At 59.9% G+C, this 47,663-nt stretch carries 39 protein-coding genes, 1 tRNA gene and 1 pseudogene; 11 read left to right on the forward strand and 30 right to left on the reverse strand.

Going from position 1 to position 47,663, the window contains the following annotated elements; translation table 11 throughout:
• Positions 1 to 281: 281 nt before the first annotated feature.
• The 20 genes from tyrS to uvrA form a co-directional block, all read right to left on the reverse strand.
• The gene (gene tyrS, locus HMPREF2785_RS02865) at positions 282 to 1,547 is read right to left on the reverse strand and encodes a tyrosine--tRNA ligase (protein WP_070422900.1); all 1,266 of its coding nucleotides are present in this window, start codon (positions 1,545 to 1,547) and stop codon (positions 282 to 284) included.
• A gap of 18 nt (positions 1,548 to 1,565) precedes the next feature.
• Positions 1,566 to 1,745, reverse strand: a complete 180-nt coding sequence (locus HMPREF2785_RS02870) for a Trm112 family protein (protein WP_070422901.1) — start codon at positions 1,743 to 1,745, stop codon at positions 1,566 to 1,568.
• Positions 1,742 to 2,392: a hypothetical protein gene (locus HMPREF2785_RS02875; RefSeq protein ID WP_070614212.1), complete on the reverse strand. Its 651-nt coding sequence runs from the start codon at positions 2,390 to 2,392 to the stop codon at positions 1,742 to 1,744. Before HMPREF2785_RS02875 ends, HMPREF2785_RS02870 begins: the two co-directional genes overlap by 4 nt.
• A complete protein-coding gene (locus HMPREF2785_RS02880) occupies positions 2,379 to 3,968 on the reverse strand; it encodes a VWA domain-containing protein (RefSeq protein WP_070449945.1) in 1,590 nt (529 codons plus the stop codon). The genes HMPREF2785_RS02875 and HMPREF2785_RS02880 overlap by 14 nt, the downstream gene beginning before the upstream one ends.
• Positions 3,968 to 5,155: a hypothetical protein gene (locus tag HMPREF2785_RS02885; protein ID WP_070614213.1), complete on the reverse strand. Its 1,188-nt coding sequence runs from the start codon at positions 5,153 to 5,155 to the stop codon at positions 3,968 to 3,970. Before HMPREF2785_RS02885 ends, HMPREF2785_RS02880 begins: the two co-directional genes overlap by 1 nt.
• A gap of 48 nt (positions 5,156 to 5,203) precedes the next feature.
• On the reverse strand, positions 5,204 to 6,640 hold the full coding sequence (gene argH, locus HMPREF2785_RS02890; protein ID WP_070422905.1) for an argininosuccinate lyase: 1,437 nt from the start codon (positions 6,638 to 6,640) through the stop codon (positions 5,204 to 5,206).
• A complete protein-coding gene (locus tag HMPREF2785_RS02895) occupies positions 6,641 to 7,843 on the reverse strand; it encodes an argininosuccinate synthase (RefSeq protein ID WP_070422906.1) in 1,203 nt (400 codons plus the stop codon). It lies immediately after the preceding gene.
• Between the two features lie 65 nt (positions 7,844 to 7,908).
• Positions 7,909 to 8,406, reverse strand: a complete 498-nt coding sequence (locus HMPREF2785_RS02900) for an arginine repressor (protein WP_070449951.1) — start codon at positions 8,404 to 8,406, stop codon at positions 7,909 to 7,911.
• On the reverse strand, positions 8,406 to 9,344 hold the full coding sequence (gene argF / locus HMPREF2785_RS02905; RefSeq protein ID WP_070614214.1) for an ornithine carbamoyltransferase: 939 nt from the start codon (positions 9,342 to 9,344) through the stop codon (positions 8,406 to 8,408). The genes HMPREF2785_RS02900 and argF overlap by 1 nt, the downstream gene beginning before the upstream one ends.
• 4 nt (positions 9,345 to 9,348) lie before the next feature.
• Positions 9,349 to 10,527: an acetylornithine transaminase gene (locus HMPREF2785_RS02910; protein ID WP_070614215.1), complete on the reverse strand. Its 1,179-nt coding sequence runs from the start codon at positions 10,525 to 10,527 to the stop codon at positions 9,349 to 9,351.
• The gene (gene argB / locus HMPREF2785_RS02915) at positions 10,524 to 11,456 is read right to left on the reverse strand and encodes an acetylglutamate kinase (RefSeq protein WP_210386082.1); all 933 of its coding nucleotides are present in this window, start codon (positions 11,454 to 11,456) and stop codon (positions 10,524 to 10,526) included. Before argB ends, HMPREF2785_RS02910 begins: the two co-directional genes overlap by 4 nt.
• A gap of 15 nt (positions 11,457 to 11,471) precedes the next feature.
• A complete protein-coding gene (argJ, locus tag HMPREF2785_RS02920) occupies positions 11,472 to 12,632 on the reverse strand; it encodes a bifunctional glutamate N-acetyltransferase/amino-acid acetyltransferase ArgJ (protein WP_070614216.1) in 1,161 nt (386 codons plus the stop codon).
• Positions 12,633 to 12,684: 52 nt separating this feature from the next.
• Positions 12,685 to 13,737, reverse strand: coding sequence for an N-acetyl-gamma-glutamyl-phosphate reductase (argC, locus tag HMPREF2785_RS02925; protein WP_070614217.1), 1,053 nt, complete (start codon positions 13,735 to 13,737; stop codon positions 12,685 to 12,687).
• A gap of 54 nt (positions 13,738 to 13,791) precedes the next feature.
• Positions 13,792 to 16,314 (reverse strand): phenylalanine--tRNA ligase subunit beta, encoded by a 2,523-nt coding sequence (pheT, locus tag HMPREF2785_RS02930; protein ID WP_070614218.1) that lies wholly within the window; start codon positions 16,312 to 16,314, stop codon positions 13,792 to 13,794.
• Positions 16,315 to 16,328: 14 nt separating this feature from the next.
• Positions 16,329 to 17,399 carry a phenylalanine--tRNA ligase subunit alpha gene (pheS, locus tag HMPREF2785_RS02935; RefSeq protein ID WP_246821136.1) on the reverse strand — a complete coding sequence of 357 codons (1,071 nt, stop codon included), beginning with the start codon at positions 17,397 to 17,399 and terminating at the stop codon, positions 16,329 to 16,331.
• Between the two features lie 133 nt (positions 17,400 to 17,532).
• On the reverse strand, positions 17,533 to 18,351 hold the full coding sequence (locus tag HMPREF2785_RS02940; RefSeq protein WP_070422915.1) for a TrmH family RNA methyltransferase: 819 nt from the start codon (positions 18,349 to 18,351) through the stop codon (positions 17,533 to 17,535).
• A gap of 86 nt (positions 18,352 to 18,437) precedes the next feature.
• Positions 18,438 to 18,824: a 50S ribosomal protein L20 gene (gene rplT / locus HMPREF2785_RS02945; RefSeq protein WP_070422916.1), complete on the reverse strand. Its 387-nt coding sequence runs from the start codon at positions 18,822 to 18,824 to the stop codon at positions 18,438 to 18,440.
• 52 nt (positions 18,825 to 18,876) lie between these two features.
• Positions 18,877 to 19,071: a 50S ribosomal protein L35 gene (gene rpmI, locus HMPREF2785_RS02950; protein ID WP_070422917.1), complete on the reverse strand. Its 195-nt coding sequence runs from the start codon at positions 19,069 to 19,071 to the stop codon at positions 18,877 to 18,879.
• A gap of 36 nt (positions 19,072 to 19,107) precedes the next feature.
• Entirely contained in the window at positions 19,108 to 19,629 is a 522-nt protein-coding gene (gene infC / locus HMPREF2785_RS02955) for a translation initiation factor IF-3 (RefSeq protein ID WP_083279489.1), read from the reverse strand.
• A gap of 282 nt (positions 19,630 to 19,911) precedes the next feature.
• A complete protein-coding gene (gene uvrA, locus HMPREF2785_RS02960) occupies positions 19,912 to 22,770 on the reverse strand; it encodes an excinuclease ABC subunit UvrA (protein ID WP_070614220.1) in 2,859 nt (952 codons plus the stop codon).
• 83 nt (positions 22,771 to 22,853) lie between these two features.
• Between uvrA and HMPREF2785_RS02965 the strand changes: the two genes are divergently transcribed.
• The 3 genes from HMPREF2785_RS02965 to HMPREF2785_RS02975 all read left to right on the forward strand — a co-directional run bounded on the left by HMPREF2785_RS02965 (position 22,854) and on the right by HMPREF2785_RS02975 (position 26,847).
• The gene (locus tag HMPREF2785_RS02965; RefSeq protein WP_070614221.1) at positions 22,854 to 23,456 is read left to right on the forward strand and encodes an MBL fold metallo-hydrolase; all 603 of its coding nucleotides are present in this window, start codon (positions 22,854 to 22,856) and stop codon (positions 23,454 to 23,456) included.
• Between the two features lie 97 nt (positions 23,457 to 23,553).
• Positions 23,554 to 24,582 (forward strand): DoxX family protein, encoded by a 1,029-nt coding sequence (locus tag HMPREF2785_RS02970; protein ID WP_070614222.1) that lies wholly within the window; start codon positions 23,554 to 23,556, stop codon positions 24,580 to 24,582.
• A 75-nt stretch (positions 24,583 to 24,657) separates the two neighbouring features.
• Entirely contained in the window at positions 24,658 to 26,847 is a 2,190-nt protein-coding gene (locus HMPREF2785_RS02975) for a HelD family protein (protein WP_070614223.1), read from the forward strand.
• A 12-nt stretch (positions 26,848 to 26,859) separates the two neighbouring features.
• Here HMPREF2785_RS02975 and HMPREF2785_RS02980 read toward each other — a convergent pair whose 3' ends face one another.
• The 3 genes from HMPREF2785_RS02980 to uvrB are packed head-to-tail and all read right to left on the reverse strand — an operon-like array spanning position 26,860 to position 29,943.
• A complete protein-coding gene (locus HMPREF2785_RS02980; RefSeq protein ID WP_070422922.1) occupies positions 26,860 to 27,306 on the reverse strand; it encodes a universal stress protein in 447 nt (148 codons plus the stop codon).
• Positions 27,307 to 27,366: 60 nt separating this feature from the next.
• Complete coding sequence (locus tag HMPREF2785_RS02985; protein WP_070422923.1) at positions 27,367 to 27,825, reverse strand: universal stress protein; 459 nt, start codon at positions 27,823 to 27,825, stop codon at positions 27,367 to 27,369.
• Positions 27,826 to 27,843: 18 nt separating this feature from the next.
• Positions 27,844 to 29,943, reverse strand: coding sequence for an excinuclease ABC subunit UvrB (gene uvrB / locus HMPREF2785_RS02990; protein ID WP_070422924.1), 2,100 nt, complete (start codon positions 29,941 to 29,943; stop codon positions 27,844 to 27,846).
• 148 nt (positions 29,944 to 30,091) lie between these two features.
• Between uvrB and HMPREF2785_RS02995 the strand changes: the two genes are divergently transcribed.
• The 5 genes from HMPREF2785_RS02995 to HMPREF2785_RS03015 are packed head-to-tail and all read left to right on the forward strand — an operon-like array spanning position 30,092 to position 37,009.
• Positions 30,092 to 31,636 carry an ABC transporter substrate-binding protein gene (locus HMPREF2785_RS02995; protein ID WP_244268720.1) on the forward strand — a complete coding sequence of 515 codons (1,545 nt, stop codon included), beginning with the start codon at positions 30,092 to 30,094 and terminating at the stop codon, positions 31,634 to 31,636.
• A 6-nt stretch (positions 31,637 to 31,642) separates the two neighbouring features.
• Complete coding sequence (locus tag HMPREF2785_RS03000) at positions 31,643 to 32,590, forward strand: ABC transporter permease (RefSeq protein WP_070422926.1); 948 nt, start codon at positions 31,643 to 31,645, stop codon at positions 32,588 to 32,590.
• Positions 32,590 to 33,579: an ABC transporter permease gene (locus HMPREF2785_RS03005; RefSeq protein WP_070422927.1), complete on the forward strand. Its 990-nt coding sequence runs from the start codon at positions 32,590 to 32,592 to the stop codon at positions 33,577 to 33,579. Before HMPREF2785_RS03000 ends, HMPREF2785_RS03005 begins: the two co-directional genes overlap by 1 nt.
• Positions 33,580 to 33,598: 19 nt before the next feature.
• Positions 33,599 to 35,248, forward strand: a complete 1,650-nt coding sequence (locus tag HMPREF2785_RS03010) for an ABC transporter ATP-binding protein (RefSeq protein WP_070614225.1) — start codon at positions 33,599 to 33,601, stop codon at positions 35,246 to 35,248.
• Between the two features lie 24 nt (positions 35,249 to 35,272).
• Positions 35,273 to 37,009 carry a choline/carnitine O-acyltransferase gene (locus HMPREF2785_RS03015; protein WP_083308835.1) on the forward strand — a complete coding sequence of 579 codons (1,737 nt, stop codon included), beginning with the start codon at positions 35,273 to 35,275 and terminating at the stop codon, positions 37,007 to 37,009.
• A gap of 20 nt (positions 37,010 to 37,029) precedes the next feature.
• On the opposite strand, the gene HMPREF2785_RS03020 is transcribed toward HMPREF2785_RS03015, so the two are convergent.
• The 3 genes from HMPREF2785_RS03020 to rpsA all read right to left on the reverse strand — a co-directional run bounded on the left by HMPREF2785_RS03020 (position 37,030) and on the right by rpsA (position 39,618).
• Positions 37,030 to 37,383 carry a DUF4259 domain-containing protein gene (locus tag HMPREF2785_RS03020; protein ID WP_070483611.1) on the reverse strand — a complete coding sequence of 118 codons (354 nt, stop codon included), beginning with the start codon at positions 37,381 to 37,383 and terminating at the stop codon, positions 37,030 to 37,032.
• 77 nt (positions 37,384 to 37,460) lie between these two features.
• Positions 37,461 to 38,054 (reverse strand): dephospho-CoA kinase, encoded by a 594-nt coding sequence (coaE, locus tag HMPREF2785_RS03025; RefSeq protein ID WP_070614226.1) that lies wholly within the window; start codon positions 38,052 to 38,054, stop codon positions 37,461 to 37,463.
• Between the two features lie 100 nt (positions 38,055 to 38,154).
• Positions 38,155 to 39,618 (reverse strand): 30S ribosomal protein S1, encoded by a 1,464-nt coding sequence (rpsA, locus tag HMPREF2785_RS03030; RefSeq protein ID WP_070422931.1) that lies wholly within the window; start codon positions 39,616 to 39,618, stop codon positions 38,155 to 38,157.
• 290 nt (positions 39,619 to 39,908) lie between these two features.
• Here rpsA and HMPREF2785_RS03035 point away from each other — a divergent pair, with 290 nt between their 5' ends.
• Positions 39,909 to 41,141: a YkvI family membrane protein gene (locus HMPREF2785_RS03035; protein WP_070449996.1), complete on the forward strand. Its 1,233-nt coding sequence runs from the start codon at positions 39,909 to 39,911 to the stop codon at positions 41,139 to 41,141.
• 435 nt (positions 41,142 to 41,576) lie between these two features.
• Here the strand turns inward: HMPREF2785_RS03035 and polA are convergent, their stop codons facing one another.
• Positions 41,577 to 44,240, reverse strand: coding sequence for a DNA polymerase I (polA, locus tag HMPREF2785_RS03040; protein ID WP_371440477.1), 2,664 nt, complete (start codon positions 44,238 to 44,240; stop codon positions 41,577 to 41,579).
• Positions 44,241 to 44,332: 92 nt separating this feature from the next.
• Between polA and HMPREF2785_RS03045 the strand changes: the two genes are divergently transcribed.
• Positions 44,333 to 44,409 (forward strand) — tRNA-Leu (locus HMPREF2785_RS03045).
• A gap of 96 nt (positions 44,410 to 44,505) precedes the next feature.
• On the opposite strand, the gene HMPREF2785_RS11775 is transcribed toward HMPREF2785_RS03045, so the two are convergent.
• Positions 44,506 to 44,745, reverse strand: coding sequence for a hypothetical protein (locus tag HMPREF2785_RS11775; protein ID WP_070449999.1), 240 nt, complete (start codon positions 44,743 to 44,745; stop codon positions 44,506 to 44,508).
• 415 nt (positions 44,746 to 45,160) lie between these two features.
• Here HMPREF2785_RS11775 and HMPREF2785_RS03050 point away from each other — a divergent pair, with 415 nt between their 5' ends.
• Positions 45,161 to 45,583 carry a hypothetical protein gene (locus HMPREF2785_RS03050; RefSeq protein ID WP_141739325.1) on the forward strand — a complete coding sequence of 141 codons (423 nt, stop codon included), beginning with the start codon at positions 45,161 to 45,163 and terminating at the stop codon, positions 45,581 to 45,583.
• 517 nt (positions 45,584 to 46,100) lie between these two features.
• Here the strand turns inward: HMPREF2785_RS03050 and HMPREF2785_RS11500 are convergent.
• A complete protein-coding gene (locus HMPREF2785_RS11500; protein WP_371440476.1) occupies positions 46,101 to 46,220 on the reverse strand; it encodes an IS3 family transposase in 120 nt (39 codons plus the stop codon).
• Positions 46,204 to 46,908: pseudogene (locus tag HMPREF2785_RS03055) on the reverse strand (DDE-type integrase/transposase/recombinase); the annotation flags it as partial. The pseudogene HMPREF2785_RS03055 and the gene HMPREF2785_RS11500, both read right to left, overlap by 17 nt.
• Between the last annotated feature and the right edge of the window lie 755 nt (positions 46,909 to 47,663).

Raw genomic sequence — 47,663 nt, forward strand, 5'->3', positions numbered from 1 at the left:
CAAACAACACCAGCACACCCAACAACCACAACCATTCAAGGTCACGGCTATCAAAGCGGCGGAACCAGAGACTACAACACAACGTAAACCAAAGTCAAACCCAAGTTCAACCAGCGTTTACCTTGAACACGTAACCTCATGAAATTAACTTGTTCCCTCTCGCCAGCCCCTCAAGGCCGCTCGAAGCAACGGATGAAGATATAACCACGAACTCACAAACAACACAAACACCCAGGCAGATGGTGGTTTCTGCCTGGGTGGTGTCGTCGATAAGCAGTTGCTTATGCGCGCTTAGCGCCTGCGAAGTTCTTCTTGCCTCGGCGCAGGACCAGCCATGTGCCGTGGAGGAAATCCTGGTCAGACGGCGCCCACGCCTCGTCTTCGACGCGCTCGTTGTTCACGTACACGCCACCTTCCTTGATGGAGCGGCGCGCTGCACCCTTCGACTCTGCAAGACCAGCACCGACGAGAAGCTCCACGATATCCGTGGTTTCGCCGGCTGGGATCTCAAAGACAGAGGTTTCAGAGACTGCCGATGCGAGGGTCTTCTCGTCGAGGTCAGTAAGTTCTGCGCGACCGAACAGAGCTTGCGATGCGAGTTCGACAGCCTCACGGGCTTCCTTGCCGTGGACCAGATCGGTCATCTCCTGCGCCAAGCGACGCTGGGCTTCACGCTTGAATGGGCGCTCCGCCACTTCGGTCTCCAGGCGGTTGAGCTCTTCCTGGTCAAGGAAGGTGAACCAACGCAGGTAACGGATGACATCGGCGTCCGCAGTGTTTACGAAGTACTGGTACCAGGTGTACGGACTGGTCATCTCGGGATCCAGCCACAGCGAGCCGCCACCAGTGGACTTGCCGAACTTCTTACCTTCGGAATCCGTCACCAGCGGAACAGTCAACGCGTGAACCTGCTCGCCGTCCATACGACGATTCAGGTCAACGCCCGCAACGAGGTTGCCCCACTGATCGCCGCCGCCAACCTGCAGCACGCAATTGTGGTTGCGGCGCAGCTGCACGTAGTCATTCGCCTGCAGCAGCATGTAGGAAAACTCGGTGTAAGAAATGCCGTCGTTCTCCAGACGACGCTTCACCGTGTCGCGGCCGAGCATCGTGGACAGCGAGAAGTGCTTGCCCACATCACGCAGGAACTCGATAACGCCAAGGTCTTTAATCCAGTCGTTGTTGTTGACCAGGCGTGCTGCATTGTCGCCATCAAAGTGCACGAAGCGCTTGAGCTGGCCGCTGATCCGGTCCGCCCAATCACGGACGGTGTCCGCGGAGTTCATAGAACGCTCCCCCACATCGCGGGGGTCACCGATCATGCCGGTAGCGCCACCAGCAAGCACGATCGGTGTGTGGCCTGCTTCTTGGAAGCGGCGCAGCATGAGCAGCGGAACGAGGTGGCCGGCGTGCAGCGAGGGACCAGTCGGGTCGAAGCCGCAGTACAGCACGATCGGCTGCTCGGTTTCCTTCCGCAGTGCGTCGAGGTCCGTGGACTGGTTGATCAGCCCGCGCCACTCAAGCTCATCAATGATGTTTTTGCTCATTGGGTTTTTCTCCGTCTTCTACTTTGCCGAGATGTATGGCTCTGCTTCGTCGATGAGCAGAACTGGGATGCCGTCGTCAATGCGATAGGCAATGCCGAGGCGTTCGTTGACCAGCAGCTCCCGCTCTTGGTCATACTCCAGCGTTCCCTTGTCTTTGGGACACGCGAGGACGTTAAGAAGCTTCGGATCCAGACTCATGCTTTCGGATCGTACCCGCTGCCTCCGTGGTAGCTGTCGTCGAGTCCGGGCAACTCACCGAGCTTTTGACGCAGGAACTGCGCTTGTGAATCCATGGCGCGCAGATTGTCGTCCAAAATCCCCTGCTGCACCCGCTCAGCAGCGCGAGTGAGCGTGGTTAAAGAGTCCACAACCACGCTCACCGCAGACTTGTCTCGGTACTGAGGGGCATCAAGGTACGTATCGACGACCTCCGGGTAGTACACATTGACTACATTCCACATCGTCTGCCGGTGCTTAGGCGTCGGCTCGAGGTGTTCCCACTCGGACAATACGAACTTGGAGGCTTTTTCAAACGCTCGCGCCTGCATCATCACCTGACGTGGTGGCTTCGCCGATTCCAACCGATCAGTCGTTTGCCGCAGCGCATTCTCGAGAACTTGCGACGTGGGCAGGGTTGGTGCTGCTGGAAGGTCCTTGGTTTTCCGGGACGGCGCAAGAGCCGCGCCGGCGCCATACGCGGCCGCCGCGGCGACCGGCCAGAACAGTCCGATACCTACCGCAATATGAACCACAACCACGAGGGTAGCCAGCACCAACCCAAGCTGGTTCTTGGGTGAGGCGAAATACCGGGCTGCTTTTCCCGCAGACGAATTATTGGAATCCACGAATCTCCTTAAAGGCAGCAGCCAGGTCGCCACCAAGCGCGTCAAACACCTCACCACCGGTGAGATCTGCAAGTGCTTGCATCTCTATCGCATTAGCATCGCCGTACAAGATAACGAACACAGGCACGTTACGCAGCTGTTCTGGCAATGCTTCATACTGCCTCTTGAATTCGACATAGTCTGGGGCAACGGTGCTTTCACCATCACTCAGCAAAACTATCGACGGAATACCTCCGTTCGGGTCCGTATTCCTCAATGCCTTCAGCAAGGTTTCATACACCGCGGTTCCGCCCTCAGCCTGGAGACCATCGACGAAGTCAGATAGTTTTTCAGCAGACTTCGGATCTTCCCGGGAGAAGCGAACTGTCAACGGTTCGTGTGGTGCGAAATCAAAGGCTTGCAACGTGACGGTTTCCCGGTCGCGTAGGGAGACGTCACCGGTGAGTGTTGAAGCGGAGCCGTCGATAAGCGAGTGCATGATGCTTTTCAGCGACGCCAACCGCTGCCCTTCCATCGACCCGGAAGTATCTAGCACAAACGTTGTTCGGCCTGGTTTGCGGTAGGAGTTGTCGTACGCATAAAGCAGCTCATCGACGACTCCCTCGTTGGCTGGGAACGGCAGCTCGATGACGTGTTGGTTGGCTATCTCCACCGGCACGTTATCCACGCCGGTCACAGGCCTGCGATAGGTCTGAGCGATGTCCTCTTGGTGTTCCAGGAGCCAGCGCGACAGCTCTTCTACCCGACCCCGCGCGTCTGCATGCGCAGGGTTAGCCAGTGCCGATAACGGGTAATCTGCGGAAATCACGCCATCGGCGGGGACAACAACCTCAATAGGCACACCTTGGGCCTTTAGCTGGTGAAGTGTTGCTTCGTAGTTGATGATGCCATCGCCTCGGGACGAATCATTGACAAACGTCTCAGCCAGCCACCCGGAAGAACCGGAAACCATAGATTGCGCTTCGAACATTTCCTTGAGCTGTGGCCCAACGCGCTCCAAGTCAGTAGGGGAAATCGCATCGCCGGTGTCTGCGAGCGCAGTCGCCACCGAGACGAGTGCGGAGAATCCCGAGTTCGAGGCTTGCGGGTTGGTCATCCCGAACGTGAACTTGCCGCTTGCGGCAGCGTCGGCAAACTCGGCCCAGGTGGGCTGCTTGGTGTCCCAGCCGAGACGCTTTGCGCTGTCCTCCCATACACCGAACGCGACGGGGCTTGTGGCAATCTTTGTCTCACCGTCCAACTTGTCGGAGGCGCCGATCAGGTTGACGTAGCGGTTCGTAGCAAACCATGTGGCATCCACTTCCCCATCGAAACCTCCCTGTTTGAGCGTTTGGGAGTTTTCTAAAGTTCCGCCGGGGAACTGCATGTCGATAGTGAAGCCGAGCTCCTCTGCTGCACGATCAACCAATTCTTCGAGGTCTTTGAGCTCGGTTGCAGCGACAATGGTCAGATCGGCATTACCGCTGGGCCCTGCGCCGGATGTATCAGGAGTATTGGAAGTGCCTTCTTCGAAAGTGCTACACGCGACGAGCACCAGAGACATGAACGCAGCAAGCGCCGCGACGAGGCGATTCATTATTCCTCCTCCTTCACCGGTGCGGGTGCTCCGCCATAGCGTTGACCGACACCGTCGATGAGTTGTTCAAGCCTGTCGTAGGAGGGTGGGTCGATGGAATTGACGTAATCCGCAGGCGCATCGAGCCCTCGATCCTCCATCTCTTGGGCCAGGTTGCCTGAGGTCGCGGGCCGGAATCCGTGGTACGCGGCCAGCCTTTGTAGCTCGGGGTCGTTGGTGAGCAGACGACCGAGTTCTCTACCGCCCTCGCTCACCCCGACGATGCCGTGGTTAGCCAGCACTGTCGGACTGAGTTGCAGCAGCACCATATCGTCGCGGATTCGGGAATTATCTCGCATTTGCTCGCCAATGAACTGTGCTTCGTACACCATCACCATCGGTGCCGCTCCCATGCCTTGGCTGAGGTAGTCCGCAAAAGGGCCAGAGGATGAGGCTTCGCTGTATCCCTGCGCGGTGAAGAAGGGCGCGATCTCGTCGACAAGAAAACCAACGTCATTGGCGCGATCGGGTTCTCGCTGTGCTACCTCCCACGCCAACAGCGACAGATACATCGCGGCGGAGTTTGAGGTGCGGATATCTGTCGAGCGGACCTGTACATTGCGTGGCGACGGAAACGCGTCCCCCAAGTCGCGCCATCGTTTACCGGAGCGGGCCAAGTCCATGTACTTGTTCACGTCCAGTGTGTAAGCGCCGTTCTGCTCAGCCACGACTCCCTCAGCTACCAGTAGATCCGCAATCGGCTTCCAGCTCGCTACCGCCATCGGGGAGAAGAACGGGAAATCCACCGAGTAGCCACTGCCCTGCTCGCGCACCTTTTGCGTGGCAGGCCCGGAAGACGGGAAAACGAAATCTTGTGCGGCAATATCCGTGGTGGTAGCTATCTGGCGGGACCCCGCTGTTGTCACGCTGACGCTGTAGCCCAACGCTGCAAGTCTGTCCTTGACCTTGGGGTCTTCAAAAAAAGCCCGCTTTTCAGAGCCGATCACTCCGTGGAGTTGCTGCACGTCTCCATGCGACTGGCGATTTGATTCATCGCCGCTGCCTTTTTCGTCGCTGTCACTGCCAAAGGGAAGAAGCCCCCGGCCTAGCGCGACTGCGGCGATGACCACTGCAATAAAAATGAGGCCAAGCACCACGGAGACTGACCGTCCCCGGGGCTTGGCTTCATAGGTATTTGGCGCATCCATATCCCAATGCTAAAGGGAAACTCTGAACTGCGCTCTGCGAACGTGTATTTACTTCTTCCGTACTGGTTGCTCTGCCCACTGGCGCGCAGCCTTGTTCGCTTCGCGCACACGCTCCCGCTGCTCCACCACACGCGGTTTCGCAGTACCGCCGCGGGTATCGCGGGATGCGACCGCCCCATCGACAGTAAGTACCTCGCGCACTTCGGGGAGCAGACGCTTATCGACGCCCGCTAGCTCCTCATCCGTCAGATCCACGAGATCGACACCACGGGATTCTGCAATGCGAACGCAGGCGCCCGAAGCCTCGTGTGCTTCACGGAATGGAACGCCCTGGCGCACCATCCATTCGGCCAGGTCGGTGGCCAATGTGAACCCTGCAGGAGCCAGTTCGCGCATGCGGTCTTCATGGAACGTCAACGTGGAAACCAGTCCAGTGAACGCCGGCAGGAGGATGGAGAGCTGCGTGACCGAGTCGACCAACGGCTCCTTGTCTTCCTGAAGGTCACGGTTGTACGCCAGCGGCATAGCCTTCAGCGTGGCGAGCAAACCGGAAAGGTTACCGATCAAGCGACCAGCCTTGCCGCGGGCAAGTTCCGGAACGTCCGGGTTCTTCTTCTGCGGCATGATCGACGAGCCGGTCGACCACGCGTCATGCAGCGTGACGTAGCCGAACTCTGGCGTGGACCACGCGATGATCTCCTCGGCGAAACGAGAGATATCAATCGCAATCTGTGCCAGGACGTACGCGGATTCTGCAGCAAAGTCGCGCGAGGAGGTGCCGTCGAGCGAGTTGTCGGTTGCAGAATCGAAACCAAGCTCCTCTGCGATCGCCTCTGGGTCGAGGTGCAGCGACGAACCAGCCAGCGCTCCGGAACCGTACGGCGAGACTGCCAGTCGCTTGTCGGCATCCTTGATCCGGTCCAGGTCACGCAGCAGCGGCTGGGCATGCGCCAACAGCGAGTGCGCAAGCAGAATCGGCTGTGCAGCCTGGAAGTGGGTCTTGCCAGGCATGATCGCGTCTGGGTGGGCCTCCGCCTGTGCGACGATCGCGTCGATCAGATCGCTGACATCGAGTGCGACACCTCGCAGGGCATCGCGCAGCCACATCCGGAACATGGCCGCAACCTGGTCGTTGCGGGAGCGGCCCGCACGCAGGCGACCACCGATCTCGGGCCCGACACGGTCGATGAGTCCACGCTCCATCGCACCATGGACATCCTCATCGGTCGGCAGCGGACCGAACGAGCCGTCGGCAACGTCGCGGCCGAGTTGGTCCAGGCCGTCGAGCATGACGGCAAGGTCGTCGTCGCTAAGCAAACCTGCCTTGTTCAGCACCTTCGCGTGTGCCTTGGATGCGAGCACATCGTATGGCGCAAGCACCCAGTCAAAATGGGTAGACACGGACAGGGCGAACATGGCTTCCGACGGGCCGCCGGAAAAACGACCGCCCCAGAGCGCACCTTCGTTTGTCTTGTGCTGCTCCATTTACTTGCCGGCCTCGCGGTCGCGCTTGTTCGCGATCTGGGAGGACAGACCGTGCAAACGCACGAAGCCCTTGGCCAGGGTCTGGTCGAAGGTATCGCCGGTGTCGTAGGTAGCCAGGTTGAAGTCGTACAGCGAGTGGTTGGAACGACGGCCGTTGACCGTGATCTGGCCAGCGTGCAGGACCATGCGGATATCGCCGGTGACGTGCTCCTGGGTGGACTCGATGAACGCATCCAGGGAGCGCTTCAGCGGGCCGAACCAGAGGCCGTCGTACACCTCCTCGGACCAGCGTGCATCGATAAGACGCTTGTAGCGAGCCAACTCGCGCTCAACGGTGACGTCCTCAAGAGCCTTGTGAGCGGTGATCAGCGCGACGGCGCCCGGCGCTTCGTAGACCTCGCGGGACTTGATGCCAACCAGACGGTCCTCAACCATGTCGAGACGGCCAACACCCTGGGCACCTGCGCGACGGTTCATCTCTTCGATTGCTTCGAGGACCGTGACCTTACGGCCGTCGATGGCCACCGGCTTGCCGGACTCGAAGGAGATGATGACCTCGTCCGGAGCGTTGCCGAGCGCCGGGTCCTCGGTGTAGGCGTAGAGGTCCTTTGTCGGCGGGTTCCACAGATCCTCAAGGAAGCCGGTCTCAACTGCGCGGCCCCACACGTTCTGGTCGATGGAGAACGGCGACGCGGCAGACTGCTCAATCGGCAAGTTCTTGCCCTCTGCGTACTCGATGGCCTTATCGCGGGTCCAGGCATAGTCACGAGCCGGAGCGATGATCTCCAGGTCCGGATCCTGGTTCAGGAATCCGACCTCGAAACGAACCTGGTCGTTGCCCTTGCCGGTGCAGCCGTGGGCGACGTGGGTGCCGCCGTACTTGTGACCAGCCTCAACGAGATGCTTGACAATCAGCGGGCGCGAAATCGCGGAAACCAGCGGGTACTCGCCCTGGTACATACCGTTTGCCTTGATGGTGGGCAGGCAATACTCCTCGGCGAACTCATCCTTGGCGTCCACAACAATGGACTCCACTGCACCGCAGTCCAATGCGCGCTGGCGCACTGATTCCATGTCCTCGCCGCCCTGTCCAAGGTCGAGGGAGACCGCGATCACTTCACCGCCGGTCATTTCAGCCAGGTACGGGATAGCAACGGACGTGTCCAAACCGCCTGAATATGCAAGAACAACGCGATTAGTCATGGTAGAACGATTCTCCTTCAAAAGATTTCATGAATAGTATGAGGTTACCTGCAGGGTAAAACTTTTTAGTCGCTGCCCCGGGCGTGTCCGCCGAAGAGTTCCACGGCAAGTTCTACGCCGGTGAGCGGTTCGCGTGCAAGAACAAAAATTGTGTCGTCGCCAGCAATGCAGCCGACAACCTGGTCGAGGCCTACGCGGTCAATGTAGCTGGCCAGGTACTGCGCCGCACCTGGGGGCGTGCGCAGCAGTGCAAGTTGACCCGAGCCATCCGCGGATACGACCAACTCGTCGATCATGCGGCGGAGCTTCTCACGGGGGCCAGTCTGCGCGTTTTCAAAACCATCGGCATCGCCGTTGATCGTGTAGTAGGCACGGCCGCCGCCAGATGGGCGGATCTTCTTCGCACCAAGTTCATCCAAGTCCCTCGACAGGGTCGCCTGCGTAATGTCGATGCCTTCTGCGAGCAGCAGCTCTGACAGCTGAATCTGCGAGGAAACACGAGTCTGCTCAAGCAACTCGAGGATTCGTGCTTGGCGTGCGGTACGGGATACAGGTTGGGACATTATTGGTGCTCCAGAAGCCAGGTCAGCAACGCTTTCTGCGCATGTAAACGGTTTTCAGCCTCGTCGAAGACGCGCGACTGCGGGCCATCAATGACCTCCGCGGCGACCTCGTTCCCGCGGTACGCGGGAAGGCAATGCAAGAATATTGCATCGTTTGCCGCGCGCGCCATCAGGTCCGAATCAACCTGGTAGGGCAAGAACGGTGTGCGACGATCCTTGCCGTCTTCTTCCATGCCCATCGAGATCCAGGTGTCGGTGATCACGACGTTCGCGTCTTCAGCAGCTGCAACATCATCAGTCACGGTGACTCGGGCGCCGGTTTCTGCGGCGCGTTTCTCGGCGCGCTCGACAAACTCGGCACGCGGCTGGAATTCCTTGGGCGCGATAACAGTGATGTCCATCCCCGCTGTAGCGAAACCGATCAGGTACGAGTTAGCCATGTTGTTGTCACCGTCGCCGAGGTACACCGCTTTCAACCCCTTCAAACCAGCGGCACCTTCCTCGGGGCAGAACTCCTCGATGATGGTTTGCAGGTCCGCCAGGATCTGGCATGGGTGCAGGTCATCGGTAAGTGCATTGACCACAGGAACGGTGGCTGCCTCAGCCATGTCCACGAGGTTCTGGTGATCGTAGGTGCGCCACACAATTGCCTGTACGTAGCGGGACAGTACGGCACCGGTGTCCTGGAAAGATTCGCCCTTACCCATCTGCGCGTGCCCAGTCTCAGTCACAATCGCCTGACCGCCAAGTTGCGCAATACCAGCGTCGAATGAGAACCGCGTACGTGTCGAGGTCTTGTCAAACAGGACTGCCACTGAAAGCGGCCCTTCCAACGGCCGGTGCGACAACGGTGCCTTTTTCAGCTCCGCTGCGAGTGCAAGGACTTCAGCCTGTTCTGCTGGGGTGAGATCGTCGTCTGCGAGAAAATGACGAGCCATTGGTCTAGTTCCTTTCTGCGGCTTGTGCGATTGCGGCTGCGAGACGCTCAACCGCCTGCTGGATCTCGTTGTCGCTAATTACCAGGGGTGGGGTGAGTCGGATGACGGTGTCGGACGGCGCGTTCAGAATGACGCCGTGTTTGAGCCCATGCTTGACGACGAGCTTCGCAACCGGTTGCTCCAGCACAACGCCCAGCATGAGTCCCCGGCCGCGCACTTCCGCGACGCCGGGAACGTCCGTGGTTTCGTCGATAAGCACTGCTGCTTTGCGACGAACATTGGCCAGGAACCCATCGTCAATAGTGTCCAGCACCGCGTTGGCCGCAGCGCAGGCGACAGGGTTGCCACCGAAGGTTGTGCCGTGGCTGCCCGGAGTGAACAGTGTCGCGGCTTTACCGCGGGCTATCGTCGCGCCGATGGGCAGTCCCCCGCCGAGACCTTTGGCCATGGTGATGACATCCGGCACGACCTCTGCGTCTTCGAAGGCGAAGAAGGTGCCGGTGCGGCCGACTCCGGTTTGGACCTCGTCGGTGATGAAGAGAATGCCGTGCTCGTCGCAAAGCGAGCGCACCGCCTGCAAGAAGCCTTCGGGCGCCGGGATGACGCCGGTTTCGCCCTGAATCGGCTCCAAGATGATGGCGGCAGTATCGGTAGGGTTCTGCTCAACCAGAGCCGTCAGCGCATCAATGTCGCCATACGGGTAGAACTCCACGCCGGCGGGCAATGGCGCGAACGGGGCCTGCTTCTCTGGCTGTCCGGTCAGCGCGAGCGAGCCCATGGTGCGGCCGTGGAAACCATGCTCGGCTGCGAGGATGCGCCCCCGACCAGTGAGACGGGCAAGCTTAAACGCGGCCTCGTTGGCCTCTGCGCCGGAGTTGCTGAAAAACACACGGGCGGTCTCGTCGCCGACGCGTGCGCGCAGCTTCTCCGCTACTTCAACCACCGGATGGGAACCAAACAGGTTAGATACGTGGCCGAGAGTGGCCACCTGCTGCGACACCGCCTGCACGATGGCTGGGTTGGCATGTCCCAACGCGTTCACGGCGATGCCTGCGAGCATGTCGATGTACGTTTTCCCGTCGGCATCGGTGACGGTAGCGCCATCGCCAGAGACGAGTTCAACCGGCGGGGCTGGGTACGTGTCTAGCAGTGACTCCGACCAGCGTGTAGCGAAGTTGCTCATGCCTCATCCTTCCTAAAGATTGTGCCGTCTGGGTAGTGGGTGCGGTCGTAATCGTCTGGAAGCACCATCGTGCCCACACCACCCATGGTCAGTAGTTCGAGAAGCACTGAGTGGGCCACACGACCATCAATAACGTGTGCCGCTTTCACCCCGCCCTGGACCGCGGTCAGGCAAGCTTCCATCTTCGGGATCATCCCGGTGTCTAGGCCCGGCAGCATCTTCTCAAGCTCGGCCGCCTCGATCTTGGACAAAAGCGAATCGCGGTTGGGCCAATCGGTGTAAAGGCCCTCCACGTTGGTGAGAACTACGAGGCGTTCCGCGCCGATCGCAGCTGCCAGCGCACCCGCGGCTTCGTCAGCGTTGATGTTGTACACCTCCCCGTTCTCCCCCGGTGCAATTCCGGAGACGACCGGGATACGGCCGGCGTCGATGATGTCCATCACCGCTGCCGGGTTCACGTCGGTGATCGTGCCCACGAGACCGATGTCAACGAGCTCACCTTCCACTTCAACCTGGCGGCGCTTGGCCGTAAACAAGCCGGCATCCTCGCCTGAGGTGCCTACCGCGTACGGGCCGTGGGAATTGATCTTGCCCAGAAGATCACGACCCACCTGCCCAAACAGCACCATGCGCACGACATCCAGGATTTCCGGCGTGGTGACACGGAACCCGCCGACAAACTCGCCGCCGTCGAGGCCCAAACGCTTCAGCATCGCGCTGATCTGCGGCCCGCCGCCGTGTACGACCACGGGCTTTGCGCCAACGGTGCGAAGAAACACCATGTCTGCGGCGAACGCCTCCTTGAGGTCTTCATCAATCATGGCGTTACCGCCGTACTTCACCACCACAATCTTGTCGCGGTAGTGCTGCAGCCACGGCAGTGCTTCGGCAAGGACGGTGGCGCGCTGTTCACTCGTTAGATTAGGCATCAACTCACCCACCTCCTAGCTCGAGTACGCGGAATTGATCTCGACGTAGGCGTGCGAGAGGTCGGTTGTGCGCACGGTTGCGCTGCCCGCTCCCCCGGTGCCCAGGTCCACAACAACGTCGATGTCGGCTCCGCTCAAGTCAACGTCGCGGGCGCCCGGTGCGCCGGTCGACTGTTCGCATACGGTCTGACCGTTGAAGGTCACGGAGATGTTCTCCGCATCCATCTCGGCATCGGCCATGCCTACGGCTGCCAGCACGCGGCCCCAGTTCGGATCGGAGCCGAACATCGCTGTCTTCACTAGGCTGTCGCGGCCGATCGCGCGCGCTGCGTTGAGTGCTTGTGCATCGTCGAGCGCTCCTTGGACGGTGATCGCGACACGCTTGGTCACGCCTTCCGCATCCGACTGCATCATCGCCGCTAGCTTCGCGCACGCTTCGTGCACTGCGGCGTTGAGTTCTGCTTGCGTTGGGGTCACGCCACTGGCACCGCTTGCCATTGCGACGACCGTGTCGTTGGTGGAAGTCGAGCCATCAATATCCAACGTGTTAAACGTCATGGCACAGGCTTGCTCGAGCGCAGCCTGCAACGTGGCGCTGTCAGCCTTTGCGTCGGTGGTGATGCAGACAAGCATCGTCGCCAGCGACGGCGCCATCATGCCGGCACCCTTTCCCATCGCCCCCACAGTCCAGCCGTCGCCCTTGACGACGGCTTCTTTCGCCACCGTATCTGTCGTCCGAATCGCGTCCGCAGCACCCGCTCCATCATCGCCGAGTTGCTTGACTGCGACACCGATACCGGCTTCCACCTTGTCCATCGGAAGTGTGTCGCCGATCAGCCCCGTCGAGCAGACCGCAACGTGGGCTGGGTCGGCCCCGATGCCTTCTGCGGTAAGGCGCTGCATGGCTTTTGCGTCTTCGTATCCTTGTGCGCCGGTACACGCGTTCGCGTTTCCCGAGTTCACAATCAGTGCCTTAATGGTGCCGCCAGCTGCGGTCTCACGGCTCACTTTCACTGGCGCTGCAAACACTTTGTTGCGAGTAAATACGGCTGCACCAGCGAACTCTGGACCTTCGTTGACAACCAGTGCAAGGTCACGGTTGCCAGACGCCTTGATGCCGGCGCTGATACCTGCGGCGCTAAAGCCCTTCGGCGCGGTTACTCCGGTGGTGGTCATGAATTGTTCGTTTTCCTTTCAACAGGGGTGGAGAGTCGTTGTGAAGTGGCGGTTACGGAGCCACCGCAGCTCGCGATAGTCCTGCCCCTTCGTCCCACCCGAGTGCAAGGTTCATGCATTGCACAGCGGCACCACCAGTGCCCTTGGTCAGGTTGTCGATGGCACTCGTCGCCACCAACTTGCCGGCGTGCTCGTCCACTTCAACCTGCACGGCACACATGTTCGCGCCCACGACATGCTGGGTCTGCGGCTGCGAGCCTGCCGGAAGCAGCCTGACAAACTGTTTTCCCTGGTACGCCTGTTCGTACGCGCTATTTACCGCCTCTGCTGTAACGCCCTGCACCAATGGTGCGGTCACTGTGGTGAGAATCCCACGCGGCAGCGGTGCCAGTACCGGGGTAAAGCTCACGGAAACCCTGGCGCCAGCAACACTCTCGAGATTCTGTTGGATTTCTGGTGTGTGCCGGTGCGTCCCGCCGACGCCATAGGCTTTCAAGGAGCCCATCGTTTCCGCGCCGAGGAGATCCACATTCGCCTTCTTGCCAGCACCTGAGACACCGGAAACGGCGACAATGGTCAGGTCAGGCTCCACGAGCCCCGATTCGAGTGCCGGCCAGGCCGCAAGCGTTGCCCCAGTGGGGAAACACCCCGGGACAGCGACACGGTTTGCCCCCTGCAGGGCGGCCCGCTGACCCGGCAGTTCGGGAAGCCCGTAAGGCCAAGATCCTGCATGCTCAGAGCCGTAGAAACGCGTCCATTGCTGCGCATCGCGCAACCGGAAATCTGCAGCGCAGTCGATCACGACGACGTCCTCGCCGAGCGCCTGTCCGATCTCGGCGGAGTGGCCGTGCGGCAAGCCGAGGAACACAACATCGTGGCCAGCGAGCACATCGATTGTTGTCGGCTCAATGACCCGATCTGCAAGTTCCGGCAGATGCTGCATAAGATCGCCGACCTGCTGGCCAGCGGTTGATGCTCCGGTTAGCGCACCAATCTCTAACGTTCCCGCCAGGTAGGCGGGGTGCCCGAGCAGCAGACGGAGAATCTCACCCCCTGCGTACCCGGTGGCTCCGGCGACCGCAACCTTGATCACACTTTCTGACATAGCGGACAGTGTATCAGTTATGCAGTGCGCCGTAAGTTATTCACGGATTAATATTTACCCGCGCATTTCTGCGCCGAAGCGCTCCTTAGCCAACTCGGCTGCCTTGAGGCGTGCCTCCGAGCCTTCCTCTTCCTTCAGCGTGCGATCGGGCGCACGGAAGGCCAGGCCGAATGCGAGAGACTTCTTGCCCTCGCCGAGGGATTCCGAACGGTAGACGTCGAAAAGCGTTACGTCCTCGACAAGCTCACCTGCGCCCTCAACGAGAGTGCGACGGACGTCTTCAGCCGGAACTTCCTCATCGACGACGAGCGCGATGTCCTGGTGCAACAGCGGGAACGACGACAGGCGCGGCGCCGGAAGACGCTCCTCCAGCGGGATCGCAGTCAGGTCGAGCTCCATCGCGCACGTGCGCGCTGGCAGGTTTAGCTTCTCCAGAATCTGCGGGTGCAGCTCGCCAGCATGGCCAACGACGATACGCTCGCCAGCAGCATCGCGGACAGAGAGTTCCGCACAGCGCCCCGGGTGCCACGGCAGAACCTCGGCAGCGACGATGTCGAGTTCAACACCGCATGCGCGGGCGACGATCTGCGCAGACTGGATCGCGTCCGACCACTCATAGGCGCGCCCATTGCCCCACGGCCCCTCGAGCTCGACGTTGCCGAGCGCCACCGTTGCGGCATGCAGATTCTGCTTTGGCAGCGACTGAATAAGTTCTGCGACAACGTCGTCTGCTGGACGCTGGGTAACGGCCGGCAACGGCGAAACATCCGCGCGCTTCTCAGAGGTCTGTGCAACCGAGTAGAGCGCAATATCGCCACGGCCGCGGGCAACATTGCGGCCTGCTGCCTCGAGCATCGACGGCAGAAGCGTCGTGCCCAAGATGCCGTAGTCAGCATCCAACGGGTTCTGCACCTTCACCGTGTTGCGGCGCGGATCGTCTGCGTCGAGCCCCCACACGTCGAACGTGTCGTTGGCAATAAACGGCGTCGGGATGATCTCCGCGTAGCCGGAGTACGCCAGCGCGTGCGTGACCGCGCGACGGCGACGCTGCAGCGGGCTCAAGCCGCGACCACCACGCGGTGTTGGCAGGATCGACGGGATATCGTCGAGTCCCTCAAGGCGCACGACCTCTTCGACAAGTTCCACCGGAACGGTGATATCGGTACGCCATGTCGGCGGCGTGACCTGAAGGTTCTCACCCTCGCCTGCGATAGTGCAGCCGACCTCCTCAAGACGGCGCACAACCGTATCGCGGGAGTAGTCCACACCGATGAGCTCCGACGGGCGCGAGGCACGCATGGCAATCGGCTCACGCGGTTTAACGTCACCGACAAGCGTACGGCCAGCCTCGATCGAGCCGCCAGCGATCTCGACGAGGAGCGCACAAGCGGCATCCAGAGCGACCTCGACGATGGCGGGGTCAACGCCGCGCTCAAATCGACGAGAGGCCTCCGAGCTCAGCTTCAGGCGACGTGCAGTACGAGCAACAGTCAGCGGATCCCAGGTTGCAGCCTCGAAGTGGACGTTCACGGTGTCGTCGGAAATCTCCGACGTCGTGCCACCCATAACGCCGGCGAGGGACTGGATGCCGTTGTCGTCGCTGATCACCACATCGTCTGCGGTCAGCGTCCGCTCAACGTGGTCGAGCGTTTCAAACTTCTGACCGACCTCAGCAGTGTGCACCCGTAAGCCGCCGGAGATCTTGTCGGCGTCGAATGCGTGCATCGGCTGACCAAGCAACAGCATGACGTAGTTAGTCACGTCAGTCGCCGCGTTTACAGAGCGAACACCGCTGAGCATGAGTTCACGCTGCATCCAGAACGGTGCCTGCGCCTTCGGGTCGATGCCCTTCACGGTGCGCAGACCGAAACGCTGCGCCTTCGTCAAGGCCTCAACCTCGACGGGGATGCTCTCGCCTGCCGGCTCCGGAACAACAGACATATTAACGCCTGCGATCGACGGATCCTGCGCGACATCCTTAAACGCCAGGTCGAAGGCGGATGCGATCTCACGGGTCAGGCCGCGCGCAGACAGTGCGTAGCCACGGTCCGGGGTGACGTTGACCTCGAACACGGTGTCGCCGGAGCCGAGGATCTCGCGAGCGTCATCGCCCGGGGTCGCTGCCCCCGCCTCCAGTGTGATGATGCCTTCGCTCTTTGTAGCCAGGCCAAGTTCTGCTGCGGACGCCATCATGCCGTTCGAAATGTGGTCGTAGGTTTTGCGCGCGGAGATAGCAAAGCCACCTGGCAATACCGCACCCGGAAGCGACACGATGACTAGGTCGCCTTCCTTGAAGTTTCGCGCGCCACAGATGATGCCCTGCAGTTCACCTGTGCCGTTGGCCTGTCCGACATCAACCTGGCAGTAGCGGATGGGCTTCTTAAACCCGGTCAGTTCCTCGATCTCGGCTACTCGGCCAATGACGAGCGGGCCGGTCACCTCAGGCAGCGGCTCGTAGCCCTCGGTCTCAAAACCGACGCGGACAAAACCGGCGTCCAATTCCTCGTCGGAGGGATTGAAGCCCTGGTTGCCTGCCTGATTAAGCAGGCGGGTGATCCAATTCTTGGAAATAAGCATTCTTGGTTCTCCTTTTACGCCTGCACGCCGAACGGAATAGTGAAACGGACATCGCCTTCGACCATGTCGCGCATATCCGACAGGCCATTGCGGAACTGCAGCGTGCGCTCAAGGCCCATGCCGAACGCAAAACCGGTGTACTCCTCCGGGTCGATGCCAACAGCACGCAGCACGTTCGGGTTGACCATGCCGCAGCCGCCCCACTCAATCCAGCCAGCGCCGCCCTTCTTGTTCGGGAACCAAACGTCCACCTCGGCAGACGGTTCGGTAAACGGGAAGTAGTTCGTACGCATACGGGTCTTGGTTTCCGGGCCGAACAGCACCTTAGCCAGGTGGTCGAGCGTGCCGCGCAGGTGCGCCATCGTCAGTCCCTTGTCCACAGCGAGACCCTCCACCTGGTGGAACACAGGGGTGTGGGTGGCATCGAGTTCGTCCGTACGGAACACACGGCCCGGGCACGCAATGTAGATCGGCACATCGCGCTCAAGCATCGTTCGCACCTGCACCGGCGAGGTGTGTGTACGCATGACCTGCTTGGAGCCTTCTTCGCCAATGTAGAAGGTGTCCTGCAGTGTGCGGGCCGGATGGTCCGGAATGAAGTTCAGCGCGTCGAAGTTGAAGTACTCCGCTTCAACCTCGGGGCCTTCGGCCACTTCCCAACCCATGCCGATGAAGATGTCGGAGATGTGCTCCGACAGTGTGGTGATCGGGTGCATCGCGCCGGCGTGAGCGCGTGCGGTAGGCAACGTAACGTCAACCTTTTCCTCACGCAGCTGCTTCTCGCGGTGCTCTGCTTCGCGGACCTGGCGCAGCTGGGCATAGACCTTTTCGGCGCGGCCACGCGCCATGTTCACAAAGCGACCAGCGTTCTTACGCTGATCCTTCGGAATGGACCCCAGCGACTTACGCGCCTGCATGATCGGGGACTTCTCCCCCAGGTGCGCGCGATGCGCATCTTCAAGTGCCGCGAGGTCCGCAGCAGCCTCGAACGCAGCAATCGCATCGTCTGCTGCCTGGTTCAGGGCTTCCTCGGTCAGTTCAATATCCGGAAGTTGTGTTGCGTTGTCGGCCACGCTTACGCTCACCCGCGCCTTTCCACAAGTGCTCTGCAGCTCAGGGCGTCTGCAGCGATGTCGGTTCAAAAGCGTCCACCACTTTACCCGTGGAGCCGACACATGAATGCGCGAGGGGGACATGCGATAGGTGTCGGTATCGCGATTACCTTTCGTCTGCGTCGAGCGCCTTGGAGGATTCCCAGAGGCACATGGATGCAGCGGTAGCGAGATTCAGCGATTCCGCGCTGCCCTTAATCGGGATGGAGATCCGGTGATCAGCATTGGTGAGAAGCTCATCGCTAAGCCCGTGGGCCTCGTTGCCAAACAGCCACGCTGTTGGGCGTGCAAGCACCTCGTCCGCTTGCGCGAGGGATGTCTCCCCCGACGCCGAGGTTGCCACCGTAGCTAATCCTGCAGAATGCAGCTGCCCAATTACCCGGTGGACATCACGGTCACGTGCCACTGGTACGTGGAACAACGATCCTGCGGTGGAACGCACCACTTTCGGCGACTCTGGATCGACGGTGTCCCCAGCGAAGATGACTGCATCCGCGCCCAGCGCATCTACTAGGCGGATGATCGTGCCTGCGTTGCCTGGGTCGTTGGTCTCCACGCACACCGCGACTAGACGGGGCCGGCCCTTGAGGATCGACGGCACCGTCCACAGCACCGGCCTACACACCGCGAAAATACCCGTGTTGGTCACCGCGTCGGCGAGGTGCTGAGCAGCTTTGTCGTTGATGGCATGCGTGTAGACATCCATGTAGCCAGCGGCGCGAACGATTTCCTCGAAACGCTCAGCCGCTGCTTCGGTGACAAACAAGTCTGTTGCTGCACCCGTAGCCACCGCCGCTTCCACGGCGTTCTCCCCTTCCGCGAGAAAAGCTTTTGCTTTGCGACGACCCGCCGCGCGTTTCAGCTTCGCAGCGTTGACCACACGCGGGGTGCGCTCAGTAAACGGCTGCTCAAAATCCAATGCCATGGCCGATACCTTACCGCGAACAAAAACCGCCCCGTCCCACCTGGTGTGGTGGGACGGGGCGGTGTGTCGTCGAAAAGCGAAAGCGCTTATGCGGCGTTCTTCGGAGCGTTGACGTCCTCCGGCAGAGCGTTCTTTGCAACCTCGCACAGGGCGGAGAATGCAGCGAAGTCGCTGACAGCGAGCTCGGCGAGGATCTTGCGGTCGACCTCAACCTCAGCCAGCTTCAGGCCGTGGATGAGGCGGTTGTAGGTGATGCCGTTCATGCGTGCACCAGCATTGATGCGCTGGATCCACAGCTTGCGGAACTCACCCTTGCGCTTACGACGGTCGCGGTAAGCGTAGGTCTGGGAGTGCAGCCACTGTTCCTTAGCCTTGCGGTAGAGGCGGGAACGCTGGCCACGGTAGCCCTTCGCGGACTTGAGGATTGCGCGGCGCTTCTTCTTAGCATTGACTGAACGCTTCACACGTGCCATGAGTCAAACTTCCTTTTCTTATCTCGTAATCGGTTGATTGATCGGGCAGTGCTTAGGACATGCCGAGGAGGCGCTTTGCGCGCTTGACGTCAGCCTTAGCGACGTCGGTGGTGCCGGAGAGCTTGCGGCGACGCTTCGAGGAGAGCTTCTCGTTCAGGTGGCGCTTACCAGCCTGCTCGCGGCGCAGCTTGCCCTTGCCGTTGACCTTGATGCGCTTTGCGGTGCCCTTGTGGGTCTTCTGCTTCATGGTGAAAGCCCTTCAGAGTGTCGGTTATTTCAAAACTTACTTTTTGCCCTTGCGAGCCGGTCCGAAGACCATCGTCATGTTGCGGCCGTCCTGCTTCGGGCGGGACTCGACCACACCCAACTCGCCGATATCCTCAGCGAGACGCTCCAGCAGGCGGTAGCCCAGCTCAGGGCGGGACTGCTCGCGGCCGCGGAACATGATGGTGACCTTGACCTTGTTGCCCTTCTCCAGGAAGCGCTCAACATTGCCCTTCTTGGTCTGGTAGTCGTGCTCATCGATCTTGGGACGGAACTTCTGTTCCTTAACCACGGTCTGCTGCTGGTTCTTACGGGCCTCGCGGGCCTTCTGATCCTGCTCGTACTTGAACTTGCCGTAGTCCATGATCTTGGCCACAGGCGGCTTAGCGTTCGGCGCCACCTCAACCAAGTCGAGATCCGCTTCGTACGCCAGCTTGCGGGCATCATCCGTACGGACAATGCCGACCTGCTCGCCGGACGGGCCGACAAGGCGAACTTCGGGGACGCGGATTCGATCGTTAATCCGAGCTTCAGCGCTGATGAGAACTCCTAGAGACTTTGAGAAACAATGTTGTTGCCGCTCTGGGTCACATTCGGGGTGATCTCACGCGAAAAACCCGCTCACCGAAAAACGGTGGCGGGAGATCGTCCAGGCATGCCAACATCTGGCACACCGCTTGACCCGTATCCAACTATGCTTTGCAGCAAGCGGCTTGGGGTGGGATTCACTCCTCTTGTGGCCCGCGCATCCGTGAAATGGACACGCTGGGCGGTGCGAAGTGAATAGTACACGCATTACGCGCGTGCACCAAATCGAGCTCTCCTACCCTTTTATCAACACATCCTGGAGGAACTCGCCGGTGAAGGACCCTTCGACCTTGGCCACGTCCTCCGGGGTGCCCTGCGCAACCACGGTGCCGCCGCCTGAGCCACCTTCCGGACCCATGTCAATGATCCAGTCAGCGGACTTGATCACATCCAGGTTGTGCTCAATGACCAGCACGGTATTGCCCTTCTCCACCAGCCCGTTGAGCACCAGCATGAGTTTGCGGATGTCTTCGAAGTGCAGGCCGGTGGTCGGCTCGTCGAGAATGTAGATCGTGCGACCGTTAGAACGCTTCTGCAGCTCCGCGGCGAGCTTCACGCGCTGTGCCTCACCGCCGGACAGCGTGGTTGCGCTCTGCCCGAGTCGGACGTAGCCGAGACCGACATCTACCAGCGTTTGCAGGTAGCGGTGGATCGAGGTGATCGGCTCGAAGAACTCGGTTGCCTCGGAGATCGGCATGTCGAGCACCTCGGCGATGTTCTTGCCCTTGTAGCGCACTTCGAGCGTCTCGCGGTTGTAACGTGCACCCTGGCACACTTCGCACGGGACGTAAACGTCCGGCAGGAAGTTCATCTCGATCTTGATCGTGCCGTCGCCACGACACGCCTCACAGCGGCCGCCCTTGACGTTGAAGGAGAATCGCCCGGCCTTGTAACCTCGAACCTTCGCCTCCTGAGTCTCGGCGAACAGGTTACGAATTTTGTCAAACACGCCCGTGTATGTCGCGGGGTTCGACCGCGGCGTGCGCCCGATCGGGCTTTGGTCCACCTGCACGAGTTTGTCCAGGTGCTCCAGGCCTTCGACCTTCTTCACACGCCCGGGCACTTGGCGCGCACCGTTCAGTTGGTTTTGCAGGGTTTTCGCCAGAATCTGGTTCACCAGCGTCGACTTGCCCGAGCCCGATACACCCGTGACAGCCACAAGTACGCCCAGCGGGATACTCACATCGACGTTGTCTAGGTTGTTCTCGCGGGCACCAACAACCTTGAGCATGCGCTGCTTATCGACGACACGTCGCTGCTCCGGAACCTCAATCTTCTTACGTCCCGCCAGGTAATCACCAGTGAGCGAGTCCTTCGCCTTCAGGATGCCCGCCGGGTCTCCCTGGTAGACCACCTCACCGCCATACTCGCCAGCCTTGGGTCCGATATCGACGAGCCAGTCAGCCTCACGGATCGTGTCCTCGTCGTGCTCGACTACAACGAGCGTGTTTCCGAGGTCGCGCAACTTCTTCAGCGTTGCGATCAGGCGCTGGTTGTCACGCTGGTGCAGGCCGATGGATGGCTCGTCAAGCACGTACAGGACGCCAGCCAAACCGGAGCCGATTTGCGTCGCCAAGCGAATGCGCTGTGCTTCACCACCGGACAGCGTGCTGGCAGAGCGCGCGAGCGTCAGATAGTTCAGGCCGACGTCGAGCAGGAAGTGCAAGCGCGCCTGGATTTCTCGCAGCACTGCGCCAGCAATCATTTCCTCGCGGTAGCCCAACACCAGGTTGTCCAGGTACTCGGACGCATCCTCGATGGACAATTCCGTCAGCCCTGCGATGGACTTCTCCCCGTGCGTCGTTGATGCGAGACGCACTGCGAGGATCTCCGGCTTCAGGCGGGCACCCTTACAGGTCGGGCACGGCACCTCGCGGGTAAACGCAAGGAGGCGCTCTTTTTGCGTATCCGATTCGGCCTGTTCAAGCTTGCGCTCGATGTAGCCCACAATGCCCTCGTAGGCGGCGGTGTAGGAACGTTGACGGCCGAAGCGGTTCTTGTACCGGACGTTGATCTTGGTCGACGAGCCGTGAATCAGGTGTTTCTGCTGCGTTTTCGTCAGCGAACTCAGCGGAGCGCTTGCGTCGAAACCCTCTTCCTTCGCCAGTGCCTCGATGAGTTTGGTGAAGTATTTCTTGTTCGGGCTCGAGTTCCACGGCTGGAACGCATCAACCGCAGGCGCATCCGGATCGGGAATGATCAGGTCAACATCAATCTCTTTGCGCACGCCAAGGCCGTCGCAGGCCGGGCAAGCGCCGAATGGCGAGTTGAACGAGAAGGCACGTGGCTCGTACTCCTCCACGTTGAGCTTGTGCCCGTTCGGGCAGGCCATCTTCTCGGAGAAGATCTGTACGCGCTCCGGGTCGTCAGCGTCGAGATCCACAAAGTCGAAGCCCACGAGGCCGTCGGCCAGCTTCAGCGCTGTCTCCACGGAGTCAGTGAGACGCTGCTTTTGGCTCGCCTTGACCATCAAGCGGTCCACCACAACGTCGATGTTGTGCTTGATCTGCTTTTCCAACTTCGGCGGGTCGGTGAGTTGGTAGGTCTCCCCGTCCACGTTCACACGCGCATAACCCTGGGCGGCGAGGTCTGCAAACAGGTCCTGGAACTCACCCTTACGCTTGCGCACGATCGGCGCAAGCACCTGGAATTTCGTGCGTTCTTCGTACTCCAGGATCCGGTCAACGATCTGCTGTGGGGTCTGACGTTCAATAACTGCGTCACATTCCGGACAGTGTGCTGTGCCGGCACGCGAGTACAGCAAACGCAGGTAGTCGTAAATCTCTGTAATCGTGCCTACTGTCGAGCGCGGGTTACGGTTTGTCGACTTCTGGTCAATGGACACGGCCGGGCTGAGACCGTCGATGTAGTCGACGTCGGGCTTGTCCATCTGCCCCAGGAACATGCGGGCATAGGACGACAGCGACTCAACATAGCGGCGCTGGCCTTCGGCGAAGATGGTGTCGAAGGCCAGCGAGGACTTGCCTGATCCGGACAGTCCGGTAAACACCGCCATTTTGTCGCGGGGCAACTCGACATCTACGCCCTTGAGGTTGTGTTCCCGAGCACCACGCACAATAAGTTTGTCGGCCACGTCTTCGCCTTTCGTCGATTCGTACTCCCAAGAAACTACCAACGTCGCGCGCTATACAAACATTCCTTACTACTGTGGCGGGCATGAGTACTTCGCTGAAGCTGCACCAGGTTTCCGTATCCGCCATGGACAACAACTGCTATCTGCTCTCTTCCGGGGAGCAAGGTTTGCTTATCGACGCCGCCGATGAGCCCGAAACCCTCTTCGCCATGGCCCGCGACGCCGGCGTGGATATTACCGCGGTTCTCACAACACACCGCCACCACGACCACACCCGCGCTCTGGAAGCAGTGCTGGAGGCAACCGGCGCCACACACTACGCACCGTTTTTGGATGCCCCGGCACTTCCCGTCGCCCCCGATGTGGAACTGCGCGACGGTGACACCATCGAGTTCGCCGGCCATCGCATTCCTGTGGGTATCTTGCGCGGGCACACTCCCGGCGGCGCGTTTATCGCGGTAGACATCGACGGCACCCCGAACCTTTTCGTGGGCGACTCCCTATTCCCGGGGGGCTTGGGCAAAACCCAGTCCGAGGGTGATTTCGTGCGACTCTTCAACGATGTGAAACAGAAGCTTTTCGACGCCTTCCCCGACGACGCAATCGTTCGCCCTGGCCACGGAAAACCCACCACGCTGGGCGCAGAACGGCCGCACCTTGACGAGTGGTGGGAGCGTCGCTGGTAAGTGGCGTTGTGCAATAGGACACAGCTGGCCTGGCGCAAAATCGCTACACTCGGTGGGAGCACAATCAGCTACAAAACGTAAGGATTTGGGTACATATATGATTCGCAAAATCGCACGCCCAATGCTGGCATCGGTCTACGTGATCGACGGCGTTGAGACGTTGTTGAACCCGGCAGCCCACAAGGACTCCGCAAATACTGTCCTGAAGAAGCTGCGCACCGCTGTTCCAGCCGAGTACCGCGGCTTCGTTCCGGAGGATCCGGAATCCGCTGCAAAGATTGTCGGCGGCGTTAAGGCTGGCGCTGGTTCCCTGTTCGCAATCGGCAAGTTCCCGCGTCTGTCCGCTACCCTGCTGGCTGCAACCGCGATCCCGACGGTGATTGGCCGCCACGCATTCTGGGAGGCCGACAGCGAGGAAGAGAAGGCTCGTCGTCGCAGTGGCGCCCTGACCGACCTTGGTCTTGCTGGTGGCGTGCTGCTGGCAGCTGTTGATACGGCTGGCAAGCCGAACATGAAGTGGCGTGCACAGAACGCCGCTTCCGTTGCGCAGAAGAACATCAAGCAGGCGCTGCCGACCAAGTCTGAGACCGAGAAGGCCTTTGACAAGGCTGGTGACTGGTTCTCTGACCGCACCGACCAGGTTGCCGATTACATCGACGACAACAAGGGCGACTGGAAGAAGGCCGCTTCCAAGGCCGGCGATACCGCTAGCGACTGGTTCGACGACGCTAAGAAGCAGGCTTCGAGCTTCCTTTCCGACGCTGGTGACTGGCTCGATGACGCTGCAGACAAGGCAGAGGGCAAGGTCGATGACCTGAAGCCGTCGAAGATCCAGCAGTTCAAGGCGAAGCGCAAGGTCAACAGCGTTGTTGGTGACCTGCAGGATCAGCTCAACGATCTGCAGCCGTCTACTCTGGACAAGTTCAAGGCGAAGCGCAAGGTCAACAAAGCAACCGCGAAGGCTCAGGACAAGGCGCAGGGTGCCATCGACAAGCTGGAGAAGGCTTGGGACAAGCTCGATGCTGATCCGTCCTGGATCACCAAGCTGAAGTGGAAGCGTAAGGCCAAGAAGGCTGAGAAGCGCGCGAAGAAGCTGGTGAAGAAGGCTCAGAAGAAGCTCAGCTAAGCACTGAACTTAGTTGAACGTTACGGCCCCGAGGCGTTGGGAATATTTCCCGCCTCGGGGTTGTTTGTTTTGGGGATGCAGGATTTACAGCACAATCTTTCACCTGACCCCGTCGCCGACGAGCAGTCTCACGCGGATACGTTGTTCGCACACCTCGACGCCGAGGTGGCTCGTGCCCGTGCGAGGCTCGAAGAGGTTCAGCGTGATGTTGACCCGGACAACCCGGATTCGGACGCTCTTGTGCGGCGAGAAACTGAGTACCACGGCCTCAATGCCAAATTGGACACGCTTGGCGTTGCTGAAGCCGGGCTTGTCTTTGGGCGCATTGACGTTGCAGACGATGAGCCCGAAAATCCAGTGCCGGGGCGTGAGGATTTGGACCGGCGCTACATTGGTCGACTCGGCATTGACGACCGCGAGGATAACTACCGCACGTTGTTGCTCGATTGGCGTGCCCCGCTCGCACGCCCCTTCTACCTTGCGACGACCGCCCACCCAGAGGGCGTGGAGACGCGCCGAAATATCCGCATGCGGGGGCGCAAGGTTACTGCGGTAGATGACGAGGTGCTGTCCGGCGACAACGCAGACACATCGGTGGCCGGGGTTGGCTCTGAGGCTGCGCTTCGCCGTGCGATGAATGAAGCGCGCACGGGTCATATGCGCTCAATCGTGGAGACGATCCAGCGCGAGCAGGACGAGATCATCCGCGATCCAACCCGCGGCGTGATGGTTGTTCAGGGCGGTCCGGGTACGGGCAAGACTGCGGTTGCCCTGCACCGTATTGCCTATTTGATGTACACGTGGCGCGAGCAGCTCAGCCGCACCGGCGTGCTTATCGTGGGTCCGAACCCGGCGTTTTTGGAGTACATCTCCCGTGTGTTGCCGGAGCTCGGCGAGACTGGCGTAGTGCTTTCCACTGTTGATCAACTCGTCCCCGGGTTTACGCCTACGGGCAGCGATTCGATCGCGGCTCGGGAGGTGAAGGGGTCGGAGGAGATGGTGACGATTCTCAAGCGCGCCGTGCAAGCCTACGAAACTGTTCCCGACAAGCCGGTCGTGCTGACGATTGATTCAGTAGCCATTGAGGCCACGCCCGCCATGATCAAGGCCGCGCGCACTCGCGCACGTCGCTCCCGCCGGCCGCACAATCAGGCGCGTCCGTTCTTTGCAGAACACCTCACCCAATCGCTGGCGGAGGCTTTGGCCCAAAAGATTGGTGAAGATCCCCTCGGTGGTGCCAACCTGCTGTCTGCTGCAGACGTAGATCAGCTCCACGATGACCTCGCCGATGAGCCACAGGTGCTAGCGCTTATCGACGAGCACTTCCCCGAGCTCGACCCCACCGACCTACTCGGTGAGTTCCTCACCGATGAGGATGCGATTGCGCACGCTGCTTACGACTACGACGACTACACACGTGCGGCGCTGCTGCGCTCCCCGGAGGAGGACTTCTCCCCCGCCGATACTGCACTTGTGGACGAACTGGCGGTGCTGATCGGCACCGTCGATCCGGAAGAAGCCCGCCGCAAGGAAGAAGCCGAGTGGCGCGAACTCGTGGAGGAGGCCGAAGACGCGCTGGATATCCTTGCCTCGTCCGAGTCCACCGATAACGATGACGACCAGTTTGAGGCGGAGATTCTTTCTGCGGCTGACGTGATCGACGCAGAGACGCTCGCTGCTCGTCAGCGGGTCACTGATAATCGTTCTACCGCGCAGCGCGCCAGTGCGGATCAAACATGGGCCTATGGACACATCATCGTCGACGAGGCGCAGGAGTTATCCCCAATGGAATGGCGCATGGTGTTTCGCCGGTGCCCGGCAAGGTGGATGACCCTTGTCGGAGATACCGCGCAGACTTCCTCGCCAGCAGGCGTGGACGATTGGACCGCAGCACTCGAACGCTTTGTGGGTCAGCGCTTCCGTCTCCACGAGCTGACGGTGAACTACCGCACGCCGAAGGAAATCTCAGATTATGCGGCGGAAGTTCTGACACAAATTGATCCGGAGGCGACTGCACCGACGGCAATCCGATCCACCGGCATTCCGGTTGATTTTCTTCCGGCAGGTGCGGAGGTCGTCGACAAGCGGGATGGGTTGCATGCGGTGATCGATGTGCACAACGTCGACGAGATGAAAGGCCTCGAATTCGACCACGTCACCGTGGTGGAGCCACAAAAAATCGTAGAGGCCTCGCCACAAGGGTGGCAAGACCTCTACGTCGCTGTCACCCGCGCCACGCAGACGCTGACGGTGATCGGGAACTAAGCGGGAAACCGCTTAGTTCACGGTGTGGACGATCATGACGTCGCAGTTGGACTGACGCGCGACATCAGCCGGCACCGAACCGAGCAGACGGCCGGTCAGCGAGTTGATGCCACGGTTACCGACGATGAGCAGGTCAGCGTTGTTGTCGTTGACGATCGCCATGAGCGCCTCAACCGGGGTACCCGGACGGGTCGCGGTCTGGACGTCGGGTGCACCGAAGGAACGTGCGTGCTCAGCGGCACCCTCAAGGTTCTCTAGAGCCTTCTGGTCACCGAGGATGGTCACGGAGTCCTGGCGCAGGGCCTTGGCAGCCTCATCCTCGTTCTCGTAGTAGGCGGTGCCGATAACGAGGGTGGAGCCGAATGCAGCAGCCAACTTAGCGGCACGCTCTACGGCCAGGAGGGACGACTTGGACCCGTCGGAGCCAACAACAATGGTCTTGTACGGGGAATCGGCCATGTGGAAATCACCTTTCAAGATTACGGCGCGGATATCGGGGACATTCTACCCACGAAGGATTTAATTGTGTCCCTCAGACCGGGTATCGACGAGCATGACATCCACCGGCGCCTTCTTCGCCACGTTGCCCGGGATATTGCCGAAGATCCGGCCCGCCATGGAACGCATGCCCTTGTTACCTACAACGAGCAGATCAACGTCATATTCCTGCACCGATTCCACCAGCACGGTCGCGGGTTGGCCGCCTGAGGAGACCAGGTTGATTTCCTTCGCCTGCTCCTCTTCAGCAATCTTCTTTGCCTCAGCCAAAATGTTGCGCGCGTTCGTCTCCGTCACGATGTCGACACGGCTGAGCTCCGCGTTGGTGGAGTTCAGCATCGACCCAGACGCCGTGTAGTGCGCGCAGATAATCGTGAGTTTCGCGTCGTACACGCGTGCAAGGCTTGCGGCGGCACGCACGGCGACCATGGAAGTCGGTGAACCGTCAGTACCGACGGCGATAGAAGTGTAGGTGTGCATGAGGATTCTGTCCTTTCGCTAATTTCCTGTGTCTTTAATACCACGCAGTTCGCGTTTGAGGTCAGCGATCTCATCCCTGAGGCGTCCCGCCAGCTCAAACTTCAGTTCCCGAGCGGCGTCGCGCATCTGGACGGTGAGGTCGTCGATAAGCTTTTGCACCTCGTCAGAGGCCATGTTCGCCACATCTGGCTTCTCCGCGACAGCGGTGTCTGAACTCAGCGACGCTGGCGCGTCCGCATCCGCGTTCTCGTAGACCTGATCCAAAATGTCGGCGATAGCCTTGCGCAGTGGCTGCGGGTCGATGCCGTGTTCCTTGTTATATGCGATTTGTTTTTCGCGGCGACGCTCGGTCTCGTCGATTGCTTCCTGCATCGATTCGGTGATCTGGTCCGCGTACATGATGACCTCGCCGGAGACGTTTCGGGCTGCACGACCGATCGTCTGGATGAGCGACTTCGTCGACCGCAGGAAACCTTCCTTATCGGCGTCGAGGATGGCGACGAGCGAAACTTCAGGCAGGTCGAGGCCCTCACGCAGGAGGTTAATGCCGACCAAGACGTCGAACTCGCCAAGGCGCAGCTGGCGTAGCAGTTCGACACGCTGCAGGGTATCAATGTCCGAGTGCAGGTAGCGGACCTTGATGCCGTTATCCAGCAGGTAATCGGTGAGATCCTCGGCCATGCGCTTTGTCAGTGTGGTCACAAGCACGCGTTCGTTTTTGTCCGTGCGGCCGCGGATTTCGTCGATAAGGTCATCGATCTGTCCCTTCGTCGGCTTCACGGTGACCTTCGGGTCTACCAGGCCAGTCGGGCGGATGACCTGCTCGACGAACTCGCCTTGCGCTGCCTCAAGCTCGTAGTCGCCCGGGGTCGCGGACATGTAGACCGTCTGGCCGACGCGCGCTTCGAACTCATCAAACGTCAGCGGGCGGTTATCCACCGCGGACGGCAAACGGAACCCGAACTCCACAAGGTTGCGCTTTCGCGACATATCACCCTCGAACATGCCACCGATCTGTGGGACGGTGACGTGCGACTCGTCGATAATGGTGAGGAAGTCTTCCGGGAAGTAGTCGATCAGTGTCGCCGGCGCAGAGCCCGCGGGGCGACCATCCATGTGGCGCGAGTAGTTCTCAATGCCGGAGCAGAACCCGACCTGCTGGATCATCTCCAGGTCATACTCAGTGCGCATACGCAGGCGCTGAGCCTCCAACAACTTTCCTTTATTCTCCAACTCCTCGAGGCGGTCTGCAAGCTCTTCTTTAATCGCCTCGATCGCCTTTTCCATGCGCTCGTCAGTGGCCACATAGTGCGTTGCCGGGAAGATCCGGACCTCGTCTTCCTGGCTGAGCACATCGCCCGTCAACGGGTGGATGTAGTAAAGCGAATCCACTTCGTCGCCAAAGAACTCCACACGCACCGCGACTTCTTCGTAGGCCGGAATAATGTCCACGGTGTCGCCTTTGACGCGGAAGGTACCGCGCTTGAAGTCGATGTCGTTGCGTTCATATTGGACGTCGACAAGCAGGCGGAGGAAGCGATCACGTTCCACCTCTTCCCCGACGCGCAGGACAACGGAGCGATCCAGGTACGACTGCGGGGTACCCAAGCCATAGATGCAGGACACCGAGGACACCACGACGACGTCGCGGCGCGACAACAATGCGGAGGTTGCGGAGTGACGGAGGCGCTCGACGTCGTCGTTAATGGACGAATCCTTTTCAATGTAGGTATCCGTCTGCGCGATGTAGGCCTCCGGTTGGTAGTAGTCGTAGTACGACACGAAGTACTCCACCGCATTGTTCGGCAGCAGTTGGCGAAGCTCGTTGGCCAACTGCGCAGCCAACGTCTTGTTCGGCGCCATCACAAGGGTGGGGCGCTGTTGCTTTTCGATCAGCCATGCCGCAGTTGCGGACTTACCGGTACCGGTCGCACCCAGTAGCACGACATCGCGCTCGCCGCGGTTGAGGCGTTCATCCAACTCGGCAATGGCGCGCGGCTGGTCGCCAGAGGGTTGGAACTCTGACACCACCTCGAATGGTTTTTCGCGCCGCTCAATCTCACCGACAGGGCGAAACTCGGACTGCGCGAGGACTGGATGTTCAGCAGCAAAAGCCATGCTCGCCAGTGTATCGACGAAACCAAAAACTGGATCTATAAGTAAATCTGCTTGCAGGCAATCACTAAAGACAATACCTTTGTACTTATAGATTTAACAGCGCACTACCAGCGCACGTCGGAAAGTACAGGTGAAGCGTTCTATGCAGATGACTCGAAGACAGATGCTGCGGGCGACCGTGCTGGGTGGAGCGACCCTTGCCTTGGCGTCGTGTACCACCGCCCCCGTCGAGGAGATAAACACCTCTGGTCCACCTCGTCGCGGCGGCAGGCTCCGGGTGGGGCTCGTCGGAGGTTCTTCCACCGACACCGTAGATGCGCACATTCCAACGAGTGCTTCTGACGGCACGCGTTTGATCAACATGTACGACTCGCTCGTACGCTACGACTCCAACTACGACCTGCAGTACCGCCTCGCCACGGCTATTGAGCCAAACGACGACGCGACGGTGTGGACCATCACGCTGCGCGATGGTGTGCAGTTCTCAGACGGTCGACCGGTGCGCCCTGAGGACGTCATATTCTCCTACGACCGTATTCGCGATCCCGACAACCCGAAGTCCGGTGCTGCATCGATCAACCACATCGAATCGATGGAGGTCACCGGACCGAATGAGTTGCGCATCTACCTCAATGCCCCGGACGCGACGCTCATTGACAGTCTTGCCGAGTATCAAATGGGCATCGTGCCGGAGGACTACGATCCCAAGAACCCGATCGGCAGCGGCCCTTTCAAGCTTGAGCACTTCTCCCCCGGCCAGTCGACGAAGATGGTGCGCAACGAGAACTTCTGGGGAGAGACTCCCTACCTAGACAGCGTTGTCATCATCGACTTCCAGGAGGAGGACGCCATGCTCAACGCATTGCTGTCTTCCCAGGTTGACGCAATCGGCAGCCTGAACCACTCGCTTGCACGTGTGATCGATGCAGACCCGCGCTTGGACACCCTCATTTCGCAGACCGGCATGTGGTTGCCGCTGACGATGCGCGTGGACGTTGCACCGTTTGATGATGTCCGCGTGCGCCGCGCCATGCGCCTTGCCGCGGACCGCCCGCAATTGGTGGACCAGGTCTACTCCGGCGAAGGTCAAGTGGGCAACGACATGTTCAGCCCGTACGACCCCGCCTACCCGGAGGACATTCCCCAGCGTGGGCAGAATATCGAGGAGGCCAAGCGTCTTCTCGCGGAGGCGGGCTACCCGGACGGTATCGATGTCACCCTCAACGCCGCTGAAATCCAGACCGGCGCGTTACGTAGCGCCCAGGTATACGCAGAGCAGGTCCGTCCTGCTGGCATCAACGTAACTATTAACCAGGTTGATTCCTCGACATTCTTCGCCGACGGCAACTACCTGGAGTACCCGTTCGCGTTGTCGTTCTACTACACGCGAAACTTCCTCCAGCAGGTCAACCAGTGTGCAACGGCGGATTCACCGTTTAACGAGACCCACTGGGTGGACCCGGAGTTCACTGCGTTGGCCAACGAGGCCCGAACGATTGTCGACGACGAAAAACGCAGCGAAATGATCCACGAGCTGCAGCAGCGTCTCTACGACGACGGCGGCTACATCATCTGGGGCTTTGCCAACCAGATTGACGCGTACCACAAATACGTGGTGGGGCTTCAAACCCACCCCGGCGGTATGCCGCTGGGCCAGGCCATGTTCGAGCGAGTTTGGATTGCGGAGGCATAAGCACACATGGGCAAGTTCATTCTTCGCAGGCTCGGGGTGAGTGTCTTCATCCTGTTCGCTGTATCCGTCATCATTTTCTGCGCGACGTTGCTTCTGCCTGGCTCGCCGGCTACGGCAATTTTGGGCCAGCAGGCAACGCCGGAACGTATCGCGGCGCTCGAGGCAGAAATGAATCTCGACCAGCCTCCGGTCACCCGCTACTTGCTGTGGCTGGGAGGCATTTTCACCGGTGACTTGGGCACATCGACGTCCACCGGTGGCCCAGTTTCTGAACTGCTTGGCGAGCCACTGGTGAATTCGCTGGTACTCATGCTGCTCGCCGCGGCAATTTCGATCCCTGTCGGCGTGCTCCTGGGTGTGTATGCGGCGTGGTGGCGCGGTTACAAGCGCGATTCGGCGATCACCTGGGTGACGTTGATTCTCGCTGCGCTGCCGGAGTTCGTCATCGGTATCGCACTGGTCACGTTGTTCGCTACCTCGGTGTTCCAAATTTTGCCGGCAGTGACCATGTCACCTCCGGGCAGTCGTGTGTGGGAGTTCCCAATGCAGCTGGTGTTGCCAACCTTGACTCTCGCGTTCGTCGTCACGCCTTATGTGGCGCGTATGACTCGCGCAACGATGATCGAGGCACTGGAATCGGGCTACGTCGAGATGGCGCGACTGAAAGGCGTGCCCGAGCGTCGCGTGGTGTTCCGTCATGCGCTGCCCCACGCGGTCGGGCCCATTGCACAGGTCGTCGCAATCCAGCTCGCGTGGCTGGCTGGCGGCATTGTGGTCGTCGAGTATCTGTTCCGCTACCCCGGCCTCGGCGTCGCGCTCATCGATGCGGTGAACTACCGCGACGTACAAGTTGTTCAGGCTGTCTCACTGCTGATCGCCGCGGTATATGTCGTGGTCAACCTACTGGCGGATCTTGTCAGCATTGCGGCTAACCCGAAGTTGAGGAGTAACTGATGTCTGCACCAGTACACCCCCAAGAACCAGGGAAAACCCCGAAACCCGTGGTCGACGATTCTGAACTGAAAACGTCGGTGTCCAAGCCGGAACCATTGCTGTCCCGAATTTGGGCACAGTCCGAAGGCAAGGTCGGACTCGTCTTGACGGGGCTTGTCATCGCGTTGGCGGTCGTCGGGTATTTCTTCGCCGAGCAGATCACCGGTCGCAGCACAACGGAGTTCATCGGCCTGCCATTTACGGACATCGGAGTGTTTGGCACCGATAACCTTGGCCGTTCGGTGCTGTCTCGCTTCGTTGCCGGTGGCCTCATCCTGTTGGTGACCGCGTTTTTGGCCACGGTCCTCGGCATGGTTGTCGGCACCATCATCGGCATGATTGCGGGATACGCAGGTGGCAAAGTCGATTCGGTGCTGATGCGGCTCAACGACGTGATTTTGGCGTTCCCACAGCTAATTTTTGCCATGTTGGCCATCGTTATTTTTGGCCCCTCAGCAACCGTGCTCGTCCTGGTCATTGGTTTGACGCACGCGCCTCGCATTGCCCGTGTGGCACGTGCTGCGACGATGTCCGTGACAAACGAGGACTACATCCGCGCCGCCCAGATGTATTCGGTGCCGCACTGGAGAATTCTCATCCAGGAGATCGCGCCCAACATCACCGGCCCGCTGGCTGTGGAGGCGGGTCTGCGTCTGACCTACTCCATTGGTTCGATTGCCTCGCTGTCCTTCCTTGGCCTTGGCATCCAGCCGCCGGCTGCGGACTGGGGTTTGATGATCAACGAGAACCGCATCGCACTATCGCTGCAGCCGTGGGGCGTGCTTCTGCCGGTGGCTGCGGTTGCTGTGCTGACTATCGGCACCAACATGTTGGCCGACGCCACAGCGCGCGCCACCGCAACCACTGCTACACCGCCAAAGCGCGGCCGCAACCAGACCATCGACCCGGAACGGGTGCCGAAGCACGAGCCCATCCGCCACAACGGATAGCAGCAAAGGGGAATGACGAATGACTACCGCGATATCCGCGAACCAAGACGGCAACACCAAGTCGTCAGATGATTTTGTGCTCAGCGTGAGCGACCTTCGCCTAGGCACGTTGGAAGGCGCTGAGATCCTCCACGGTGTGGACTACACGCTGAAACGGGGCGAGATTGTCTGTCTAGTCGGCGAGTCCGGCTCGGGCAAAACTACTGCCGGTTTGGCTGCTATGGGTCATCTTCGCCCGGGACTGATGCTTTTCGACGGCACCGTGACCCTCCATTCCGCAAACGGAACCGACTATGACGTCCTCAACCTCAGCGAAGCTGATCTGCGGGAACTTCGCGGCAGCCGCATCGCGTATGTGCCGCAGGATCCGGCACTGAGTTTGAACCCGACGATGCGTATCGGTGAACAGATCCGTGAAGTGCTCGACGTGCACTCCTTCGATGGCGATGCTGGTGCTCGTGTCCGCGAAGTCATGCGCGACGTGGATTTGCCGGACACCGACGAATACTTGGCCCGTTGGCCGCACCAGCTCTCTGGTGGCCAACAGCAGCGTGTCGGTATCGCAATGGCGTTCGCCATGTACCCGGACGTGCTGATTCTCGACGAGCCTACGACCGGCCTCGACGTATCCACCCAAGCCCACGTGCTGGACACCGTGCGCGAGATGACGCACAAGAACGACATCGCTTCGTTGTACATCACGCACGATCTTGCAGTGGTGGCTGAGTTGGCGGACCGTGTCGTGGTTATGCTGCGCGGTGACATCGTCGAAGAAGGCCCTGCGCAGGCGGTGCTGTACAACCCACAGCACCCGTATACTCAAAAGCTTCTCGCCGCGATTCCAGATTTGCCGGGTCGAAAGAACATCACCGGCCACGGCATCGCCTCTGCCGTCCAGGTTGAGGAGCGCGATAACGCTGCCCCGCTGCTGCAGGTGAACAATCTGGAGATGGCCTACGGCGACAACAAGGTCCTCCACGGCATTGATCTCACGCTCGAGGAGGGTGAGTCGATTCTTCTGCTCGGCGAGTCTGGCTCCGGCAAGACAACGTTGGCTCGATCAATCGCAGGTCTCAACCCTGGCTACACCGGAGAGGTGCGCCTGCGGGGCGAACTGCTTGAGCACGGCAGCCGCGAGCGCACCGTGGATCAGCGTCAGTACGTTCAGTACATCTTCCAGTCGCCGTTTTCCTCGTTGAACCCGCGGCGCACGATCGGTGAGTCGCTGAGCGTGCCACTTGTCATGTCGGGCAAGTTGTCGCGGAAGGAGCACCGCAGGGTCGTCGAGGACGTCTTGGAAGCTGTCCAGCTCGACCGGAGTTTCTACGACCGTCGCCCGGGTGATCTGTCCGGTGGTGAGCGCCAACGCGCTGCGATTGGGCGTGCGCTCGTGAATGCTCCTGACGTGTTGGTGTGCGACGAGATCACGTCGGCTCTCGATGTGTCGGTCCAGGCATCGATCCTCGAGCTTCTTGCAGACCTTCGCGCAGAGCGCGGTCTATCGATGCTGTTTGTCACCCACAACATTGCGCTGGCACGTCACACCGCCACGCGTATTGCGGTGCTGAACAAGGGCGTTATCGTGGACGAAGGGCCAGTCGATGATGTTCTTGAGCGGCCAACGCACGAGTACACCAAGTCCTTGTTAGCAAATATCCCGGAACTTTAACTCTCTTTGAAGAAAGGCTTTTAAGTGCCCATTACTCCGCACCCGTTGACGCGCGATCTGAAAGCTTTGCCAGTTCCGGATCTTTCGTCCACGCTCGAGGCTTACATTCATGCGCTTGAGGCGGTTCTCGACGAGACCGAGCTTGCAGAAGCGAAGGCGATCGTCGCTGACTTCGCGCAGTCGCAAGCCCCGCGTCTCGACGAGGCACTGCGGCAGCGCGCAGCAACCCGTGAGGCCGAAGGCACGAACTGGCTTTCCGACGAGTGGTATTCGAGCTACCTGGCAACCCGTGGGCCACTGACACTGACGACGAACGTGGGTTTTCAGCTGGCGCTGCCATCTGAGGAGACTGGCTTGGACCGTGTGGTTGACGGCATCCGGCGAGCGCTGGTTGTTCACCTCCAAGCTGCGGGAGATGACTTGCCGGACTACGTGGACGCGCGCGGCAACCGCATTACCCAAGACCAGTGGTTTGTCTTTGGCGGAGGGCTGCGCCACCCGAGTGCCGGTGTGGATGAGATCATCGTCGCCACCGCAGGCACTGCCAACCGCGAGATCGGCGTGTTTGTCGATGGGCACCTTTACGCAGTACCCGTGACCGACGAGGCTGGCGAGCCGATTGCAGCTCCGAACCTGCGAAACGCGCTTGAGACGGTTCTGGACGCCCCGCGCAAGCAGAGCGTGGACTTCAACGCGGCATCGCTGCTCGGCTCCGAAACGCTTGCAGAAGTACTGCCGGACATGTTGGCACAGGGCGACAACGGCGATGTGTACAAACGTCTGCAGGAGTTCCTCTTCACCGTCGACCTGATCGACTACGGAGTAACCACACACGCTTCCGACGAGGAGCGGATCAACGAACTGACCTTCCTCCCCCGTGGTGCATGGACGTACAAGCCGCTGAGCTACCAGTTCAGCCTGACAGATCCCTGGAGTGCAGTGCACGTTGAGCACTCGTGCCAGGACGGCGGAACCCTCGTTACCGCGATCACGCGCATGCAAGAAGCGGAGATCGGTGTCGGCGCGGATTTCGTCGCAAAGCCGCAGGAACTGCGCTGGGATCTCGACGACGCGCTCACCACGCGCATCGAGAAGAGCGTTGCCGAGGTTGCGGACGCGGCGGAGAAATTGCGTACCCGCATCGTGCACGTGCCGTTTGACCAGCCTGCGGACCTGCCGTTGAAGTTCAGCCGCGATGCTTCAGCGCAGTTAATGATGACTATCGCGCAGCAACTGACCTACGGCCGAGTACGCGCGGCATATGAGGCCGTTGACATGCGTGAGTTCCGTGCCGGACGCACGGAGTGCTTGCGCGCCGCCACACCCGAGGCTGCTGCTTTTGCGCGAGCGCTTGTGGAGGGTACGGCTGAACAGGCTGGCCTCGAGGACGCCATCAACGCGCATCGAGCATGGGTGAAGCGGTGCAAGTCTGGCAACGGCTTCGACCGACATATTCAGATGATGGCGACTATCGACGACACTCACGCATTCTTCAACGACACGCGTGTAACCGCTGCTCGTCGCGATTTCTTATCCACGACCTCGATCGGCGGCGCTGCTCAGATCGTTCGCTACTGCTTCGCACCGGCGTTGCCAGAAGGGTTCGGCATCGCGTATACCCCGCTGCACGACGATACGGAGTATTGCGTCTCCTGGAACGCAACGACTGCCGAGCAGCCGAAGGAGTTTATTGCCAACCTGGCCAAGGCGGGTGACTTGCTCTGGCAGTTCTGCGCTACGTTGAGCACAAACGCTGAGTAGGGAACGTTGAGTAGGGACAGTCAGACGGCGTACTTTCGCACTTCGGCAAGCCACTGGTCAAGTTCGCCTGCGTCCTCCCACATGGAGTAGAGCTCCGAGCCACCTGGTCGAAGAATCGAACGGGCGCGCCGTCTGATCCACTGCCGATCGTCGAATGTGAACGGCGAATCGACGCCGGCACCACTATGTCGCTCGGGGAGATGTCCGTTAAGCATGGCAGCAAGCGCGATGACGGATGCAGCCTCATCAGTTCCCAGCGACCCAAGCCCACAATCGAAACGGAATTGGGCAATGTCGAATGTGCCGTTGACCACTGCGTCAACCGCTTCGATTGCGGGGTCGTTATCAAACGGCCCTGTATCCCAAGTTCCCATACCGCGTCACGCTAAAAGGCGTAGGTAAATCAATGATTGCCATAGAGTGAATTTCTGCGGTATTTCCAGTGAGAAACTCACGCGGCAATCATCCGTACGACCTTTTCTACCTGTGCTGCAAGTGCCTCGAGCGGCCCGTTGTTATCCACAACGATGTCGGCTGCCGCCCGTCGGGTGTCGTCGTCAACCTGCTGCGCGATGCGCGCCCGCGCGTCCGCTTCAGTGAGCCCCCGCTTGTCGACGAGCCTGCGTACCCGATCGTCCACATCAACATCGACGACGACCGTCATGTCCATGTCGTGGTGTAGGCCGAGATCCACAAGCAACGGCATGTCGTAAATCACCGCGCGAGCGCCTGCCTTCTCTGCCTCATCGAATCGCCGGTTGGATTCAGCGCGGATGGCCGGGTGCGTTAAAGCGTTCAATTTCTCCGTTTGCTCCGTCGAAGAGAAAGCGCGTTTCGCCAGCTCTGCGCGGTTTAAGGCGCCGGTGTCGTCGATAAGGTCCTCGCCAAAAACCTCCGCGACCTGTGCGAGCACCGGTGAGCCTGGTTCCATGATCTCTCGTGCGATCTGGTCGGCGTCCACTACTGGGAAGCCTTCGTCTGCCAGCATTCGTGCGACTGTGGATTTGCCGCTGCCGATTCCGCCCGTGAGTCCAACTTTCTTCATGCATGTGAAGATAGCAAAGCGCCCCGCCCACCATGACGGTGATGCGGGGCGCTGACGCTGATTGCTTAAAGGCAATCCCTAAGCACGAACTCGTCGTGGCTTAGTTGCCAGCAAGCTTGTCGCGCAGAGCAGCGAGCTGCTCGTCGGAAGCCAGCGAGCCGATGTTCTCCTCAGCCTGGTCAGCTGCCGGAGCTGCAGCTGCAGACTCAGAGGAGTAATTGGCCTGATCGCCAGCCTGCTCTGCAGCCTCGGCTGCAGCGGCGCGGTGACGCTCGATCTGGGCAGCGTGTGCCTGGTGGCGACGCTCTGCCTCGGCGTAACGAGCCTCCCACTGCTGGCGAGCCTCGTCGTAGCCTTCCATCCACTCGTTGGTCTCCGGGTCGAAGCCCTCCGGGAAGATGTAGTTGCCCTGCTCGTCGTAGGAGTCGGCCATGCCGTAGCGGGACGGATCGAACTCTTCGACGAAGTCCTCGTCAGCCTGCTTGAGCGACAGGGAGATACGACGACGGTCCAGGTCGATGTCGATGACCTTGACCATGACCTCTTCGTTGACGTTGACAACCTGGTCCGGAACCTCGACGTGGCGCTGAGCCAGCTCGGAGATGTGGACGAGGCCCTCGATGCCCTCTTCGACGCGGACAAACGCACCGAACGGAACCAGCTTGGTGACCTTGCCCGGGACGATCTGGCCCACAGCGTGGGTGCGGGCGAAGACGCGCCACGGATCCTCCTGTGTCGCCTTCAGCGACAGGGAGACGCGCTCGCGGTCGAGATCGACGTCGAGCACCTCGACAGTGACCTCGTCGCCAACAGCGACAACCTCAGACGGGTGGTCGATGTGCTTCCAGGACAGCTCGGAGACGTGGACGAGGCCGTCAACGCCGCCGAGGTCAACGAATGCACCGAAGTTGACGATGGAGGACACGACGCCCTTGCGGACCTGGCCCTTCTGCAGCTGGTGCAGGAAGTCGGAGCGGACCGCAGACTGGGTCTCCTCCAGGTAAGCGCGACGGGACAGGACCACGTTGTTGCGGTGCTTGTCCAGCTCGATGATCTTTGCCTCGAGCTCCTGGCCGATGTACGGATCCAGGTCGCGAACACGACGCATTTCGACCAGCGATGCCGGCAGGAAGCCGCGCAGGCCGATATCGAGGATGAGGCCGCCCTTGACGACCTCGATGACGGTACCGGTAACCGGCTGGTCGTTGGCCTGCAGCTCCTCGATGGTGCCCCAAGCACGCTCGTACTGAGCACGCTTCTTGGACAGCATCAGGCGGCCTTCCTTGTCCTCCTTGGTCAGGACAAGCGCGTCGATCTCATCGCCGACCTCGACCACGTCCTCCGGGTCAACGTCGTGCTTGATGGAGAGCTCGCGGGTGAGGATGATGCCCTCGGTCTTGTAGCCGATGTCGAGCAGGACCTCGTCGTGGTCAACCTTGACCACGGTGCCGGTGACGATGTCACCGTCGTTGAAGTACTTGATGGTCTCGTCGACTGCGGCGAGGAATTCCTCAGGGCCACCGATGTCGTTGATGGCAACCTGGGGTGCGTTGGTAGTGCGCATAAGTAGTATGTGCTCCGAAAAAATAGGAGATCGTGATTGGACAGAAGCGTCTCTCTCAGCAGCGTAAGCGCCGAAACGCTCGCGAGTGCTGATCTCGCAGCGGGCTGGTCGCCACACCCTCCTATTACGATGGACGCCAAGCTCGCGCGTAGACACGCCCGCACGAGTGTAGACACTTTCCGCAGCTAGAGCAAATGATCTGGACCCCGGGCACTGCAACGCAGTTTATAAGCAAGGGACTACCATGACGTAAGTCCATAACTCTACAACTCAGAAAGTGTGTTCACCCTATGTGGAAACGCAGCCTTGCCGTCGCAGCATCGTTCGTCGGCATCGTCGTCGGAGCGGGTTTTGCCTCCGGCATGGAAGCACTCCAATACTTCGTCGCCTACGGCACCCAGGGCTTTTGGGGTGTAATCGTTGCTGGCGTGACCATGCTGCTAGCCGCCACCGCGTTTGTCACATTCGGGTCGTATTTCCTCGCCGACGAACACAATGAAGTCTTCTACAAGGTGGCATCGAAGCCTGCCGCGTTCCTCATGGACTGGTCTGCGGTTATCTGCATGTTCTCCGTTGGCTTCGTCATGTTTGCTGGCGCAGGCTCGAACCTGAACCAAGCATTCGACTGGCAGATTTGGGTGGGCGCGGTACTCATGCTTGCACTGATGCTTATCGTCGGCCGATTCGACGTTGACCGCGTCGCCTCTGTCATCGCTTGGGCAACTCCCCTGCTGGTGATCTTTGTGCTCATCGGCGCGATCTATTCGTTCACCCAGATCAGCGTCGACTGGTCTGAGGTGGATAACTTTGCGCGCAACGAAGTAAACCGCGCTGACGGCACCCCGTACTGGTTCTTGGGTGCACTCAACCACACGGGACTAAACGCCCTATGCGGTGTCTCGATGGCGATCGTGATGGCCGGTGATGAGTTTGACACTAAGAGCACGCGGATTGGCGGAGTCCTTGGTGGACTCATTTACGTGGCACTTCTTGCCCTTCTTGTAGCCGCGCTGCTCATGCAGGTCGAGGCAGTAAACGGCCACGACATGCCACTTTTGACCGTGCTGGATAACGTCCACCCAGTCCTGGGCTTCATCATGACCTGGGTGATCTTCCTCATGGTGTTCAACACCTGTTTGGGCATGTTCTACGCGCTGGCAAAGCGACTCACCAGAAAGAACCCAGAGCGCTTCTACCCGGTCTATGCCATCGCCTGCATTGTCGGTTTTGGCCTTTCCTTCGCCGGCTTCCAGCCGCTCGTTTCCAACCTGTACCCGATCCTGGGCTACCTCGGCCTGTTCGTGATGACAGTGATGACCGTCGTCTACTTCCGCCACCGCACCCGCCTGAAAGAAGAAGGCGAGCGCCGCGCTCAAGCTGTTGAGGCCGCGCTTGACGACGACACCTCGGACGAGATTGAAGATCTCGCTGAAGACTCCAATCTCGAGGAGGATGAATTTAAAGAAGCAGTTGAAGACGCAGTCGAGGATGCCTCCGACGAGAAAACCGTCAGTGACGTGTAGGCCAATCAGGCCTCGCTAACACCCCAGCGGGGGTAGGTGTCGGGGGTAGGATTTTGGCACTTACCCCCACGTAACTAAAGGATCCAAAAAGCCGTTCACCTGTCCACATAAGCTGCGACTTATTAGACATTCCGTCACATGCTTAACAGTTACTGTGTATTGCTTGTGCGCCCGCTCAGTAGCAATTAAGGTTTTACCTGGTTCTTGAGGAATAGCCCCAGAACAGAGTGAAATCTAAGCACTGCCTGAGGCTCGGTACCTAATCGAGAACCCCGCCGCTAGGTGGTAACAAAATAGAAAGAGGAAATGGCCTGGGGGGTTGGGCCACGTCGGGGGATACGGTAACTGGGGACGCCGTACTCGAGGCGGGCATCAGATGAAGTTTGCGTGCTTCACGTGATGCCCGCCTCGTGCTTTCCCGAAACGTACTCGCGGCTAGTGCGCCGCCTCTTCCCAGTTTGCGCCAGTACCTGCAGACACCTCTAGCGGGACGAGGAGTTCGATTGCCTTGTCCATTTCGCGCTCCACGATCGCTTGGACGGCGTCTAGCTCGCCCGGGGCAACCTCGAGCACCAACTCATCGTGCACCTGCAGGAGGACACGTGATGCGTAGTCGCGCAAGGCGTCGTCGACACGAAGCATCGCAACCTTGATGATGTCCGCAGCAGTGCCCTGGATCGGGGCGTTCAGCGCCGCACGCTCGGCGTTCTCCCGCGCGATTCGGTTGTCACTTGTGAGTTCCGGCAAGTAGCGGCGGCGACCGAACACCGTCGAGGTGTAGCCGTCGCGACGCGCCTGCTCGACGACCTCATCAAGGTAGCGCTTTACCCCGCCGAATCGTTCGAAGTAGTTCTCCATAATGCCCTTCGCCTCACCGGCAGAGATCGACAACTGTTGCGACAGGCCGTAGGCAGACAAGCCGTAGACGAGGCCGTAGGACATTGCCTTGACCCGGCGACGTAGCTCTGGCGTGACCTGATCGATCGGAACATCAAACACGCGGGAGCCAACGAAGTTGTGCAGGTCCTCCCCAGCCCGGTACGCCTCGATCAGGCCCTCGTCTTGGCTGAGGTGCGCCATCACACGCATCTCAATCTGCGAGTAGTCGGCGGTAAGCAGGCACTCGTAGCCCTCGCCAACTACAAACGCAGAGCGAATCTTGCGCCCGGCTTCAGTACGCACGGGAATGTTCTGCAGGTTCGGCTCCGCCGAGCTGAGACGCCCCGTCGAGGCCACAGTCTGATTAAACGTGGTGTGGATCCGGCCATCCGGCTGCACCGTCTTAATCAGGCCTTCCACCGTGGACTTCATCTTCTGGTGCTCACGGTGCGCGAGCAGATAATCGAGGAACGGGTGCGGATTCTTCTCTGCGAGCGCTTCGATCTCCGCCGCAGCAGTCGAGTAACCCGTTTTCGTCTTCTTCGTCTTCGGCAGCGCAAGCTTGTCAAAGAGCACGACAGAGAGCTGCTTCGGGCTAGATAGGTTCAGGTCCGGCTCGTCGACCAGCTGGCGCGCCTGCTCTTCCACCTGCTCAACCTTGTGTGTCAGGTCCTTGCGCAGCCCCTCCAGAACGTCCAGATCAACGGCGATGCCAATGTGCTCCATTTCCGCGAGCACCGTGACCAGTGGCAGTTCGAGGTTCGCGTACAACTCGTAGGAGTTGATCTCGCGCAGGTCCTTGGACAACTCTGCGGCAAGCTCCAGAATCGCCGCAGCCGCATCCACGTCGCCCGAATCATCCAGCAAGCTCAGCTGATCAGAGCTGGTGCTGAGCTGGCGCTGCAGGTGACGCTGGTACACATCCTCGAGCGCATACGTGCGCTGGCCGGGACGCAGCAGATACGCCGCGATCGCAGTGTCGTGTGCGATACCGCGCAACTCGATGCCACGGCCACGCAGCATGTGATAGGCAGCCTTGGCTTCGTGCAGGAACTTCGGGTCATCCGACTCGAGCCAGGTCTTCAGCGCCTTGTCCTCATCAGCCGACAGATCGGCGGCAAGTTTCGCAATGCCGTGGCGCTGCTTATCGACGATAGCCAGCGCCGTCAGGTCACCCGATCCCGGCGTCGCCGTACCGGAAAGGTACAGGGCAAGGCCTTGACCTTCATGGGACCTCAGCCAGGTGTCCAGCGACTCGTTATCAACCGTCACGTCAGCCAGCTCCACCGTCTCAGGTTCGGGTGCGCTGCCATCGGTCGGTACAGCGGCGAGCACGCGTTCGCGCAGATTCACGCCGAACTCGAGGTCGTCGAAACGCGCCGCAACCTGGGCGACATCGGCTGGCTTGAGTTCGAGATCACCCGGCGCCACGGGCAGTTCCACATCGGTGACCATCGCGGTAAGTTCACGGTTCAACCGCACCTGATCAATGCGCTCGCGGAAGTTGTTGGCTGCTTGCCCCTTTAACTCGTCCGCATGCTCAATGAGCCCTTCGAGCGTGGCGTACTGCGTGATCCACTTGGTGGCGGTCTTCTCCCCCACCTTCGGCACATTCGGCAAGTTATCCGACGGGTCGCCGCGCAGGGCGGCAAAGTCCGGGTACTGCTCAGGTGTTAGGCCGTACTTCTTTTCCACCTCAGCTGGGTTAAAACGCGTCATCGTGGACACGCCGCGCATTGGGTACAGGAGAGTCGTGGTGTCGTCGACAAGCTGGATGTAGTCGCGATCGCCACTGACCAGAACAATCTCGTAGTCACCATCTGCACGAGCCTGGGTCACAAGCGTGGCGACAATATCGTCCGCCTCGAAATTTTCCTTGCTCAACGTCACGATGCCGAGATCCCCCAGCACGTCCTCAATCAGAGGAACCTGGCCCTTGAACTCGGGCGGAGTAGCCTCACGCTGCGCCTTGTACTCCGGGAAACGCTCCGTACGGAACGTCTTTCGGCCCACGTCGAACGCGACGGCAGCGTGCGTCGGCTTTTCGTCGGAAAGAATATTGGCAAACATGGACAAGAATCCGTACACCGCATTCGTGTGCTGCCCACCCGACGTGGAGAAGTTCTCCGCAGGCAACGCATAGAACGCGCGGAAGGCCATCGAGTGGCCGTCGATCAACAGCAAACGCTTGGATTTTTCCGATGTTGTAGTCACGGTCAGCCAGTCTAGCGGGCGCCACGACACGACCTTCCGCACCTAATCAACCTGCGATTTCACACATCGGGGTGAACTGCGATACACTTTCGCGCGTCGCCCCAGTAGCCCAATTGGCAGAGGCAACGGATTCAAAACCCGTCCAGTGTGAGTTCGAGTCTCACCTGGGGCACCACCCCAGGAGGGGGTTTCGGGAAACTTTTCCGAAAGAGTTCGGAAAACTGTCACCGGAACCCCCTCCACTCTTATTTTCAGCAAGAAGTGACGCAACCTACTGGTATAAAGCACTTCCCCGAGCGTATAACGGGGTTAAGTAGCAAAAGCGGACGCGGATCTCGCGGGGTAGCCACAGCACGACCTCGCCGGGCGCGCTGCGGCTGACATCGAGGTCTGCAACGCCGAGCATCGTTTCCAGTACGGGCAGTGCTTTCCGCCAGCGATCGAGCGTGACCTCGGGCGGCGTGGAGAAAGCAATGCCGCCCCGCTCGCCTTCGCCGAGGACAAATTTCACCGGCCACGAACTGACAAATTTCCGCCGCGGCGGAGGGGCCCCGCCGGACGACGGGCTCGGCGTGTGCGCACCTGCGGGCTCGCGGCGGGTCTCTGCGCTGGGGCCGGTGACGGGGGATGAAGCAGTCCCGGTGCACCCGACCAGCGTGGGTCACGCCGCGGTGGCGGAGGCGGTGGTCGCGCGGCTGTAGGTGAAGAACGACGCAACCCCCGCCAGGGCGATACCAGCGGCGGGGGGATTGGTTCACATCCCGCCCCCATCTAGGTGTGAACGAAAGTGCTTCGAGTAGCAGTCGCGCTGAAATACTAGACATCGGGCTTTATTTTGATGTCAGGTGTATTCCAACACCATGCCAATACGCCCAGATTGAAGGGAAACCGCAATGTACAAGTGACTACTCGCACTCTGTCTTGTCGTGGCCATGCCAGTGGCGGCCATGCAACCAGCCCACGCAGCGACGCCCGAAATCACCGCTGCAAGAGCCGCCAAACCAGCCTCCGAAACCCTCTCGCAACCAAATTTTTCTGGTGCCTCCGAAACTGAAACCGAAGAGATCCATGAGCAGCTGGATTCTGAGCTTGAATACCTTTCTAGCCTACCGGCGGATGAACTGGATGCCGAACTCCAATCGCTTGAGCGCAACGACGGACCAGCTCCGAGGGTTGCACCGCTCGTCATCGTGGCTGCGATCGGATGCGCGGTAGGGATCGGGGGCGCAGTCTTTACAAAATCGTGGGAGGACCCGAACAGTGCTGTGTGGGCTCTCGCAGGTGTGCTCACTGGCTGCATTCCCGGAGCCCAGCAGGCTAAGCTCGTTCAAGTCATTATGAATAACTAGCAAATGATCGCCACCGCCCTCAAGAAAGTCGGCGCATTTAGCCTCGCCGCGGCGATCCTTGGTGCGAATATCGCTCCTGTCGCGATTGCACCTAACGAGTAATTAGAGGAGCCGTTCTATGAGCCTACGAAAATTCCTGTGGATTTGCGCGGGCGTCGGGACTTTGCTTGCGGGGTATGTAAAAGAAGCTCCTCCGCTTCTGTTGGTAGCTCTTCTCTTCGTCGCTACCATTCCAACAGCACTACTAATTGGGTCATCGTCGGAGCCGAAAGGCGGCCTTAAGGCCGTCGGCCTGCTTGCGGTCTGCATTGCTATAGGGGCATTCGTTCCGCTAGTTTTGGTCTTCGCTTTTGCTGTTTATGCAGCAGTGACCTGGTATTCGGTTACCCCCGCTAAGTCCTGAGAGCACTCTATCTCGCCGAAAGGCTAATTGGAGCACCGACGGAACACAGCTTCAACACGTCAAAACCACCGCCACGGCGATGAACTGGCCCCCGAAAGTTGGACTGGTTTAATTCTAGGTGGTTAGGGCTTCAAGGGTCTGATTCCGATATTGCATCGGGGTCAGGCCCTTGAGTCGTTGTTGGATGCGTTCGGTGTTGTACTGAAGTGTCCCAGGTTTTCTGTTCGATGCCAAGGTCGAGGAGGAGTTGTTCGAAGCCGTTGCGTGCTGGGTTGGTGCGGTCGTGGCTGGTGGTGAAGGCGCGTCCGTTGTCGGTCAGGGTTGATGGTGGGTAGCCGTGGGTGGCGGCTGTGTGGGTGAAGGCTTCGATGACGTGGGTGACGGTTGCGCTGGTAAAGGCTTGGCATCGTAGGACGTAGCGGGAGTGGTCGTCGAGGATGGTGAGGATGACGACGCGTTGGTGGCCGGCGATGGTCCAATCGCTGTAGTCCATTTGCCATGTTTCGTTGGGTTGGTCTGCTTGGAATCGTATCCATGAGCTGCGGGGACGTTTTTGTGGTTGGGGTGTGACGTGTCCGTTGTTTTTGAGGATGCGGTGGATTGTTGCTGCTGCTGGCAGCGGGGTTGTGTCTTCTTGTTCGAGGTGCCAGCGGATGGTGTGGGCTCCTGCGTCGGTGCCGCGGTTGGTTAGTTCGTTGCGTAGTTGCAGGATGCGGTCGACTACTTCGGGGGCAGTGGCGCGTGGGTTTGTGTGGGGACGTTTTGATTTGGGGGTTAGTGCCTCCAGGCCGCCTTCGTTGTAGCGCTTTTGAAGTGTTCGGATCCAACGCGTTGTTACGCCGAAGTGTTGGGCTGCTTCGGCTTGGGTCATGCCGGTGGCGAGCATGATTTCGATGATGATTTTTGGCGTTGGTTTCTCCATGGCTTCAGCATGGAGGAACGATGTCGCGAGACATCAGTTTCAGCGTGTGTGGGGCAACTGTGGTGTGTTGTCGGACACCTCGCTTCTCACCGGAACGATGTGACGAGACATAATGGCTCTCGACACCGGAACGATCTCATGAGACATGCGGAACGATGTCACGGAACCAGACATCACCCGGGGCACAATGTGTTGTCTCGAGACATCGTTCCTACGCTGTCTCGAGATTTTTGTTTTTGGAGGGTTAAGCGACAAAAGCCGACGCGGTCTTTAAAATCTCGTTCGCCCTGCGCAGCTCTTTATTCTCCCGCCGCAGACGCTTCAGTTCATCGTCTACTAACTCGCCGGAGCTGACCTCGACGCCGTGTGACGGCCCTGAAGGCTTCAACCAATTATTAAGCGTGTGCGCGGAGACGCCGAGCTTGTCACCGACCTCAACCGCCGCACCTCACTTCGAGCACCCTTCAAGCTCAACAAGTTCCCCAGCCAGACGCACCGCCTTGGCCTTGAACTCATCACTGTACTTCCTTGGCATGATCCCAATCTTTCTCTAGAAACGATCGGAACCAAACCCAGGACGCTTCACTGCCGCATCAAATCCGGTGACGCTTCGGCCAGCAAATCATCCAGATAGGTTTAAGGGTCGATAGAATGCGGAGCAGCGGTCATCGTTACGTGTCTTTCGGGGAGATGTGGTAGTTGAGTCGAAAAGTTACTGACGATTGTGTTTTGTCAAGTTGTTTTAGGCCGTTTCG

Origin of the sequence: Corynebacterium sp. HMSC067D03, assembly GCF_001811185.1 — a bacterium.
In the GTDB taxonomy this organism is placed as follows: domain Bacteria; phylum Actinomycetota; class Actinomycetes; order Mycobacteriales; family Mycobacteriaceae; genus Corynebacterium; species Corynebacterium coyleae.

What these genes read in the sequence shown, in the direction of transcription:
- tyrS (WP_070422900.1), bottom strand. Translation starts at nt 1,547, where the DNA reads ATGAGCAAAAACATCATTGATGAGCTTGAGTGGCGCGGGCTGATCAAC.
- HMPREF2785_RS02870 (WP_070422901.1), bottom strand. Translation starts at nt 1,745, where the DNA reads ATGAGTCTGGATCCGAAGCTTCTTAACGTCCTCGCGTGTCCCAAAGAC.
- HMPREF2785_RS02880 (WP_070449945.1), bottom strand. Translation starts at nt 3,968, where the DNA reads ATGAATCGCCTCGTCGCGGCGCTTGCTGCGTTCATGTCTCTGGTGCTC.
- HMPREF2785_RS02885 (WP_070614213.1), bottom strand. Translation starts at nt 5,155, where the DNA reads ATGGATGCGCCAAATACCTATGAAGCCAAGCCCCGGGGACGGTCAGTC.
- argH (WP_070422905.1), bottom strand. Translation starts at nt 6,640, where the DNA reads ATGGAGCAGCACAAGACAAACGAAGGTGCGCTCTGGGGCGGTCGTTTT.
- HMPREF2785_RS02895 (WP_070422906.1), bottom strand. Translation starts at nt 7,843, where the DNA reads ATGACTAATCGCGTTGTTCTTGCATATTCAGGCGGTTTGGACACGTCC.
- HMPREF2785_RS02900 (WP_070449951.1), bottom strand. Translation starts at nt 8,406, where the DNA reads ATGTCCCAACCTGTATCCCGTACCGCACGCCAAGCACGAATCCTCGAG.
- argF (WP_070614214.1), bottom strand. Translation starts at nt 9,344, where the DNA reads ATGGCTCGTCATTTTCTCGCAGACGACGATCTCACCCCAGCAGAACAG.
- HMPREF2785_RS02910 (WP_070614215.1), bottom strand. Translation starts at nt 10,527, where the DNA reads ATGAGCAACTTCGCTACACGCTGGTCGGAGTCACTGCTAGACACGTAC.
- argB (WP_210386082.1), bottom strand. Translation starts at nt 11,456, where the DNA reads ATGCCTAATCTAACGAGTGAACAGCGCGCCACCGTCCTTGCCGAAGCA.
- argJ (WP_070614216.1), bottom strand. Translation starts at nt 12,632, where the DNA reads ATGACCACCACCGGAGTAACCGCGCCGAAGGGCTTTAGCGCCGCAGGT.
- argC (WP_070614217.1), bottom strand. Translation starts at nt 13,737, where the DNA reads ATGTCAGAAAGTGTGATCAAGGTTGCGGTCGCCGGAGCCACCGGGTAC.
- pheT (WP_070614218.1), bottom strand. Translation starts at nt 16,314, where the DNA reads ATGCTTATTTCCAAGAATTGGATCACCCGCCTGCTTAATCAGGCAGGC.
- HMPREF2785_RS02940 (WP_070422915.1), bottom strand. Translation starts at nt 18,351, where the DNA reads ATGGCATTGGATTTTGAGCAGCCGTTTACTGAGCGCACCCCGCGTGTG.
- rplT (WP_070422916.1), bottom strand. Translation starts at nt 18,824, where the DNA reads ATGGCACGTGTGAAGCGTTCAGTCAATGCTAAGAAGAAGCGCCGCGCA.
- rpmI (WP_070422917.1), bottom strand. Translation starts at nt 19,071, where the DNA reads ATGAAGCAGAAGACCCACAAGGGCACCGCAAAGCGCATCAAGGTCAAC.
- HMPREF2785_RS02965 (WP_070614221.1), top strand. Translation starts at nt 22,854, where the DNA reads ATGAGTACTTCGCTGAAGCTGCACCAGGTTTCCGTATCCGCCATGGAC.
- HMPREF2785_RS02970 (WP_070614222.1), top strand. Translation starts at nt 23,554, where the DNA reads ATGATTCGCAAAATCGCACGCCCAATGCTGGCATCGGTCTACGTGATC.
- HMPREF2785_RS02975 (WP_070614223.1), top strand. Translation starts at nt 24,658, where the DNA reads ATGCAGGATTTACAGCACAATCTTTCACCTGACCCCGTCGCCGACGAG.
- HMPREF2785_RS02980 (WP_070422922.1), bottom strand. Translation starts at nt 27,306, where the DNA reads ATGGCCGATTCCCCGTACAAGACCATTGTTGTTGGCTCCGACGGGTCC.
- HMPREF2785_RS02985 (WP_070422923.1), bottom strand. Translation starts at nt 27,825, where the DNA reads ATGCACACCTACACTTCTATCGCCGTCGGTACTGACGGTTCACCGACT.
- uvrB (WP_070422924.1), bottom strand. Translation starts at nt 29,943, where the DNA reads ATGGCTTTTGCTGCTGAACATCCAGTCCTCGCGCAGTCCGAGTTTCGC.
- HMPREF2785_RS02995 (WP_244268720.1), top strand. Translation starts at nt 30,092, where the DNA reads ATGACTCGAAGACAGATGCTGCGGGCGACCGTGCTGGGTGGAGCGACC.
- HMPREF2785_RS03000 (WP_070422926.1), top strand. Translation starts at nt 31,643, where the DNA reads ATGGGCAAGTTCATTCTTCGCAGGCTCGGGGTGAGTGTCTTCATCCTG.
- HMPREF2785_RS03005 (WP_070422927.1), top strand. Translation starts at nt 32,590, where the DNA reads ATGTCTGCACCAGTACACCCCCAAGAACCAGGGAAAACCCCGAAACCC.
- HMPREF2785_RS03010 (WP_070614225.1), top strand. Translation starts at nt 33,599, where the DNA reads ATGACTACCGCGATATCCGCGAACCAAGACGGCAACACCAAGTCGTCA.
- HMPREF2785_RS03020 (WP_070483611.1), bottom strand. Translation starts at nt 37,383, where the DNA reads ATGGGAACTTGGGATACAGGGCCGTTTGATAACGACCCCGCAATCGAA.
- coaE (WP_070614226.1), bottom strand. Translation starts at nt 38,054, where the DNA reads ATGAAGAAAGTTGGACTCACGGGCGGAATCGGCAGCGGCAAATCCACA.
- rpsA (WP_070422931.1), bottom strand. Translation starts at nt 39,618, where the DNA reads ATGCGCACTACCAACGCACCCCAGGTTGCCATCAACGACATCGGTGGC.
- HMPREF2785_RS03035 (WP_070449996.1), top strand. Translation starts at nt 39,909, where the DNA reads ATGTGGAAACGCAGCCTTGCCGTCGCAGCATCGTTCGTCGGCATCGTC.